The sequence below is a fragment of the Novosphingobium mangrovisedimenti genome (assembly GCF_025153475.1).
Lineage (GTDB): Bacteria > Pseudomonadota > Alphaproteobacteria > Sphingomonadales > Sphingomonadaceae > Novosphingobium > Novosphingobium mangrovi_A.
Genome location: NZ_JANZXA010000007.1, coordinates 1 through 55,119 on the forward strand (window position 1 = coordinate 1; position 55,119 = coordinate 55,119).

A 55,119-nucleotide genomic window follows, 5' to 3' on the forward strand; every position below is an offset into this window, starting at 1 on the left:
GGACAAGCTGTCCGTCTATGTTGGCGACCGCCTCAGAACCGGTGAAAACCGGCGTGTTCCGCTGCGGTGAGAGGCCCTCTAAAACCCACCCCCGATTCGGTCAAACACTTTCTTCAAAAAAGTTTTGCACAGCTCGAATGGTAGGCTTTGCAGGCCGTTCTCATGCACCTTGTCGATATGGGGCGCTTCGCTTCGTTTGCAACCTGAGCCCCGGCCGGCTCCGCCCAGCCCTCCTTTCAGCCCCCGCGACAAAGGCGCTGCCCACACGCTTTGTTTACCATGCAGGGGTAACGCAGATCCGTGCACACGGGCCGTCTGGGCCCGCCAGTAAACGGGACCCCGTCATCGATGCCGACACCGGCGATCAGCGTTGCCATGAGCGTCTACAACGGCGAGCGCTTTCTGGCGCCCGCGATCGAAAGCGTTCTCGCCCAGGACTTCCGCGACTTCGAGTTCCTTATTGTCGACGACGGTTCCAGCGACGCCTCGCCGCAGATCATCCAACGCTATGCCGCGCGCGATTCGCGCATCCGCCCGATCCTGCGCGAGAATCGCGGCCTGATCGCCAGCCTCAACGAAATGATCGAAGCCGCGCAGGCCCCGATCATCGCGCGAATGGACGCAGACGACATCTGCCGGCCCAATCGCTTTTCCAAGCAGATCGCCTTCCTTGCCGAGCACCCGGACTACGGAGTCGTGGGAACCTGGAGCGAGGACATCGGTGAAGACGGCGAACCGCTCGTCCGCACCGGCATGGCCGATCACCCGCTGACTCACGAAGACCTGCTCGAGGCCATCGAAGTCGGCGGGCAGCTGATCTGCCATCCGGCGGCGATGTACCGGCGCGATGTCGTGCGCTCGGTCGGCGGCTATCACGCGGCCTTTCGTCATTGCGAGGACCTAGACCTCTGGCTGCGTCTCGCCAGCGTGACCCGGCTTGGCAACATTCCCGAGAGGCTGCTTCGCTATCGCCGCTATCCGGCGCAGGTCTCCTCCCGTCACGCGACCGAGCAGCAGATCGGTACCGCCGTTGCCCAGGCCGCCTGGCGCGAGAGGCAGGCCGGACGGCCCGACCCCACCGAAACGCTGGAACGGCTTCCCCCCATCGACGAACTCGACGCGCTGTTCGGCCGCCCCGGCATTTCGCGCCAGGTCCGCGAACAGGTCGCGCTCGGGCTGCGCTATTCGGCCAGCGCGATGCGTGACGAGGGTTTCGACCTGCTGGTAAAGCACGTGCGCGAAGGCGGCCGGCGCGACGGCATGTGGCGCACAGTCGCCCGGCTCCTGCGTTTCGGAGAGCCGCTTCGCGCCCTGCGCCTTGCCGCCACGCTCGCGACATCGGGCTGACGCGATGTCGATTCGCAACGCAGCCGTCTGGTCGCTTGCCGCCCAATACGCGACGTTCGTGATCCAGTTCGCGGCGAGCGTCATCATCTCGCGGCTGTTCCTGCTCCCTTCCGACGTCGGGCTGTTCTCGATCGCCCTGGCCGCCTCGATGCTGGTCTCGATATTCCAGGACATGGGCATCACCCGCTTCATTTCCGGCCAGCCGGAAATGCGGCCCGAAGCCGTGCCGCACTATGCCAGCGTGTCGGTCAGCATCGGGTGGACGGTAGCGCTGGCGATCGCCGCCACCTCTCCCTTCGTGGCGTCCTTCTACAAGGAGCCCGCCCTCATCCACCTGCTCTGGCTGATCGCCGGGTCCTATCTCGTGATGCCCTACGCGACGGTACCCGCCGCGCTGCTGGTGAAGGACATGGATTTCCGCGCGCTGTTCAAGGTCAACGCGGGAAGCGCATTTGCCGGCAACGCCACCGCCATTGCGCTGGCCGCCAGCGGCTTCGGCGCGGCTTCGCTGGCTTGGGGCGTCCTTGCCACCGCGCTTGCGCGCGCCACCATCGCCAACCTGATACACCCGGTACGCCCTCGGATGCCCTCGCACCTGAAGACGGTGAAGCCGATGCTGGGCTTCAGTTCGATGTCCTTCGTCCTGAGCGCCAGCGGCGCGGTCGGCCAGCGTTCGCAGGATCTCATCGTCGGACGACTGCTTGGCCTCGCCGCAACCGGCCTGTTCAGCCGCGCGAGCGCGCTGGCAGGGCAGCTCACGACGCTGGTGACCGGCGCGATCGGCAACGTGTTCTACCCGGCCTTCGCCAGGAAGCGCGACGCGGGCGAACCGCTTGCGGCCCCCTATCTCCATCTCGTCGCCTGCTACACGGCGCTCAACTGGGCCGCGATGACCGGGCTGGCGCTCTGCGCCGAACCGCTCGTGATGCTGCTTTACGGCCCCAACTGGATCGGCGCCGCGCCGCTGCTGCGCTGGACCGCGCTGGCCGAGATGTTCTTCGTCGCCATTCCCCTGCAGATGGACATCCCCCTGCTGCTGGGACAGATCAAAAAGCTCGTCTGGGTCAACCTGCTCGATACGGCGGCTGCCGTCGTCATCCTCGCCATCGGCTGCACGATCGGTCTGGAGCAGGCGGCGCAAAGCCGCCTCGCCTACGGCCTGGTCTGGTGGTCCATCTACGCGCTCTACCTCAGCGGGATCATCGGCTTCAGGATCGATCGCTTGCTGATGGTCTACCTGCGCAGCGCGATCTGCGCGCTGGCGGCGGGCCTGCCGCTGATCACCGCTTATTCGCTGGGCATGCGCGGCGCGGAAATGGGGCTGCCGGTGCTGCTGGCACTGTGCGGGCTCGGTGTGCTGAGCTGGCTGGCGACGCTGGCGCTGACGCGCCACCCGGCGTGGGCCGAGGTGCGCGGGGCGGTCGGCGCCATCGCAGGTCCATTGTTCGCCCGGTCGGCAGGCTGATCCGATGCGGATGGCATACCTCATCCTCGCTCACGAGGACGAGAATCAGCTCGATGCGCTGATCGACGTGCTGGTGCCTCCCGGCTCGCCCGATGTCGCCATCGTCCATGCGGACCGGCGCTCCGCCCTCTGGAACATCCTTCGTCGACGCCCGGCCGATCCCGACGGGCGCATGGTGCTGGTGCCCGATCCCGTGGCGGTGCGCTGGGGCCATCACGGCCAGATCGAGGCAATCGCAAAGCTCGTCGCCGCAGCCGTGCGCGCAGGGTGCGACTATGCCCATCTCATCAGCGGGGCCGACTGGCCGATTGCCCCGCGCGAGCAGATCGTGGCCGAAATCACGCGCGAGAACGGGCTGTGCCACCTGGAGGCCCGCGCCGGCCACCTGGAGGAGCGGATGCAAACCTTCCGCTTCGACACGCGCTGGCTGCGCCTCGATCCGCAAAAGGACAGGCGCACTTACGCGGTGACCTGGGAACTGCGGCGCCTCGCCCGCTGGTTCGATGCCGCGCGCAGGCACTTCGGCCTCGAACGGCCCCGCCCCTGGGGCGAGTGGCGCTATGGTTCGCAATGGTGGTCGCTGCCGGCGGATGCCCTTGGCGTGCTGGCCCGCGAATTGCCGCGGCTGATCGCGTCCGGCCGTCTGGCGGGAACGATCTGCGCCGACGAGCACGTGGTACCAACGATCATCGCCCATGCCTTTCCCGGCCGACTTGCCGACAACCGGCGCTTCATCGACTTCCCCCCGGGCGCATCCAGCCCCCGGGTGCTCGACGCTTCGCACCGCTCCGCCATTCTCGCGAGCGGCGCCTGGTTCATGCGCAAGGTTTCGCGCGATCATTCCCCCTTCTTCGAGGAATTCCCGGTTCGCCCGGCCGAACCTCTCCCGGACGGGCTCGGCAAAGTGGTAAATTCCTCCCATTTGTGATATTGTGCACGCATAAGAATGGAAGGGCGGAGCAACGACTCCGCTGGAGAGGAACATGTCTGGAACCGCGCTTGCGCTGGCTCTGCTTATCGCAGATCCGGTGACCTTGGGGGCACCCCCTGCCCCGCCCGCCCAGCCCGAGGATTCGGAAGTCCTGCAAGGAGAGGCGGACGGATACGAACGCATGACCGTCGACGTCGCGCTGGAGGGCAAGGGCCCCTACCGCTTCCTGATCGACACCGGCTCGCAACGCACCGTCGTCTCGACCGCCCTGGCCGGCAGGCTGGGCCTCGCGGTGGGGCCGCAGGTCCGCGTGATCGGCATGGCCGGCGAGAACAACGTGGCCACCGCGCAGCTCGACACGCTCGGCATCGGCAAACGCGAACTCTACAACCTCGTGGTGCCGCTGCTCGAACACGAGCACATCGGTGCCGACGGAATCCTGGGTACGGACAGCCTCCAGCACCAGCGCGTGCTGCTCGATTTCGACAGCAACACCATCGCCATCGGCGATCCGCACAAGCTGGGTGGCCGCGCGGGCTATGAAATCACGGTGCGTGCCCGCAAGCGCTCGGGGCGGCTGATCGTGACCAATGCCCGGATCGACGGCATCCCCGTCGATGTCGTCATCGATACCGGCGCCAGCGGTACCGTCGGGAACCTCGCGCTGCAGAAGGCCATGCGCGACCGGCCGGCATTCAACACCACGCTTCTCAGCGTCACCGGGCACAACCTTTCCGCGCAGGTGGGTCTCGCACGCAACCTCAAGATCAACGATCTCACGGTAACCAACGTGCTGATCGCCTTTGCCGATGCCCCCGCCTTTCGCGAACTGGACCTGCGCAAGCGTCCCGCGATCTTCCTGGGAATGCGCGAACTGCGGGTCTTCAAGCGCGTCGCCATCGATTTCAATTCGCGCAGCATCCTGTTCGATCTGCCACAATAACGCATCCGGCGATTGCGTCGCCCGGCATGCGTCCTAAATAGCGCCGATGCCGCCAGATACCGCCACCAACGATCCGAATGCCCGCCACGATGGCTGGCGCACGCTGCTGCGCTTCCTTCCCTACCTCTGGCCGCGCGACAACAAGGCGCTGCGCTGGCGGATCGTCATCGCCTGCCTGTTCATCCTCGCATCGACGGCGACGCAGCTCACCCTGCCCTATCTGCTCAAGTGGGCGGTGGACACGATGGGCGCGACGGGGCCCAAGCTGCTGCAGCTCGCGATGTGGACGGTGCTGGGCTATGCCGCCGGGCGCCTCGCCCAGACCACGTTCGACAATATGCGCAACATCGTGTTCGAACGAGTCGGGCAGGATGCGACGCGCGCGCTGGCGGAAAACGTCTTCAGCCAGCTTCACCGCCTGAGCCTGCGCTTCCATCTGGCCCGGCGCACCGGCGAAGTAACCAAGACGATCGAGCGCGGGACCAAGAGCATCGACACGATGCTCTACTTCATGCTGTTCAACATCGCGCCGACCGTGCTGCAGCTCGTGATCGTCGCGGTCATCTTCTACCTGAACTTCGGCCCCGGCCTCGTCGCGGCAACCGCCGTGGCTATTGCCGCCTACATCTGGGTGACGCGCACGATCACCGAATGGCGCACCAAGCTGCGCGAGAAGATGAACCGGCTCGACGGGCAGGCGCTGGCCCGCGCGGTCGATTCGCTGCTCAACTACGAGACGGTGAAGTACTTCTCCGCCGAGCACCGCGAAGAGGAACGCTACGCGCAGGCCACCCGCGCCTATGCCGCTGCCGCGGTGAAGAGCGAGAACTCGCTGGGCATGCTCAACATCGCCCAGGCCGTGGTGGTGAACCTGCTGATGGCGGTCGCGCTCGCGTGGACCGTATGGGGCTGGTACCAGGGCAAGTACACGGCGGGCCAGCTGGTCTTCGTACAGACCTATCTCACCCAGTTGTTCCGCCCGCTCGACATGCTCGGCATGGTCTATCGCACGATCCGGCAGGGCCTGATCGACATGGCCGAGATGTTCCGCCTGATCGATACCAACGTCGAAGTCGCCGACAAGCCGGGCGCCCCGGCACTGGTGATCCGCAAGCCCTCGGTGGTCTTCGAGGACGTGGTGTTCGGCTATGAAAATGACCGGACCATCCTCAACGGCCTTTCCTTCGAGGTACCCGCGGGCAGGAACTACGCGATCGTGGGCCCGTCCGGCGCGGGCAAGTCCACGCTCGCGCGCCTGCTGTTCCGCTTCTACGATCCGCAGCACGGGCGCATCCTGATCGACGGGCAGGACATCAAGGATGTGACGCAGGCCTCCCTGCGCGCGGCGATCGGTATCGTCCCGCAGGATTCGGTGCTGTTCAACGACACCATTGGCTACAACATCGGCTATGGCCGCGACGGCGCGACGCAGGCCGAAATCGAGGCCGCCGCAAAGGGCGCGGCGCTGATGGGCCTGATCGACCGCCTGCCCAAGCGCTTCGACACCGAAGTTGGCGAACGCGGGCTCAAGCTCTCGGGCGGCGAAAAGCAGCGCGTCGCCATTGCCCGCACGCTGGTGAAGAACCCGCCGATCCTGATGCTCGACGAGGCAACCAGCGCGCTCGATACCCGCACCGAGCAGGACATCCTCGCCACGCTCCACCGCATCGCCGAACACCGCACCTCGCTCTCGATCGCGCACCGGCTTTCGACGATTGCCGATGCCGACAAGATCCTCGTGCTGAACGAGGGACGCCTCGCCGAAAGCGGCACGCATGGCGAACTGCTGCGCCATGACGGCCTCTATGCCGAAATGTGGGCGCGCCAGGCGGCCGAGGCCGAGGAACTGGACGAAGCGGCCGAGTAACGCCCCGGCACGATCAGCCGCGCTTCAGGGGCGACGGGTTGCGCGAACCGGCCCGATAAGGCATGAGCGCCCGCGTATTTTGCTGCGGGTGCGAAGACGCTCGCCCTTTTTCCGAAATCGGCCGAGCCTGCATCTGCGCGTGCGCGGCCCCTGTCCGGCTGGATTGTCAGATGCTCTTCTTCACCAATTTTCGCCAGGACTGGCTCGGCAACATCCGCGGCGACGTTCTCGCCGGCATCGTCGTGGCCCTCGCGCTGATTCCCGAAGCGATCGGCTTCTCGATCATCGCCGGCGTCGATCCGGCCGTGGGCCTGTGGGCCTCGGTCGCCATCGCCATCGTGATCTCGTTCACCGGCGGCCGCCCCGGCATGATCTCGGCGGCGACGGCATCGGTCGCGGTGCTGGTGATCCCGCTGGTGCGCGAACACGGCGTCGAATACCTCTTCGCCGCGACGATCCTGATGGGCGTGTTCCAGATCATCGCCGGCCTGCTGCGGCTCAATCTGGCGATGCAATTCGTTTCGCGCTCGGTGATCACCGGCTTCGTCAACGCGCTCGCGATCCTGATCTTCATGGCCCAGCTGCCGCAGCTGATGGACGTCACCTGGCACACCTACGCCATGGTGCTCGGTGGCCTCGCGATCATCTACCTGTTCCCGCGCATTACCACCGCCGTCCCCTCTCCGCTGGTCTCGATCATCGTGCTGTCCGCGCTCTCGATCGGGTTCGGCCTGCCCGTCCACACCGTGGCCGACATGGGCGAACTGCCCTCCGGCCTGCCCAGCTTCGGGCTGCCGAACGTGCCGCTGACATGGGAAACGCTGCAGATCATCGCCCCCACCGCGGGCGCCATGGCCGCGGTCGGCCTGCTCGAATCGCTGCTGACCGCGCAGATCGTCGACGACATGACCGACACCGATTCGTACAAGCGCTACGAATGCCGGGGCCAGGGCATCGCCAATATCGTCGCGGCCCTGTTCGGCGGCATGGGCGGCTGCGCGATGATCGGCCAGTCGGTCATCAACGTGACCTCGGGCGGGCGCGGACGCCTGTCGTCCTTTATCGCCGGCTTCTTTCTCTTCATCCTGCTGGCTGTGCTCGGCCCTTATGTCGGGCAGGTGCCGATGCCCTCGCTGGTGGCGGTCATGATCATGGTGTCGATCGGCACCTTCTCGTGGAACTCGATCCCCAACCTGCGCCGCCATCCCTGGCAGAGCTCGGTGGTCATGGTCACGACCGTGGTGGTCGTCGTCGCCACGCACGACCTTTCGCTGGGCGTGGGCGCGGGCGTGCTGCTATCGGGCATCTTCTTCGCGCACAAGGTCCAGCGCCTGTTCCGTGTCGAACGCGAAGTCAGCGCCGACGGCCAGACCGCGACCTACCGCGTCTCGGGCGAGATCTTCTTCGCCTCGGTCCACCGCTTCGTCGAGCAGATGCAAACCGACAAGGAAGCCGCGCCCAAGGTCATGATCGACATGACCCACGCACACTTGTGGGACATCTCCTCGGTCGACGCGCTCGACAAGATCGTCGGCAAGCTGGCGAAGGGCGGCGCCGACGTGAAGGTGATCGGCTACAACGAGGCGAGCGCCGACATCGTCGACAAGTTCGCCCTGCACGACAAGACCGGCTTCGAACTCGGCACCGTGCCGCACTGAGGGCCTTCCCGATCGTCATTGCGAGGGCCGTAGGCCCGCGGCAATGACGAATTCGGGGTACTGCTCCCCCTCTCCCAACCCTCTCCCCTGAAAGGGAGAGGGCTTCTCAGGTCAGATCGCGTTCGGATAAACCGGGCGGATATCGACCGGGATCGTGTCCATCGAGGCAATCGCCGCTTCGGCCTCGGCATCGAGTTTGGCCCATTGGGCCATGAGGGCCTTGGTCCCCTCGTAATCGCCCTTGGCCTGCAGCATCAGGATGTCGTGCAGCAGATCGCGCACGCCCGCCTCCATCTTCGCATCATCGACCGTATAGCGCTTCGTCGCCGGATCATAGGTGAAGGCACCCTGCGAACGCAGGTAGGCATATTGCAGCGCCGCGCCCTTGCCGTGCGCCTCGACCGCACCGAAGCGGACCGCGCGGAAGATGCCGGTGAAGTAGGTGGCGAAAAGCTGCGGCTTCTCGGCCACCGGGATCTCGCCCTTGTCCATCATCAGCAGGATGTTCCACACGCCGGCGACATCGGCCTTGGCCTCTTCCAGCGCCGAGCCCTGCTCCTTCATCATCTGATCGACCGTGGTCTTCTTGCCATCCACCACGATCGTGCCCGGCCCAAGGCTGTGCGACAATTCGTGGAACAGCGTTTCGTACTGCATGTACTTCTTGGCCACGAGCCCGGCCTGATCGGGCTTGAGCACCAGCGCGCCCATGGGCTTGAGGATGCGTTCGAACTTCGCGCCCAGCACGTTCGAGAGAATCACCTTCTTCGCGCCCTTGGCCTCGCGCACGCGTTCATCGTTGGGCAGGTTGAAGGCGATGGTCTGGACGCCCGGCACGTTGTCGCCGCCGCCGTGGACCTGCTCGGCCACCGCGATCGGGCTGGCAAAGCCGCGCTGGAAGTTCTTGTACTGGTCCTCGATCGGAAGGTTGGCTTCCATGTCCTTGAGGTAGTTCTTGTACTTGGCGAGCGCGGCGGACTCCTCAGGGTCCTTGAGCGTCACGAAGCTCTCGAACGCGGTCTTGGTGCCCATCAGCCGGTCGGTATAGACCTCGTAGGGGCCGATGGCGATTTCGATGGGCGTGTCCTTGAGGTCCATCCACGCCAGTTCGCTGGCGAAATAGTCATCGTCGCGGAACGCCTTGGCGCGCAGGGTCAGGAAGGTCTTGAGGCTGGGGTTGCCGGTTTTCGCCGCGGCCTGATCCAGCAGCGTCGCGGCCGGTTCCAGCCACTGCTTGTACTCGACCGAATAGGGCACCGTGACCAGCTTGTCCCCGTCGCGCTTCACCACGGTGTAGGGGCTGAGCAGCGCGTCCTTCTGTTCGGGATGCGCCGCGATATAGGCTTCCAGTTCCTCGCGCGTCATATCCTCGGGATAGAAGCCGGCGCCCTCGGGCATCGGCGTCGTGCCCCAGAAGGGATGGAGTTCGGCCAGTTCGTCCCACGGGCCGAAATTGCGGTCGAACATCTCCACGAGCAGGTCGCGGTCGGCGCGGCGGTTCATCGAGACCGCCCGGCGCACTTGCGGGTTCTCGGCATAGCGCTGGCGCAGGTAGACTTCGCTCAGCAGGTCGGAGGCCTTGATCAGCAGGTTCACGACCTCGCGCTGCTCGGCATTGAGGAACGCGGTGTCGACGTCCATCTCGATCGTCGCCAGCTTCGCCTTCTGCGCGGCGAGGTCATAGGCCGGTTCGGCCGGAGCGGCGGGTGCCGGGGCCACTTCGGGGGCAGGCTGCGCGCTGGCGGCACTCGCCAGCAGCAAGGCCGCAAGGGAAAGACATTTCGTGGTTTTCATGAGGGGAAAGTCCGTCAATTCTGTGATGGCGGCACCCTAATGCCCTGCCCCGCCGGTGCAAGCCCGGCGGCGACGGCGCTGTTCCCGGCCCGACTCAGATCGGCCCGCTCAAACCGGATCGAACTCCAGATGCAGGCCCTTGAGCGCGCGCAGGACGTAGGTCGGCTCATATTCGAAATGCCGTGCGCCTTCGGAGCCATGGTGCTCTTCGGACAGGCGGATATTGTCCATCCGCGCCAGCAGCCGCTCGATGCTGGTCGCCACTTCGCGCCGGGCTAGCGGCGCGCCGATGCAGGTGTGGGCACCGCGCCCGAACGCGAGGTGCTCCTTGATCTTCGGACGATCCATGTTGAAACTGCCGGGATCGGGAAAGCGCGCCGGATCGCGATTGGCAGCCATGTGGCTCAGCAGGATCGGCGTGCCGGCCTTGATCTCGACACCGCCCAGCGTCGTCGTCTTCTGGCAGATCCGTCCCGCGCTCTTCACCGAACCGTCGTAGCGCAGCAGTTCCTCGATAAAATCCTCGATCCGCTTCGGGTTGCCGCGCAGTTCGGCCTGGATGTCGGGGCGCGTGGCGATGACCTTGAAACCATTGGCGAGCAGGCGGTTGGTGGTGTCCTGCCCGGCCCCGAACAGGAAGGCGGCAAGGCCGGTGAGATCGACCAGCGTGGGCTTGCTGCCGTCGGGATAGGTCGCCGTGGCCAGATCGTTGAGGATGTCCTCGTGCGCCAGCAGGGCGTGCAGCGGCCGCAGCAGCGGATGGTTCACCATGCGCCGCTGGGCGATCAGCTTGAACAGGTCCTTGCCCACCGGGACCAGCGGGTTCTTCATCATGTCCTCGGGCGTCGCGTCCATCGGCACCGGAAGCGTGCCTTCCAGCAAGCCGCGCACTTTCTGCCGGGTCTTGTCCGACAGGCCGAGCAGGTCCGAGATCACCAGGGCGCCGTAAGGGCCGCCGTACTGCAGCACGATGTTGACCTTGCCGTCGGCATGGAACTCGTCGATGAGCCCTTCGGCCGTCGCCAGCAGTTGCGGCTGCAGTTCCTTGAGGCGGCTGGGCGTGAACAGGCGCGAGAGGATCGAACGCAGGTTCGCATGGCGCGTGCCGCTTTCCGTCACGATCTGGTCGGCGAAGGGGATTTCCTTGCGATGCGCTTCCAGCGCCTCGGTGATGTCGTCGCCCTCGGGCGTAAAGGGCAGTTTGGCCAGCCCGCCGGTGACAGCATTGATCTCGGAGAAGTGCTCCGAATCGAGCATGAGCTGGACGGTCTCGTCATAGCCGACCACGGCAACCGCGCCGTGATGCGGAAGAGGCACGACCGGGCCCTGCGCGCGCAGGTAGTCGAAATAGGCGTGCGGATCCTCGACGAGCGAGACATCCGTATACCAATCTGCGTTTTCGTATGACACGCGCCGCTCCCCCCGGATTTTATGATCCTTTGTGTATCGCAAATGTACTGGCAGTCAAGACGACCGACACGTGATAAGGGACACTCATGTCACCCGTGGATCCCGTCCTGCCCCCCGTCCTCGACCTGTTCGGGATCGCCGTTTTCGCGCTCACTGGCGCGCTCTGTGCCGCGCGGCTGCAGCAGACATTCGTGACGGTGGCGTTCTTCGCGCTGGTCACCGGCGTCGGTGGCGGTTCGCTGCGCGACCTGCTGATCGGCGCGCCCGTGTTCTGGATGCACGACCGCCTGGTTGCGCCGGTCTGCCTCGCGGTCGCGCTGCTGGCATGGTTCACGCCGGTGCGCTGGTGGCAGGGCCAGTTGCTGGAATGGGCCGACGCGCTGGGCCTTTCCGTCTATGCGGTGCTGGGAACGATCAAGGCCCTGGCATGGGGCGTGCCCGATGTCCCGGCGGTACTGATGGGCGTGGTAACCGCCTGCGTAGGCGGCATTGTCCGCGACGTGCTGGCAGGCCAGCCTTCCATCCTGATGCGCCCCGAACTCTACGTGACCGCAGCCGCGCTGGCGGCTGCCCTTGCGGCGGCGGGCATGGCTCTCGGACTGGCCCCGGGGTTTACCTGGATAATTGCGGTGAGCGCCGGCTTTGCCCTGCGCGGCGCAGCCATCCACTGGTCGCTCGGCCTGCCGACGCATAAGGGCTGACTATTCGGGACTGACTATTCGGACCTGAATATCGGCGACCGAAAGTTCGCGCCGGGAAAGCGAGGTTCAGATCATCGCCCGCCCGTCTACCGCGACCGAGCGCACCCGCCCGCTCTCGTCGACGCTGCAGGCATAGCCGCGCCCGTCCTCGAGCTGGCCTTCCACGCTGTAGCGCTCGCCCATGCGGCGCACGTTGTCGACCGATCCGATGCGGCGATCGCCGCCCTCGATCTCACCGGTACAGGCATCGACCGCACCGTCGAAGCCACCCGCCGCGACAGGACCGCCGGGATAGTCGCTGCCGGCATATCCGCGTACCGGCGGAACCTCCACGTATCCGCTTTCATCGTAGGCCGGGCCGCCGGGGTAGGCATAGCGATCCTCGCGCACCGGCTCGCGGTTCGACTTGCTGGCGGCGCTGGCAATCGCGGCTATGCCGCCGACGATCAGCAGACCGGCCAGCACGTCTCCGCCGTCGATCCCGCCGCGATGATGGTGGTGCCGGGGATAGCCCCGGTCATATCCGCGAGCGAAGACCGGCGTCGCGGTCATCGAAAGGGCAGCCAGCGCCGCAAGCGAGGCAGCGGTACGCGAACGAAAAATCTTCATCGGTGCATATCCCACACCCGGCGCGCACGATCCGCGCCGTCCAACGTCAAGAAAGGTAGGCGGCTGATGCTTTCATGGGCATGAACCGCCTGTCCTTCCAAAGGGATCACAGGCCGCGAATCCCCTTGAAGTCGAGGTCCGCGACATGCCCGCGGTGGTCGACCTTGCAGGCGAACTTGCCCGTGTCGTAACCGCCGCGCCAGGCGTGGTTCACGCCGTTGACGGCAATGCGGCCTTCCACCTTGTAGCCGTAGTTCTTGCGATCGACGTCGCGAATGTCGGTCACGCGCGCACGTCCGCCGTAGGCGTACCGATTCGCCGTCCGCGTCGCGGCGGCCACGCAGCGGTCCACCGCGTCGCGCCGGCTGATGCCCCGGCGGTAGTCGTAGCTCCCATAGCGCCCATCGCGATCCCAGCGCGCGTCGTAGCGATAGTCGTCGCGATCCTTGTTGCCTGCGGACGCCGCGATGGCGGCAATCCCGCCAACCACGAGCGCGCCGGCAATCACGGTTCCGGCATCGATGCCACCGTCCCGATCGCGGGCCAGGGCCGGCGTCGCCGCAGAAGCCGCCATGGCACCGGCGGCGACGGTTCCGATCAGAGTCTTGGTAAGGGCCTGCATGGCTCATCATCCTCGTGTACCGCCGGACCTGATGTCCGGCATGAGGATGTTCTAGCGAGCCGTCAGTGAGGCGGTCCTGAACTGCCCTTGCAGCAATCGTTCATATTAGTCTTTATTTTTATGAACGTCCTTCACATCATCCGGAAGTGCAAGCCCGGTCCACTGCGCCACGAACGCAAGAATGTCCGCGCCTTCCTCGATCGCCTTGTCGGTCGGCTTGCCCGATCCATGGCCGGCGCGCGTCTCGATGCGGATGAGATGCGGCTTGTCGCCCAGATCGGCAGCCTGCAGCGCCGCCGCGTACTTGAACGAATGGCCGGGGACCACGCGATCGTCGGTATCCGCCGTCGTGACCAGAATCGCCGGATAGTCCGCTCCGTCGCGGATGTTGTGATAGGGTGAATAGGCGCGCAGGATCCGGAAATCCTCCTCCCGGTCGGGATGGCCGTAGTCGTCCACCCAATAGCGCCCGGCCGTGAAACGGTCGAAGCGCAGCATATCCATCACGCCCACTTGCGCGACGGCGGCGGCGAACAGGTCGGGCCGCTGGTTGACGACCGCGCCCACCAGCAACCCGCCGTTGGAACCGCCCTGAATGGCGAGGCCGTCCTTCTTCGCGATGCCCTCGTCGATGAGGTACTCGCTGGCGGCGATGAAGTCGTCGAACACGTTCTGCTTGTTCTCGCGGCGGCCGGCATCGTGCCACTCGCGTCCATATTCGCCGCCGCCCCGCAGATTGGCCAGCGCGAAGGCCCCGCCCGCTTCGAGCCACGCCATGCGCGTCGCCGAGAAGCTGGGGGTCAGCGAGACATCGAAGCCGCCATAGCCGTAAAGCAGCGTCGGCACGGCCTTGCCTGCCTTGGCCACCGCCTTGCTGCGCACGATGAACATGGGCACGCGGGTGCCGTCCTTCGACTGGTAGAAGCGCTGTTCGACGAGGTAAGCGTCGGGATCGTAACAGAGACTGGGCTGCGCGAACGGCTTGCTCTGACCGGTCGACAGATCCAACCGGTAGATGGCCGCAGGGCAGTTGAAGCTGCTGAAGGCGTAGAACGTCTCGGGATCACCCGGCCGGCCGCGGAAACCCGAGGCCGTGCCGATCCCGCTCAGCGTCAGGGTGCGGCCCGGAGAGCCGTCGAGCCCGATGATCTCGGCATGGCTGGCGGCATCGCGCATGTAGTTGAGCACGAGCCGGTCGCCGACGATGCCCGCCCGTTCCAGAATGTCATCTCGCTCGGCAACCAGTTCGGTCCAGTCGGGCGCGCGGGCAGAAAGGTCGATCGACACAAGCCGGTAGCGCGGCGCGTCCTTGTTGGTCACGTACCACAGGTTCTGCCCCGAACCTTCGACCAGCTTCCAGTCGTCGGTAAAGCCCGTCACCAGCACCTGCGTCTTCCACCCGTCGCGCTTGCGATGGGCCAGATCGATGGCTCGCACTTCATAGCGGGCATCGGTTCCGACATGGCTGGTAATCACCGCGATGCGCCCGTCCTGCGTGACTTGCGCCGTATGGCCATAGTCCGGATGGTCGGGCGTGGTATAGACCAGTTCGTCCTCGGTCTGCGCGGTGCCGAGCCGATGGAAATAGACGGCCTGGTTGTAGTTCAGCGACTGGAAGGCGGCGCCTTCCTCGGACTCGGGGAACCGCGAATAGAGGAAGCCCTCCTTGCCCACCCAGGCCAGCCCGGTGAACTTGGCCCAGCGGATCTCGTCGGCCAAGGGCTCACCCGTCTTCACGTCGAGCACGCGCAGGATGCGCCAGTCGCTGCCGCCGTCCTGCACGCTGTAGAGAAGGTAATGCCCCTTGTCCGAAGGCTCCCAGGCATCGAGCGCGGTCGCGCCATCCTTCGCCCAGGCATTGGGATCGAGCAGCAAACGGGGTTCGCCGTCCAGCCCGTGCCGCACGAAGAGCTGCGCCTGCGGCTGGAGCCCGGTGTTGCGCGTGTAGAAATAGCGCTTGCCGGCCTTCACCGGCAGGCCGAAGCGTTCGAAGTCCATGAAGGCGCGAATGCGCTCCTCGAACCGGGCCCGCTGCGGCAGGTCGGCCAGATAGGATTCCGTGACTGCATTCTCGCGCGCGACCCAGTCGGCCACATCGGGCGCCCCGCGCACATCGGCCTCGAGCCAGCGATAGGGATCGGCGACCTTCTCGCCGAAGTGGTCTTCGACGATGTCGTCGCGGCGGGTCTCGGGATAGATGATGTCAGGCATGGGTTCTGCCCTAATGGGCGTCGGCGCGCCGATCGACAAGATGCCCAGCGACACGGTTGCCGCCAGCGCCCGCAGGCGATGCATGTTTCTCTCCCAATCCCAAGATGCAAAAACGGCCGCGAGCCTAGCACCCGCGACCGCTTTGCGTAATCCGAAAGGACGCTGCGAGGCTCAGGCCTCGGCGTATTCCTCGGCCTCGGACATCACCGGACCGGAGTCCTGGCCCTTGGCGTCGGTGTCGCGATCGACCAGTTCGATGATCGCGATCGGAGCAGCGTCCGAAGCGCGGATGCCGGCCTTGATGATGCGGGTGTAGCCACCGTTACGGCCGGCATAGCGCTCGGCGAGAACCTCGAAGAGCTTCTTTTCCTGCGCTTCGTCCATCAGCTTGGAATGGGCGAGACGACGGTTCGAAAGGCCGCCGCGCTTGGCCAGCGTGATCAGCTTTTCGACGTAGGGACGCAGTTCCTTGGCCTTGGCCGTGGTGGTCTGGATCTGCTCGTGCTTGACGAGTGCGGCTGCCATGTTGCGCAGAAGGGCGGCGCGGTGGCCGGACTTGCGCTGCAGCTTGCGGCCGGAATACTTGTGACGCATTTTCTTTCTCCGTTCGTAGGGGGCCCGTGCGAGGTAGCCCGATCCTGGTGGCCGTCAGGGCCGCCACCGTTCGCCCAAATCGTCATCCCAGCGAAGGCTGGGATCGCTGGCCCCTTATTGCAGCGTGGCAGCAAGGTCCCCGGCGATCCTGACCTTCGTCAGGATGACGGAATTTATCAGCCCAGCAGCTCCTGCTCGAGCTTCTTGGCCATCTCTTCGATGTTCTCGGGCGGCCAGCCCGGGATGTCCATGCCGAGGCGCAGGCCCATCGAGGAAAGGACTTCCTTGATCTCGTTGAGCGACTTGCGGCCGAAGTTCGGCGTGCGGAGCATCTCGGCCTCGGTCTTCTGCACGAGATCGCCGATGTAGATGATGTTGTCGTTCTTGAGGCAGTTCGCCGAACGCACCGACAGCTCCAGTTCGTCGACCTTCTTGAGAAGGTAGCGGTTGAGCTGGTTGGCGTCGCTTTCTTCCTGCGGCGCACCGGCGGCCATGCCGATCATCGGCGAAGCGCCGACCGGGGCGATGTCCTCGAAGTGGACGAACAGCGCGAGCTGGTCCTGGAGGATGCGCGCGGCATAGGCCACGGCGTCTTCCGGGGTCACGGTTCCGTCGGTCTCGACCGTCAGGTTGAGCTTGTCGAAGTCAAGCTCCTGACCGATGCGGGCGTTCTCGACCTTGTAGCTGACCTGGCGGACCGGCGAGTAGAGCGAGTCGACCGGAATCAGGCCGATCGGCGCATCGACGGGACGGTTGCCGACGGCGGGGACGTAGCCCTTGCCGGTGTCGGCGGTCAGTTCCATGTTGAGCGTCGCACCTTCGTCGAGGTGACAGATCACGAGGTCCTTGTTCATGACCTCGATGTCGCCCGAAACGGCGATGTCGCCTGCCTTGACGGCGGCCGGACCGGTCGCGGAGAGCTGGAGGCGCTTCGGCCCCTCGCCCTGCATCTTGAGCGCGATCTGCTTGACGTTGAGAACGATGTCGGTGACATCCTCACGCACGCCGGCGAGCGACGAGAATTCGTGCAGAACGTTCTCGATCTTGATCGAGGTGATCGCCGCACCCTGCAGCGAAGACAGCAGCACGCGCCGCAGCGCGTTGCCGAGCGTCAGGCCGAAGCCGCGCTCGAGAGGTTCGGCAACGAACGTCGCCTTCAGCTTGGGGTCGGGTCCCGGCTTGATCTCAAGGCTGTTGGGCTTCTTGAGTTCCTGCCAGTTCTTGATGTTGACAGTCATGGACTTCCCCTGGGATTTCGATGGCGGTTACGCCCGCGGGCCGGTTGGAAAGGCCCCGAGCGTTCCGAAGGCCGGACGGTGACCGGTTCACCGCCCGGAAAGGCTCGATCAGACGCGACGGCGCTTCGAGGGGCGGACACCGTTGTGCGGGATCGGTGTCACGTCGCGGATCGAAGTGATGGTGAAGCCGACAGCCTGAAGAGCGCGAAGGGCGCTCTCGCGGCCCGAGCCCGGGCCTTTCACTTCGACCTCGAGGGTGCGCACGCCATGTTCGGCGGCCTTCTTGCCGGCGTCGTCAGCAGCGACCTGCGCAGCATAGGGAGTCGACTTGCGGCTGCCCTTGAAGCCCATCATGCCGGCCGAGGACCACGAGATCGCGTTGCCCTGGGCGTCGGTGATGGTCACCATGGTGTTGTTGAAGCTGGCATTGACGTGGGCAATGCCGCTCGTGATGTTCTTGCGTTCGCGGCGCTTAATGCGCTGGGGTTCGCGTGCCATATCCGTGTATCCTGTCAATAAATCGCTGCGGAAACCGATGAACGGTCCAGCGGCTTACTTCTTCTTGCCGGCGATCGGCTTGGCCTTGCCCTTGCGGGTGCGCGCATTGGTGTGCGTGCGCTGGCCACGGACGGGGAGCCCCTTGCGGTGACGCAGACCACGGTAGCAGGCGAGGTCCATCAGGCGCTTGATGTTCATCGCGGTTTCGCGACGAAGGTCACCCTCGACGATATGATCGGCGTCGATGGCTTCACGGATCTGGAGCACTTCGGCGTCCGACAGATCCTGAACGCGACGGGCGTGATCGATACCGAGCTTGTCGGCGATCTCGACGGCCTTGGTACGACCGATACCGTGGATATAGGTGAGCGCGATAATCACGCGCTTGTTGGTGGGGATGTTCACCCCGGCAATACGAGCCACTTAAATCTCCATGCTCCACAGGGACACGATGCGCGGCCCCTATCTCAACGCTTGCCACTCTGAACGTGCGAAACGGCGAAGAACCGGAGGACGTCGCAAGCGGTGCCTGAACACGCTTGACCTGGACTATCCGGGACTACCGAAGCTGTCGAGTGAAGGGGGCGCTTAGAATGATTCGCATGGGGTGTCAACGCCTGCCGGGCAGGAAAAGCTGCGCCAACCGCTACAAACAGCGGCGAGCGATGCGAATGCGTATCTGTTCTTTAACGCAAGAGCGCGCGGTAGTCAAAACCAGTCGCCGCGCCTGACGGGCTATCGCCCGATGATTTTCTTCTCGTCCGCCTTCGGAGGCTCTTCGGCAAGCGGCAGCACTTCCGCCGGGATCCGGGGCTGCGCCTGCGGCTGCTCCGCCTGCTCAGGCAGCGGGAACGCCGCCGCGAAGGCCCCGCCCAGCCTGGCGGCGAGATGCTCGACCTGCTCGCCCAGCATCCCGTCCACCGCACTCGCCAGCTTGGGATAGGGTGCGCGCGCGTAGCCGCCGACAACGTACTCGAGCAGCACCTGCGTACGCTTGCCGCCATCCGCCGCTTTCAGCTGAATGGTCAGCGTCCCGTTCACCGCATCGGCCTGCAACGGCCCGAGCGCGCCCACCATGCGCAGGACGCGAGGCCGTTCGATATAGACGACGCGCATATGTTCTACGCTGCCGCGCGGCGCGGCATTGGGCGAGACCGGGTTGGGCAGGATCTCGCAGAAGCATCCACCCGCGCGCGGATCGATGGACAGGTTCGCCGCGTCTCCCGACCAGGTGTGATCGGAATCCCACCAACCGGCAGGCTTGAGAAGCGTGTCCCAGGCCTCGTCGACATCGACCGGAACCTCGACGAGGTGGCGGACGACAAAGCCCTGATCAGAGACTTGCGCCACCTTCGCCGCCGCTGGCACGCCAAGGCATGCCAGAACGGAAATGGCCAGGCCGGAAAAGCCTCCACGGAGCAGGAGGCGTCTGAAGGCTTTCATCTGCATCTCCCTGCTCCTGCTTCAGCGACTTGGCCCGGGATGCCGTCAGGAGGCGAGGATCGCCTCGATCGCGGCCGTCACGTCGTCCATCTCGGCCATGCCGTCGACCTTGCTGACGATACCACGTGCTTCATAGACCGGCAGGATCGGCGCGGTCTTGGCACGGTATTCGGCCATGCGCGTGCGCACGGTTTCGGCATTGTCGTCCGGACGGCGCTTGAATTCAGTGCCCCCGCACTTGTCGCAGGTGCCGGGAACCTTGGGCTGCTCGAACTTGTCGTGATAGCCCTTGCCGCACGCGGCGCAGGTGAAGCGGCCGGTGATGCGTTCGACCAGCGCGTCCTCGTTGACGTCGAGCTCGATCACGTTGTCCAGCTTGCGGCCGCGCGCTGCGAGGATGGCATCGAGCGCCTCGGCCTGTGCCGCCGTGCGCGGATAGCCGTCGAAGATGGCGCCGGTATCGGGGCCCATCGCGTCGAGCTCATCGCCGATGAGAGCCGAAACGATCGCATCGGAGACCAGCTCGCCACGCTCCATCACGGCCTTGGCTTCGAGCCCGGTGGGCGTTCCCGCCTTCACCGCCGCGCGGAGCATGTCGCCGGTTGAAAGCTGGCGCATGCCATGCTTTTCAACGAGACGCTGCGCCTGGGTTCCCTTGCCCGCACCCGGCGGCCCCAGCAAAATAATGTTCACGCCTTACCCCTCAATATGCATTGTCGCCTTGGCCTGTCGCCTCAGCGCATGCGACCTTTCAGTTTCGCCTTCTTGATAAGGTCGCCATACTGGTGCGCCAGCAGATGCGACTGTATCTGCGTGATCGTATCCACGGTCACGTTGACGACGATCAGCAGACTGGTGCCACCCATGAACAGGAGCGGCAAGCCCGTCATCGACAGGAAATACTCAGGAACCGTGCAGACGATGGTGAGGTAGATCGCGCCGATCACCGTCACGCGCGTGAGCACGTAATCGAGATATTCCGCGGTACGCGCGCCCGGCCGGATGCCGGGGATGAAACCGCCGTTCTTCTTCAGGTTCTCGGCCGTCTCTTCCGGATTGAAGACGATGGCGGTGTAGAAGAAGCTGAAGAAGATGATGCCGGCCGCATAGAGCAGCATGTAGAGCGGCTTGCCGTGGCCGAGGTACTGGTTGAGCGTGACCACGAACTGGCCCATCGTCGAATCCGGGCTCAGCGAGTTGCCGGCGAACTGGGTGATGGTCAGCGGCAGCAGCAGCAGCGAGCTGGCGAAGATCGGCGGAATCACGCCCGCGGTATTGAGCTTGAGCGGCAGGTGGCTGCGATCGGCCTGCATCATCCCGCGCTGCGTCGCGCGCTTGGGATACTGGATCAGCAGGCGCCGCGTGGCGCGCTCGAAGAAGCAGATCAGCAGGATCATGCCGATGATCAGCGCGATCAGGGTGATGATCAGCACCGAGCCGGTATCGCCCGCGCTGTAGGCCTGCCCCAGGTTGCTGGCGAAAGTCGGCATCTGGGCGACGATACCCGCCATGATGATGAGCGACACGCCGTTGCCGATCCCGCGCGAGGTGATCTGCTCACCCAGCCACAGCAGGAACATGGTGCCGCCGACCAGCGAGATCACCGCGCCGATGCGGAACATGTAGCCCGGATCGACAACCGCCTGCAGGCCGCTCGACGCGCCATAGGCTTCGAGGCTGACGGCGAGGAAGTACCCCTGCAGCGCGCAGAGACCGACGGTGCCGTAACGCGTGTACTGGTTCAGCTTCTTGCGGCCGGCCTCGCCTTCCTTCTTCAGCGCCATCAGCGCCGGATGGAGCGAAGCGGCCAGCTGCACCACGATCGAGGCCGTGATGTAGGGCATCACGCCGAGCGCGATAAGGCTCATGCGCGAGAGCGAACCGCCCGAGAAGGTGTTGAACAGATCGAGGATGCCGCCCTGCGTCTTGCTGTAGAGCGATTCGAGGATCAGCGGGTTCACACCCGGCAGCGGCACGAAGCTCAGGAAGCGGAAGACGATCAGTGCGCCGATCGTAAACCAGATGCGGTTCTTGAGCTCGGTAGCCTTGGAAAAATTGGCCAGGCTGAGCGAGCTTGCGATGTTGTCGGCGCGGGAAGCCATGACGTCAGGAATGCCTCGAATTATCTTGTCGGATTCGCCCTTAGCGACTGGCGTCTGCCTTGTCGAACCCTGGAACGGAACTGGCCATATAGACATTCGTAGAATGTCTGAAAGACCTGTGTCCCGAAAAGCACAGGAGGGCGAAGCGCCAGGCGCCCGCCCTCCCGGATGTCACCTTGCCTTTCGGCCCGGCAATCAGGCCTCGGCGGCTTCCTTGGCGGGAAGCGTCACCGAACCGCCAGCCTTCTCGACAGCCGCTACAGCGCCCTTCGAGGCACCGGCAACGTTGAAGGAAACCTTGGCGGTCAACTCACCCTTGCCGAGCAGGCGAACACCGTCCTTGCCGCCACGGGCAAGACCGGCGCCCTTCAGGGCGGCGTGATCGACGGTGCCCGAGATGTCGAGCTTGCCGGCATCGATCGCCTTCTGGACGAGGCCGAGGTTCACTTCGGCGTAGTCCTTGGCGAACTTCTTGTTGTTGAAGCCGCGCTTCGGAAGACGCATGTGAAGCGGCATCTGGCCGCCCTCGAAGCCGTTGATCGAGACGCCCGAACGAGCCTTGGCACCCTTCTGGCCACGGCCGCTGGTCTTGCCCTTGCCCGAGCCGATGCCACGGCCGACACGCATGCGGCGGTGACGGGCACCCGAATTGTCGCGGAGATCATTCAGTTTCATAGTCTGCACTCGCTTTCGCTTTTAGTCGCGCTTGATAGGAAGCGGCGCCCCTAGCGGATGCGGATGCGAATGTCACGCCCCCTTTTTCAGCCCTTTCGCGTCCGGCACATGCGGATCCCCGCATCCCGCGGTTCCGCGCATAGAATTAACCCAACGTTATCCATAGCTGCCCCAAGGCACGTCGTGTTCCATTCGTTACCAGGGCACAGCGCATAGATGGCAGACATGGACAAGATCCGGGATCGTTTTCCGGTCTGGTATACGCCGGTCCTGCTGCTGATCGGCATGGCCTTGCGCGCCAGCACCTTCGGCGACCCCAACCTCCATGTGGACGAAGCGTTCTATCAGACGGTCGGCATCGCCATGCACCATGGCGCAATCCCCTATGTCGATGTCTGGGACCGCAAGCCCTGGGGGCTGTTCTTCTTCTACTACCTGATCGCCTTCATCTCGCAGTCCCCCCTCGCCTATCAGCTGATCGCCACCGTCTTCGTCGCAGCCACCGCCTGGATGATCGGCCGCATCGCCAGCGTGTGGAGCTCGCCGCGTGCCGGCCTTTTCGCGGGGATCGTGTACCTGCTGTGGCTCGATGAAATGCAGGGCTTCGGCGGTCAGGGGCCGGTCTTTTACAACCTGTTCATGGTCGTTGCCGGATGGATCGTCTTCCGTTCGCACGAATCCCTGAGAGCGGGACGAATTCCGCCGTCGGTCCCCGCGGCAATGCTGCTTGCCGGCATCGCCATCACTTTCAAGCCGACGGCCTTCTTCGAATCGTGCTTCTTCGGCCTTTACGGGCTTTACCATCTTTCGCGATCATCCATTCCGCGCGCGCGACTGGCGCTGAACGCCGCCGGATGGATGGTGCTGGGCGCGGTACCGGCCATCGCCATATCGGCATGGTATTGGCTCCACGGCTACTGGGACATCTACTGGCAGGCCATGGTGCTTTCGAACCTGAGCAAGCCGGGATTCCTCTACGCCAGCACGATGCGGGCGCTGGTAACCTTCATTTTCCTGGCCCCGATTATCGTCGTCGTGCCCCTGTCGCTGGCGACATGGCGCGGCGAAGGACGCCGTTTCACCACCTGGTGGATGTTCGCGGCGCTGCTTGGCCTGCTGTCGGTCCCGAACTTCTACATGCACTATTCGCTGCCGCTGCTGATCCCCCTGTGCCTGTACACCGCGACGTTCTTCCAGCGCAGGATCGCCGGTCCCTTAGGGCTCGTGGCGCTCACCCTGTGGTCGCTGCAATCCTCCCATGCCTTCGACTTCGAACACACACGCCAGTCGCAACGCGCCATGGCCGCACTCGCCGATGCCATCCGGACGCACGACAACGGCGGCGACCTCTTCATCGTCGATGGGCCTCCACAGCTCTACATCCTGACCGGCCACCGTTTCCCCACGCCCCTGGTGTTCCCGCATCATCTCGGCCACCTGATCGAAAAGGACCTCAGCCACCTTTCGACGATCGGGGAAACGCGAAGAGTGCTTGGCCTCAGGCCCGGGATCGTCGTCATGCCGGACAAGCCGCGCCAGGACCCTCCGAACATGGAAGTCATCGACGCCGTCACCGCCTATGTCACCACACACTGCCGCAAGGTGGCCGGCGTCGAGACTCCGGACCTTCTCACCAGCGCACGCATGAACGTCTGGGCCGATTGCCGGCAAGACAAGGGGCGACCCGCCCGCCCCTAGGCTGCGGCGTCAGGTTCCGCCGAAGCCAACCACCAGCTTGGCGCTTTCGGGCACCGTAACGCCGAAGGCATCGCGCGCCGGAGCCCAGTGCACGATTTCGATGGCGAGGTCGCACAGTTCCTTGTCGAACTCGGGTGAATTCGATGCGGGCTCCAGGCTGCAGGACGTCGAATTACCCTTGTCGTCGACCTCGAACAGCAAGTCGTGGCGGGCAAAGCTGCTCCGGCGCAGGACCTTCTCGTAGCGCTGCTTGAGTTCGGTCAGCGCGTGGTTGAATTCCGTCAGGCTCTGGTCGTCCCATCGCGGCTTCTGGCGCAGGTTCGCGAATTCCTCTTCGGTGACGAGCGGGCGCAGCCGGCGGATCATCGCCGACCAGCGCATGATCCGCGCCACCTGCAGCGGGGATTCGCGGTCGATGGCCGTCTGGCAGGCACCGCCGGTCGGGCTGGCCTTGGCCTTGAGCAGCGCTTCGGCCGCGGGCCAGCGGTGATAGGCGATGGCCCATGCCAGCGGCGTCATGCCGAACATGTCGGGCGCATCGACGTCCTGCTTGTCGCGATTGATCAACACACGGATGTCGTAGACCGAACCGCGCCGCGCCGCCGCGCCGAGGCCATAGGCCATGCGCGCCGGGCCGAGTTCGGCAAAACCGTAAGGCTGCTCGATGCCTTTCGTGCCGGCTTCCGAGAAATCGGGCTCCGGCCCTGCCCGATCGAGATCGCGGCAAATGTCGGCATAGGGATACCGCGCGTCACCCAGGATCGCCGCATTGTAGCGACGCCCGAAATCGGTGACCTTGTCGTCCGGCCCCCTGCCCATCGCCGCAGCTTCGTCGGGCACGAAGGCAAGCGCGCGCACGTCCCACGGCTTGAGCCCTCCCAGGATGCGGCACTGGGCCCCGTAGAGCTCGGTGGAAATCCTGTCGGGCGTTGTGGCCGCGGCGAGCCGGTAGTCGCCCGCATCGAGCGCCTTTTGCGCTTCCGCGACCGGATCGCCGTGATCGTGCAGAGCCTTGACCAGTTCCGCGTCGGACTCGCGAATGGCGGCAAGCCTTGCCGGATCGGCGCGCGCGTCACCGCATTGCGCGACCGGCACGTCTCCCGCGGCCCCATCCCCCCGATCCTCGCGTTGCGCGCACCCGGCCGTGCCGAGCGAAGCAAAACACAGGACCGATGCTGCCAGCAACTTGACGTTCAAGACGTGCTCCCGAGTGGAATCTGCGGCCCCGCGAATAGCATAGCCGCGCGCCGGGGGAAGAGCGCAGTCACTGCCCCCCAAAAGAGGACACTACCCCAGAAAAGGGAAAGGCCCCGGCGTTTCCACCGGGGCCTTTCTCTGTTCTTGCGATACCCGGAGGGGCTCAGTCGACGATCGCCACCATGTGCGGCAGCTTGGCAATCGCGCCGCGCACTTCAGCGGTGTCCTCGATCTCGACGACCCGGTGCATCTTGCCCAAGCCCAGACCGATGAGGATCTTCTTCTGGTTCTCGGGGCGACGGATCGGCGAACCGATCTGCTTGATCTTAATCTTGGCCATGAGTCTTACTCCACGATGGCTTCGGCGGCGGCCTCGGCCTCCACCTCGCTGGCGCCACCGCGACCAAGCAGGTCGGCGACCTTCTTGCCGCGACGCTGGGCAACCGACTTCGGCGAAGTCTGGTTGGTCAGCGCGTCGAAGGTAGCGCGGATCATGTTGTACGGGTTCGAGGTGCCCACCGACTTGGTGACGACGTCAGCGACGCCCAGGCTCTCGAACACGGCGCGCATCGGACCGCCGGCGATGATGCCGGTACCGGCCGGAGCGGTACGCACGTTCACCTTGCCGGCGCCGAAGTGGCCACGACCGTCATGGTGAAGAGTGCGGCCTTCCTTGAGCGGAACACGGATCATCTTCTTCTTGGCAGAAGCAGTCGCCTTGGTGATCGCCTCGGGGACCTCGCGGGCCTTCGAGTGACCGAAGCCGACGCGGCCCTTGCCGTCACCGACGACGACCAGAGCGGCGAAGCCGAAGCGCTTACCGCCCTTCACGGTCTTGGAGACGCGGTTGATGTGAACGAGCTTTTCGATCAGCTCCTCACCGCCTTCTTCCTCGTTGCGATTGCCACGACGGTCGTCGCGACGGCCACGGCCGCCACGCTCGCCACGGTCACGGCCGCGGCCACGACCGCGGCCTTCACGGACTTCCTGGCCTTCGGCCGGGGTCGCGGTCTGGATTTCGGTGTTTTCGTCAGCCATGATCAGAACTCCAGCCCGCCTTCACGGGCGGCTTCGGCCAGCGCCTTGACGCGGCCATGGAACAGGAAACCGCCGCGATCGAACACGACAGAGCTCACGCCGGCCTTCTTGGCGGCCTCGGCAAGCTCCTTGCCCACGCGGGTGGCGGCATCGATGTCGGTGCCCTTGCCGCCAAGCGTGTTGGCAGCGGCCACGGTGCGGCCCTGCGCATCGTCGATGATCTGCGCATAGATGTGGCGACCGGTGCGGTGCACCGAAAGACGCGGACGATCGCCGCCACGGGCACGCAGAGCGGTGCGGACGCGCCGACGACGGCGCTCGAAAAGGGAAAGCTTTGCCATTACTTCTTCTTCCCTTCCTTGCGGAAGATGTACTCGCCGCGGTACTTGATACCCTTGCCCTTGTAGGGTTCGGGCTTGCGCCAGCGACGAATCTCGGCCGCAACCTGGCCGACCTTCTGCTTGTCGATACCGGAGATCTCTACCGTGGTCTGATCCGGGGTCTTGATCTCGATGCCCTCGGGCACGTCGATGTCGACGTCATGCGAGAAGCCGAGCTGAAGCTTGAGCTTCTTGCCCTGCACCTGCGCGCGGTAGCCGACGCCCTTGATCTCGAGGACCTTGGAGAACCCTTCGGTCACGCCCTCGACGAGGTTCGCGACGAGCGTGCGCTGCATGCCCCAGTGGCTGCGGGCCTGCTTGGTCTGGCTCGTCGGCTGAACGGCGATCGCGCCGTCATCGACCGAATAGGTAACCTGATCGGACAGACCCATGGTCAGGGTGCCCTTCGGGCCCTTGACCGACAGCACGCCGTTGTCGATGTTGGCGGTGACGCCGCTCGGGATCGCCACCGGCCTTTTGCCAATGCGGCTCATCAGAACACCTCCGCGAGCACTTCGCCACCGACGTTTTCGGTGCGCGCTTCGTTGTCCGAAAGCACGCCCTTGGGCGTCGAGACGATGGTGATGCCCAGGCCGTTGCGCACGATCGGAAGTTCCTTGGAACCCGAGTAGACGCGGCGGCCCGGCTTGGAAACGCGCTGCACGTGCTTGATCGCCGGCTCGCCTTCGAAATACTTCAGTTCGATGCGCAGCTGCGGGTGAGCGCCGGTGGCATCTTCGCTGAAGCCACGAATGTAGCCTTCGCGCTGGAGCACTTCGAGCACGCGGGCACGAAGCTTGGAGGCCGGGGACAGGACGGAGTCCTTCTTCGCCCGCTGGCCGTTGCGAATGCGGGTGAGCATATCACCCAGGGGATCGGTCATAGCCATCTTCGTCTATTCCCTTACCAGCTCGACTTGGTCACGCCGGGGATCATGCCCTTGTTGGCAAGATCACGCAGCTCAACGCGGCACAGGCCGAACTTGCGGTAGTAACCGCGCGGACGACCGGTCGTGGCGCAACGGTTGCGAACCCGGGTCGGATTGCCGTTGCGGGGGATCTCGGCCAGCTTCAGGCGGGCGATGAGGCGCTCGGTTTCGTCGAGCGATTCATCGTCAGCGATCGCCTTGAGGCGCGCGTACTTGCCTGCGTACTTCTTGACGAGCTTCTTACGACGCTCGTTCTTGTTCACGGAACTCAGTTTCGCCATGGACTTAAGCTCTCTTCCTCAGCGGCTCACGCCGCTTCCTTCTGTTCCGACTCTTCAGCCGGGAACGGGAAACCGAACAGACGCAGCAGCTCGCGCGCTTCGTCGTCGGTCTTGGCGGTGGTGGTGACGATGATGTCCATGCCACGCACCTTCTCGATCTTGTCGTAGCTGATCTCAGGGAAAATGATCTGCTCCTTGAGACCCATCGCGTAGTTGCCGCGACCGTCGAACGACTTCGGATTCAGGCCACGGAAGTCGCGGATGCGGGGCATCGCGATCGTGACGAGGCGATCGAGGAATTCGTACATGCGCTCGCGACGCAGCGTCACCTTGCAGCCGATCGGCATGCCTTCACGCAGCTTGAACTGCGCGATCGACTTGCGGGCCTTGGTGATCACCGGCTTCTGGCCAGCGATGGCTTCCATTTCCTCGGCGGCGGTCTGGACCTTCTTCTTGTCCTGGCTCGCCTCGCCCACGCCCATGTTGAGCGTGATCTTCTCGATCTTGGGCACTTCCATCACGTTCTTGTAGCCGAACTTCTCGGTCATCGCTTTCACGATTTCCGCGTCGTACTTGGAACGCAGACGGGGGGTGTACTTGTCAGCCATCGATGGTCTCCCCGGACTTCACGGCCACACGGACCTTCTTGCCGTCCTTGACTTCGAAGCGAACGCGGGTCGGCTTGCCGTCCTTGTCGGCAACCGCGACCTTGCTGATCGCCATCGGCGCGGGCGTGCGGTCGATGCCGCCCTGCGGGTTCGCCTGGGTCGGCTTGCGGTGCTTGGTCGCGACGTTCACGCCCTCGACCACGACCTTGCCGTCCTTCGGAAGAACCTGGAGGACAGTGCCGGTGCGGCCCTTGTCCTTGCCGGACAGGACGACGACCGAGTCACCCTTCTTGATCTTCGCAGCAGCCATCACAGCACCTCCGGAGCGAGCGAGATGATCTTCATGAAGCCACGGCCGCGCAGCTCGCGCACCACGGGGCCGAAGATACGGGTGCCGATCGGCTCCTCGTTCTTGTTCACGAGGACAGCAGCGTTGCTGTCGAAGCGGATCACGCTGCCATCGGGACGGCGCACGTCCTTCTTGGTGCGCACGATCACCGCACGGTGAACGTCGCCCTTCTTGACGCGAGCGCGCGGCTGCGCCTCCTTCACCGACACCACGATGATGTCGCCGACGCCGGCGAAACGACGCTTGGACCCGCCCAGTACCTTGATGCACTGGACGCGCTTTGCGCCGCTGTTGTCCGCGACGTCGAGATTGGATTGCATCTGGATCATCGATCCGGTTCCTTCTCAACTGGCTTGCCGGAACCAGTCCGGCAGTTCCAAAAACTACCTCGAGCGGGTCGAGGCGACGTCTAATCAGTTACCCGCAGCCTCGACATCGAGGTTGGCTTCGAGGGCGATGCCCTTGCCAGCCTGGAGACTGTCGATCACCTTCCAAGTCTTGGTCTTGGAGATGGGCTTGGTCTCCTCGATGCGGACGCGCTCACCAAGCTTGTAAGCGTTGTCCTCGTCGTGGGCGTGATAGCGCTTCGAGCGGCGGATGATCTTCCCGTAGAGCGGGTGCTTCACCTTGCGTTCGACCAGCACGGTCACAGTCTTGTCGGTCTTGTCGGAAACCACGGTCCCGATCAGAATACGCTTGGGCATCGTGTTTCCTCCTTACGCCTTCGCCGCACGCTCAGCCTGGAGCGTCTTGATGCGGGCGATGTCGCGACGGACTTCCTTGATGCGTGCCGGGCGCTCGAGCTGGCTCGTGGCGGCCTGGAAACGCAGGTTGAACTGCTCGCGCTTGAGGTCGACGAGGTCAGCGGTCAGCTGGTCGTCGGTCTTGGCGCGCAGGTCTTCGATCTTGCTGGCCATGATTAACCCTCCAGGTGCGAGGTGTCGCCGAGACGGGCAACGACCTTGGTCTTGATCGGCAGCTTCATCGCGGCGCGGCTGAAAGCTTCCGCAGCGAGCGGGCCGGCAACGCCGTCGAGCTCGAACAGGATACGGCCGGGCTTCACACGAGCGGCCCAGTATTCGACCGAACCCTTGCCCTTACCCTGACGGACTTCGGCAGGCTTCTTCGAAACCGGCACGTCCGGGAAGACGCGGATCCAGAGACGACCCTGGCGCTTGATGTGACGCGTGATCGCGCGGCGAGCCGCTTCGATCTGGCGGGCGGTAATCCGCTCGGGTTCCATGGCCTTGAGGCCGTAGGAGCCGAAGTTCAGGTCCGTGCCACCCTTGGCAGCGCCCTTGATCCGGCCCTTGAAGGCCTTGCGGAACTTGGTCTTTTTCGGTTGCAGCATGGTGCTTACTCTATCCTAGACTCAGCGCGCGGGGCGAACACCGGAGGTCTGAGCCTCCAGCATCAGCCGGTCCTGCGCCGTCGGATCGTGACCCAGGATCTCACCCTTGAAGACCCAGACCTTGATGCCGATGATGCCATAGGCGGTCAGCGCCTCGGCCTCTGCGTAGTCGATGTTCGCGCGCAGGGTGTGCAGGGGCACACGGCCTTCACGGTACTGTTCGACGCGGGCGATTTCCGCACCACCCAGACGACCGCCGCACATGATCTTGACGCCTTCGGCGCCCAGACGCATCGCGGACTGCATCGCGCGCTTCATCGCACGGCGGAAAGCCACGCGGCGAATGAGCTGGTCGGCGATGCCCTGAGCGACGAGCTTCGCGTCGATTTCCGGCTTGCGGATTTCGACGATGTTCAGCTTCACTTCGCTGCTGGTCATCACGGCCAGCTTCTTGCGCAGCTTCTCGATGTCCGCGCCCTTCTTGCCGATGATGACACCGGGGCGGGCAGCGTAGATCGAGATGCGGCACAGCTTGGCCGGACGCTCGATGACCACCTTCGAGATCGCAGCCTGCGGCACGCTCTCGATGATGAACTTGCGGATCTTGAGGTCTTCCTCAAGCAGCTTGCCGTAGTCCCGGCCTTCCGCGAACCAGCGGCTGTCCCAGGTACGGTTGATCTGCAGACGCAGACCGATCGGATTGCTCTTGTGACCCATGGATCAGGCCTCCTCGACTTCGCGAACGACGATCCGCAGGCGTGAGAACGGCTTGAGGATCCGGGTGGACTTGCCGCGACCACGGGCATGGAAACGCTTCATGGTGATCGACTTGCCGACCGACGCCTCGGCGACGACGAGCGCGTCGACGTCGAGGTTGTGGTTGTTCTCGGCATTGGCGATCGCCGATGCGAGAATCTTGCGCGCTTCCACAGCCATGGCCTTCTTCGAGAAAGCCAGGATGTTCATCGCGTCCTCGGCCTTCTTGCCGCGGATCAGGCCGGCGACGAGATTGAGCTTCTGGGCGGAACCACGAATGGTGGTGCCGACCGCAAGAGCTTCCTTCTCGCCGACGCGGCGCGGTGCTGCCTGCTTGCTCATTAGCGCTTGCCCTTCTTGTCGGCAGCGTGGCCGGGGAACGAGCGCGTGGGCGCGAATTCACCGAGCTTGTGGCCGACCATGTCCTCGTTGACCGAGACCGGGATGAACTTGTGCCCGTTGTAGACGTTGAACGTCAGACCAACGAACTGCGGAAGGATGGTGGAGCGACGCGACCAGGTCTTGATCGGGCCAGCCTTGGTGCCGGCATCCTGCGCGACCTCGGCCTTCTTGAGAAGGTACAGGTCGACGAAGGGGCCTTTCCAGACGGAACGTGCCATCGTGTCTTACCTCTTCTTCTTGGCGTGGCGCGAACGGATGATCATCTTGTCCGTCTGCTTGTTGTTGCGAGTACGGGCACCCTTGGTCGGCTTACCCCACGGGGTAACCGGGTGACGACCGCCCGAAGTGCGGCCTTCACCACCACCGTGCGGGTGATCGACCGGGTTCTTGGCGACACCGCGGGTCAGCGGGCGACGGCCCATCCAGCGCTTGCGGCCAGCCTTGGCGAGGGTCTGGTTCTGGTTGTCGGGGTTCGACACCGCACCAACCGTACCCATGCAGTCGCCACGCAGGTAACGCTGCTCGCCCGAGTTGAGGCGCACGATGACCATGCCGCGGTCACGACCGACGACCTGGACGTAGGCACCGGCCGAACGTGCGATCTGACCGCCCTTGCCGGGCTTCATCTCGACGTTGTGGCAGATCGTACCGACCGGCATCTGCGACAGGAGCATCGCGTTGCCCGGCTTCGTGTCGGTCTTCTCGCCGGCGACGATGACGTCACCAACGGCCAGACGCTGCGGCGCGATGATGTAGGCCAGTTCGCCGTCCGTGTACTTCACCAGAGCGATGAAGGCGGTGCGGTTCGGGTCGTACTCGATCCGCTCGACGGTGGCTTCCATGTCCCACTTGCGACGCTTGAAGTCGATGTAGCGGTACTTCTGCTTGTGGCCGCCAGCAATGCCGCGCGAAGTCACGTGGCCCTTGTTGTTGCGGCCGCCGGTCTTGCGCTTGCCTTCGGTCAGAGCCTTGACAGGCTTGCCCTTCCACAGCGCCGACTTGTCGACGAGGACCAGGCCGCGACGGGCGGGGCTGGTCGGGTTGTAGTTCTTCAGTGCCATCGGATCAGCCCCGTACGCCTTCGGTGATGTCGATCGGCTGCTCGCCTTCGGCCAGCGTGACGATCGCCTTCTTCACGTCGCTGCGGCGGTAAGCCTTACCGCGCCAGCGCTTCGTCTTGCCCTTGGTGACGAGCGTGTTCACGCCAGCAACCTTGCGGTCGAACAGCGCTTCCACAGCCGCCTTGATCTCGGGCTTGGTCGCATCGCCGGCGACCTTGAAGACGACCGCGTTGTTCTCCGAAAGGAGCGTCGACTTCTCGGTGATGTGCGGCGAGAGGATCACGTCGTAGTGACGGATATCCACTTCCTTGGTCTTAGCCATTGAAACGCGCCTCCAGTTTCTCGACCGCGGCGCGCGTCAGCACCAGCGTATCATGCTTCAGGATGTCGTAGACATTGGCGCCGATGGCGGGGAGCACGTTGACGCCGACGATGTTGCGAGCGGCGCGAGCGAAGTTGTCGTTCACCGCTTCACCGTCGATCACCAGCACCTTCTTGCCGAAGCCTGCCTTCGCGAGCTGACCGGCCAGAGCCTTGGTCTTGCCGTCGCCGTCGAGCGTGTCGACGATGACGAGACCGTTCTGGGCCTTGGCCGAGAGGGCCATCTTGAGGCCGAGAGCACGGACCTTCTTGTTCAGCGAGACGTTGAACTCGCGGCGACGCGCACCGTGAGCCTTACCACCGCCGATGAAGACCGGAGCCGCACGGTCACCGTGACGAGCCGTGCCGCCGCCCTTCTGGCGACCCCACTTCTTGCCGGTGCGCGCAACGTCGGAACGCTCGCGGGTGGCGCGGGCGATGCCGCGACGGTTTTCGAGCTGCCAGGTGACGACGCGATGCAGGACGTCCGCGCGCGGCTCGAGGCCGAACACGTCATCCGACAGGTCGATGTCGCCCTTGCCGGCAGTGCCATCGAGGTTGAGGACCTTGACCTTCACGACTTAGCCCTCCTGGCCTTCGGTCGCTTCGACGGCCGCGGTGTCTTCCGCGGGGGTGTCGGCGGCGGCCGAGTCATTGCTGTTGGCGGCCTGCTTCAGGCCGGCGGGATACGGAGCCTCGGCGTGACGGTCGACCTTGACGGCGTCCGAAACGGTGAGCCACGAATTCTTCGCGCCCGGGACCGAACCCTTGACGAAGATCAGGCCACGCTCGTCGTCCACGCGGACGATCTCGAGGTTCTGCTGGGTGCGCTGACGGTCGCCCATGTGGCCGGCCATCTTCTTGTTCTTGAAGACCTTGCCCGGATCCTGGCGGTTACCCGTCGAACCGTGCGAACGGTGCGAGAGCGAAACACCGTGGGTGGCGCGCAGACCGCCGAAGCCCCAACGCTTCATGGCGCCCTGGAAGCCCTTGCCCTGCGTGTGGCCGGCAACGTCGACGAGCTGGCCGGGCACAAAGTGCGAGGCAGCGATGGTCGAGCCGACGTCGAGCAGCGCGTCGTCGGCGACGCGGAACTCGGCAACACGCATCTTGAGCGGAACTTCAGCCTTGGCGAAGTGCTCGCGCTGCGGCTTGGCTACGTTCTTCTGCTTGGCTTCGCCGGCACCGAGCTGAACCGCGACGTAACCGTCACGATCAGCGGTACGGACCGAAACCACCTGGCAGTCTTCAAGCGCCAGGACAGTGACGGGCACGTGGCGTCCGTCATCCTGGAACAGGCGGGTCATCCCGACTTTCTTGGCGATCACGCCGGTACGCATGACCTTACTCCTTACAGAGGCCTGCCCGGGCCCATCCCGAACAGGCGTGTCCAGCCCAAATTGTGATGCATGCCCCGTCCGGGCTGGGTGCTCCCTGCAAGCCCTGAATGGGCCGCGGAAGCGAGACGGGGGACGCATTCCCGGCGCTTGGCCCGAAGGCGGCGCCGGAGGTATCCCTTGTGTCCCCGCCCGGTTTCCCTTGGGGGCTCTGTCTCTGCGGGTTTCTCCCCGCAAAGCCGGCCTCGAGGACCGACAAGGATGTCTGGATCCGAAGATCCGAATATCGTTCCGTTCGTTTAAGGTCCGATCGGAAAGGACCTTGGGGCCGCCAGAGGCAGCCCCGGAGCCGGCATTAGGCCAGCTTGATCTCGACGTTCACGCCTGCAGCCAGGTCGAGCTTCATCAGCGCGTCGACAGTGGCGGCGTTCGGCTGCACGATGTCGAGCAGACGCTTGTAGGTGCGAACCTCGAACTGCTCACGCGACTTCTTGTCGATGTGAGGACCGCGGTTCACGGTGAACTTCTCGATCTTCGTCGGCAGCGGAATGGGGCCCCGAATGAGCGCGCCGGTACGGCGGGCGGTGTCAGCGATTTCGCCAGTCGCCTGGTCGAGCACGCGGTGGTCAAACGCCTTGAGGCGAATGCGGATGTTCTGAGCTTCCATTACCTACTACCGATGAGAAAGAGCCAAGGGGCTTTCACCCCGAACAAATTCGAAGCGCGCCCCTACATCGCATGAGGGATTCGCGCAAGTCCTGATTGCGGGAAAATTTCGGAATTCCGCGGGACCCGATAGCCCTACTCGCTACGCGCAAGGAAATGATTCAGGCACGCGTTGCAGCGCACGATTCTGAAGCCGCCTTGCAGCGCAACGCTGCGCCCTACCTTTGCTTCTTCTTGCCCAACGCCGCGTTGAAATCCGGATCCTTGTTGGCGACCCAGCCCAGGAACTTCTCTATCCGCGGATCAAGCCGCAGGAGATCGACGTCCAGCCCGTAACGTTGCAGTTCCGAGTTGGTGAAGGTGGTGATCAGCATGTTCTGGCAGATCGGGTGCATCGGCACGGTGTCGCGCCCGCCCCGGCTCTTGGGAACCGGATGGTGCCAGATCACCGTCTCGCCGCAGGGCCGGCCGCATAGCCAGCAATCAGGTGGTGGCGGAGCCTCGGGCGCGTCTTCATCGTCGAAGATGTCCTCGCGCGGGCCATGCTTGGAATACTTGCGTGCCATGGGCCCAGCCCTAACCGTGGACAGCACCGGACGCCAGCCCCTTCCCTCCGGCCCCGCCGCCTCCTATGTTGGACGAGCGACACCACACTGACGCGATTTCCCCCCATGCCCTTCTTCAAGACACTATCCGGCGCCAGCGCCGCTATCGCGCTTACCTTTGTAGTGGCGAGCCCCGCCACTGCGGCCGAGGCCCCTACCCCTTTCTCGACAAGGCCGTACCGATCGACCTCGGCCCCGACTATCCCGAAGACGACATCCCGGCTGACGACATTCCCGATGACGGAACGCCCGTCCTGACCGCCCACATCACCATGCCCGAGCGCGAAGACGAAGCCTGCCGTGCCGCCGCCAATCAGAGCAATGGCGGCAATGCCGGCACGATCGTCGTATGCTCGCATGGCGGCGACGGGACCGACCAGCGTGTTTCCCCTTCCAAGTCCGTCGACGAAAGCACGCGCAACGGCGCGCTCCATCCACCGGATGTCAGCGGACTGCCGGGATGCCTGGGCCCCTGTATCACGATCCGGTTCGGCCGCGTGCCGCCACCGGTCTACTACATCGACCTCAGCACCATTCCCGAGGCCCCCGAAGGCTCGGATGCGTGGAAGATCGGGAAAGGAGAGATGCGCGCGCCCTGAAGTTCGTACGGCATACGCATCGCTCCCCTCATGGCCACAACGAAAAAGCCCGGCCTCCTTGCGGAGGCCGGGCCTTTAACTCGGTTATCCGAGGATCAGCGAATTACTTCGTGATCTTCGAGACAACGCCCGAGCCGACGGTGCGGCCGCCTTCGCGGATAGCGAAGCGGAGGCCTTCGTCCATGGCGATCGGGGCGATCAGCTTGACCGACAGGGCAACGTTGTCGCCCGGCATGACCATCTCGGTGCCCTCGGGGAGGATCACTTCACCGGTCACGTCGGTGGTGCGGAAGTAGAACTGCGGGCGGTAGTTGGCGAAGAACGGCGTGTGACGGCCACCTTCGTCCTTCGACAGCACGTAGACTTCGGCGTCGAACTCGGTGTGCGGGGTAACGGTGCCCGGCTTGGCGAGAACCTGGCCACGCTCGACTTCGTCGCGCTTCAGACCACGGACCAGCGCGCCGATGTTGTCGCCGGCTTCACCCTGGTCGAGCAGCTTGCGGAACATTTCGACACCGGTGACGGTGGTCTTCTGGGTGTCGCGGATACCGACGACTTCGACTTCCTCACCAACCTTGATGATGCCGGTTTCGACACGGCCGGTCACAACGGTACCGCGGCCCGAGATCGAGAACACGTCTTCGACCGGCATCAGGAACGGCTTGTCGGTCGGACGCGGCGGCTGCGGGATGTACTCGTCGACAGCGTTCATCAGTTCGATGATCGAGTTCTTGCCGATTTCGTCGTCGCGACCTTCGAGAGCGGCCAGAGCCGAACCCTTGATGATCGGAATATCGTCGCCCGGGAATTCGTACGACGACAGCAGTTCGCGAACTTCGAGTTCGACGAGCTCGAGGAGTTCCTCGTCGTCGACCTGGTCGACCTTGTTCATGTACACGACCAGAGCCGGCACGCCGACCTGACGGGCGAGCAGGATGTGCTCGCGGGTCTGCGGCATCGGGCCGTCAGCAGCGTTCACCACGAGGATGGCGCCGTCCATCTGGGCCGCACCGGTGATCATGTTCTTCACGTAGTCGGCGTGACCCGGGCAGTCGACGTGCGCGTAGTGACGGGCAGCGGTCTCGTACTCGACGTGCGCGGTCGAGATGGTGATGCCGCGCTCACGCTCTTCGGGAGCCTTGTCGATGTTGGCGAAGTCGACCGCTTCACCGCCGTTGACTTCGGCCATGACCTTGGTGATGGCAGCCGTCAGGGTGGTCTTGCCGTGGTCGACGTGACCGATGGTGCCGATATTGCAGTGCGGCTTGTTCCGCTCGAATTTTGCCTTCGCCATCTTTCAAACCTTCTTTCGTCTCAAAATTGAATCAGCGGGTAAGGAGGCGGAGCCCGCGGAATCAGCAGGCGCCGCCCCTAGAACCATTCTTGCCCTCAGGCAAGCTTCTCCTTCACTTCGGCCGCGACATTCGCCGGGACCTCTTCGTAGTGGGAGAACTGCATGGTGTACTGCGCGCGGCCCTGGGTGAACGAGCGCAGCTGGTTGACGTAGCCGAACATGTTCGCGAGCGGCACGTTGGCCTCGACAACCTGGGCATTGCCGCGGCTGTCGGTGCCCTGGATCTGACCACGGCGGGAGTTGAGGTCACCGATCACGTCGCCCATGAACTCTTCCGGAGTCACGACCTCGACCTTCATGATCGGTTCGAGCAGCTTGATGCCGGCCTTCTGGGCGGCTTCGCGCATGGCACCGCGACCGGCGATTTCGAAGGCCAGGGCCGACGAGTCGACGTCGTGGTACGCACCGTCATAGAGGTGGATGTCGAAGTCGATGATCGGGAAGCCGACCAGCGAACCGGTCTCGGCCGTTTCGCGCATGCCCTTCTCGACCGACGGGATGTATTCGCGCGGGATGTTGCCGCCCTTGATCTCGTCGTGGAAGTTGATGCCCTGGCCACGCTCGCCGGGGACGAGCTTGACCTTGACGCGACCGAACTGACCCGAACCACCCGACTGCTTCTTGTGGGTATAGTCGAGGTCGACTTCGCGGGCGAGCGATTCACGGTAGGCCACCTGCGGCGCACCGACGTTGGCCTCGACCTTGAACTCGCGCTTCATGCGGTCGACGATGATGTCGAGGTGAAGCTCGCCCATGCCCTTGATGATGGTCTGGCCGGACTCGTGATCAGTAGCGACGCGGAACGAGGGGTCCTCGGCAGCCAGACGCGAGAGGGCGACGCCCATCTTTTCCTGGTCAGCCTTGGTCTTCGGCTCCACCGACAGTTCGATGACCGGCTCGGGGAACTCCATGCGCTCGAGGATGATCGGCGACTTCTCGGCGCACAGCGTGTCACCGGTGGTCGTTTCCTTGAGGCCCGCGACGGCGACGATATCGCCGGCGTAGGCGACGTCGATGTCTTCACGGTTGTTGGAGTGCATCAGCAGCATGCGGCCGACCTTCTCCTTCTTGTCCTTCACCGAGTTCAGGTACGTGCCCTTCGACAGCGTGCCCGAATAGATGCGGCAGAAGGTGAGCGAGCCGACGAACGGGTCGTTCATGATCTTGAACGCCAGGGCCGAGAACGGCGCGCTGTCGTCCGAAGGACGGCTGTCGGCTTCCTCGGTGTCGGGGTTGATACCCTCGATGGCGGGGACGTCGATCGGGCTCGGCATGTAGTCGACAACGGCGTCGAGCAGCGGCTGAACGCCCTTGTTCTTGAACGCCGAACCGCAGGTGATCGGAACGAAGGCGCGCTCGAGCGTGCCCTTGCGGATCAGCTTCTTGATGGTCGCGACGTCGGGCTCGTTACCTTCGAGGTACTGCTCCATGACATCGTCGTCCTGTTCGACGACGAGTTCGAGCAGCTTCTCGCGGTATTCAGCGGCCTTGTCGGCCAGGTCAGCCGGAATGTCGACATAGTCGAACTTCGCGCCGAGGCTTTCGTCCTGCCAGACGATGCCGCGCATGTTGACGAGGTCGACAACGCCCTTGAGGTCGCTCTCGGCGCCAATCGGCAGGTACATCACCAGCGGCACAGCGCCGAGGCGGTCGATGATCGACTGGACGCAGTAGTAGAAGTCGGCGCCGGTGCGGTCGAGCTTGTTGATGAAGCACATGCGCGGAACGCCGTACTTGTCAGCCTGGCGCCACACGGTCTCGGACTGCGGCTCGACGCCGGCCACGCCGTCGAACACCGCGACCGCGCCGTCGAGGACGCGCAGCGAACGCTCGACTTCGATGGTGAAGTCGACGTGTCCGGGGGTGTCGATGATGTTGATGCGGTGCTCTTCACCCTGGCCGTCGTCCGCCTTCCACATGGTGGTGGTGGCAGCCGAGGTGATGGTGATGCCGCGTTCCTGCTCCTGCTCCATCCAGTCCATGGTGGCGGCGCCGTCGTGCACTTCGCCGATCTTGTAGGACTTGCCAGTGTAGTAGAGGATACGCTCGGTCGTGGTGGTCTTGCCGGCGTCGATGTGCGCCATGATACCGATGTTGCGGTAGCGTTCGATCGGATGGCTGCGTGCCATGGTGAAAATCCTTAGCAGGAGTTTGGAAGGAACCGGGGCTCAGATAAGCCCCCGCCCCCTGAATTGAAAGTGTGACGCCCGCATGACGTGCCATGCGGGCTCCACGATGCATCTTACCAGCGGTAGTGCGAGAAGGCGCGGTTGGCGTCTGCCATGCGGTGCGTGTCTTCGCGCTTCTTCACGGCGTTACCGCGGTTGTTGGCCGCATCCATCAGTTCGCCCGAAAGGCGGGCCGACATGGTGGTCTCGGGACGGTTGCGGGCAGCCGAGATCAGCCAGCGGATGGCCAGAGCCTGGGCACGCTCGGGGCGGACCTCGACGGGGACCTGGTAGGTCGCACCGCCGACGCGGCGGGAGCGAACCTCGATCTGCGGCTTCACGTTGTTGAGCGCATCGTGGAACAGCTGGACCGGATCGGCCTTCGCGCGGCTCTCCATGGTGTCGAGCGCGCCATAGACGATGCGCTCGGCGGCGGACTTCTTGCCGTCATACATGAGGTTGTTCATGAACTTCGACAGGACCAGATCACCAAACTTCGGATCCGGCAGGATTTCCCGCTTCTCGGGACGACGACGACGTGACATCGTTTGTGTTTCCTTATTCTTGCGATCGGGAGCTCGCGCATCACCGATCGGTCAATCTTCATCGTGCGGCGCAATGAAACGCCGCGGCCGGATCACTTCGGACGCTTGGCGCCGTACTTCGAGCGGGACTGCTTGCGATCCTTGACGCCCTGCGTGTCGAGCACGCCGCGCAGGATGTGGTAGCGCACGCCGGGAAGGTCGCGCACACGGCCGCCGCGGATCAGGACCACCGAGTGCTCCTGCAGGTTGTGGCCTTCGCCGGGGATGTACGAAATGACTTCGCGGCTGTTGGTCAGGCGCACCTTGGCGACCTTGCGGAGAGCCGAGTTCGGCTTCTTCGGGGTCGTGGTGTAGACGCGGGTGCAGACGCCGCGCTTCTGCGGGTTCTGCTCCATCGCAGGGACCTTGCTCTTGGCCTTCTGCGGCTCGCGGCCCTTGCGGACCAGCTGGTTGATCGTGGGCATCTAAACTCTTCTTTCAAATGGGAGTGCGATGGATCCGGCCCGTACCGCGGTGTGCAGCAAGGCACCGGCACGGGACGGACCCGTCGCACCCCGGGTCTCAGGGCCCGGTGCGGATTGAAACGGAAGAGTGAATCAGGTCGTCACGCCAGGAACATGGCCTTGCGCCACCCCACACCCTGCGAACAGGGATCCAGAGAACCGGCGCGAGCCACCTCGCGTGAGCCGAAAAACACTCCACCCGGTTCAAGACACCGGATTACTCTGCCGTTCGCCCGTTTCCGGTAAATCACCCCAGGTCCGAATCGGAACAAGAGCGTTCACAAGCGACCAGTCAGGCGGTTGCCCACCCGAAAGGCCCGGAAATGCTGACACGGCATCGTTCAGCTCTATAGTCACCCCGGCGGAACACGCCCGCAAGGGATGGGCGCGCTTAGGCGATGTCGGGTGCAGGGTCAAGTATAGACCTTCCGGAAGAACCGCAGCACGCGCCCACCCTCCCCACGCGCGGTGACGGAGTGCAGGAACGAAACCAAGCACAACGCCGGCATAGCAATCCCTGCAACGTGCATTGTATTCACTTTCCCCACCAAACGAGACGCGCTAACCAGCCATCTCCGTCAGGTTTGACGCAGATGGCCATAACGACATGACGGCAATTGTCATTTTATTGACTTTCGCAGCCTCCATGCCAAGGGTCACCTCGCGTCAGGTGGCGCATGGGCGGTGGCATTGCCCTGGCGGGGAAGGAACGACGAGCGCCGATGACGAAAGTTGCGAAACAGGACCTGCCTCCCACAAAACGCATAAAGGTCCTGGCAGACGAACTTAACGAACTCATTTCGCAGATCGAAACGAGCCAACTCGCCACCGACGACGCGGAAGACCTCCCGGAGCCCCCGACCGTGCAGGACTGGCTCGAGGCGGTACTCGATGCCTACAACATGAGAAGGCAGCGGGAGAAGATCTTCGAGGATTGCCAGCTGTTCGGCGAACCGACCTGGGACATCCTCCTCGACCTGTTCATCGCGGAACTGAAGAATACCCGGATGCAGACCACCAGCGTGTGCATCGGCGCCCAGGTGCCGCAGACGACCGCCCTGCGCTGGATCGCCCTGCTCGAACGCGAGGGACTGGTACACAGGTACAAGGACCGCAACGATTCACGCCGCGTCTACATCCAGCTCACCGAACGCGCCCTGCGAAAAATGGTCGATGTCTTCTACGAGCGTTGCCTGATCATGCGAAACCGGACCCGGAACAAGGGCTCGAGAAATCGCCTGTCATCCCCCGACACCAGCGCGCGGAACGAGGCCCGGAACACCCTCCTCAACGAGACGGTCGCCCGGATCAGGTCAGAGAAAGTCGCCTAGGCAAGCGCGCCGGACAGTGCGGGCGAGCACACAGCCCGCCACGGCCCTTGCCGATCAACGGCCCTTGCCGATCAGATGTCGGCGTATGCGGCCAGGCGAAGCGCCTCGTTGGTCGAATCCGTATCGAGCTTCGAGATCATGTTCGCCCGGTGGATTTCGACGGTACGCGGACTGATCCCCAGCTTCGTACCGATAATCTTGTTCGACATGCCTTCCGACATGCACTTGAGCACCTCGCGTTCGCGCTTCGTGAGGAGCACCAGCTTCGACCGGGCGTCCGCCCGCATGCGACCGTTCTCGATCAGCTTGCGCCGCTCGTCCTGGTTCGAATTGATAACGCTGGAAACACTGTCGAGATCGGGCAGCTTGTCAATGTAACCGATCGCGCCCTTGAGCATCGCGGAAACAATGGAATTGAGCGAAGGCGTCTCGGAATAAGGAATGACCGGGTGCCAAACAGCCTTCCGGTCCATCATCTTCAACAGGCGATCAAAGTTTTCGCCTTCATCCTTGATAAGAACTACATACCCATCCCTGCTTTCAGAGATGAATTCTTCGATCTCCTCGTAGGGCTCGACATGATACCCACCAGAGAAGAGAGCATTCGTCATCTTTGCTCTTTTCTGGTAGTCACTCTCTACGACCGCGATTGTACGATAGTGTTCCATATCCCGAGAGTACGGACGTTACCGGTAGGGATTAATCCCTAGACCGGTCCACTTTCGACATTTTTGCATCCAAAACGGACTCATTTGCCGCAGGCCAGTGCAGGCAATCGCCAGCACAGCTTCGAATAGCGCAGAAAGCCCCGCCCCGGCACCGATCCGGACCGCTTGCACGCCGTGGGAGCCCCGCCCGGGCGGCGTGGTTTCCGGACGCGGTTAAAATTTTGTAACTCCTGATACCGTGGCGAGCTTTGGAGTTGCTCGCCGGTGCGGCGCGGAAGCGGCCCGGAACCGATCAGATCCCCAGCTTGGTGGGCGCCCCGCAGCCTTCCATGAAGTTCGCCAGGTTGCGGTGCAGGTTGATGACCTTCTGCTCTTGGTGCGGATTGGGCAACGGGCCACGGAAACCGCTCGACTTCATGCCCTTCTGCACGAACTGCATGTTCGAGAAGTCCTGCGCCAGCACGGAACCCCAGTTCTCGCCGGTGGGATCGGCATAGACCCATTCGGTCTCGGGTTCCTCGCCCTCGGGGAAGCGTTCGAGCGCGTAGCTCTCGAAGATGCACTTGTTCGGATCGTCGCCGTAGGGACGCACGCGATAGCACAGCGCGAACGTCTCTCCATGCAGGATGTTCTGGTTCGGGAACAGGCCCCAGGCGAGCCCGGACTCCTTCTTGATCTCGGGCGGCACCTCCGGCCAGATCACACCGCGCGCAGCATCGTCGGCCTTGGCGGACTTGATCCAGTGGGCAATGATCTCGGTCGGCGTCGCCGTTTCGGGCAGTTCGTCGACAAGGCGGCTCGCGGCGTTCACCAGCGTCTCGGTCGAAGCCGCATAGTTGATCGTCTCGTAGTTTTCCTTGATCAGTTCATAGGTCGAGACACGCGCATCGTCGCCCTTGCCGGCGCGGGTAGTGCCCGCGCTCTCGCTCATCTGGAACTTTTCCTCGCGCGTGTCGTAGCTCGACACCGAGTGCAGGCCGTACTGCTTCGACAGCGCATAGTAATCGCCATAGGCCAGCAGCTGCGTGTGCGTACCGGCAACGTGGTAGGGCTCGAGGAAAGCCTCGATCGCGGTCTTCCAGTTGCAATCGTAGATCGCCCACTGGCGCCACTTGTAGCGCATCTTCTCGAGCTCGAAGTGGTCGAGGATCTCGCCCGCGCGGCCCATCCATTCCTTCAGCGGGACGCAGTCCGGATCCATGTTGATGTAGATATACCCGCCCCAGGTATCGACCTGCACTTCGGAAAGGCAGGTCATCTCCGGCGTGAGCTTGTTCTGCCAGTCCTGCGGATCGAGGATGTAGGTGTTGTTGCCATCGGTATCGAAGGTCCAGCCGTGGAAGCCGCATATGAAATTCTTGCGGTTGTTGCCGCGCACGTCGTGGACCTTGCGCGGCAGCATGTCGGGCACCGAGACGAGCTGGCGACCGCGATGCGGGCAGACATTGTGGAAGGCCCTGAGCGTGCCATCGTCCTTGCGCAGCACGACGATCGATTCCTCGGCGACATCGTAAGTCATCCAGTCGCCGGGATTGGGCAGGTCGGTCTCGCGCTCGACCATCTGCCAGACCTTGGGCCACAGCAGCGTCTTTTCGGCCTGCAGGTAGTCCTTCGAAAGAAAGGCGTCGGTCGGGTAAGTGGACAACACCTCGTCGTCCATATCCTGGGCGGTCAGACGGTTCGGTTCGAACTTCTCGGGCTTGTTCACGCTACGTCTCCCTTGGCACGACGGCTTTGCACTCCGCGCGCGACGCTCGACCGGCGCCGCTACTCAACAGAGGTGTTTATTAAATTATCGCCCGGCCAAGTTCCAGTGCGGAAAACCGACTTATCGCTCGCGGGATGCATCGGCCGCTTCGTGCTTGCGCCGACCGTCCCTGTGCGCGGCATAGCTGTCGAGCACCTTGCGCATCTTCGCCAGCGCTTCCTCCCGTGCCTGCTCGTCCCTGATCTTCGACAGATCGCGCTTGAGGCTGGTGACGAAGTCCGCGTAGGCATTCTGCCAGTCGTGGTTGATGGCGGCCGCAAGTTCCACCCGGCCCGTCCGGGTGCGGCGCGCCGGCGCGCCCGCAGGCAGTTCCCATGTCTCGCCGATTTCGGGCACGACCATCGTGGCATCGGGCGCGCGCGCCTGCGCAAGGCGGCGCATCGTCTCCAGCGCGCCTTCCTCGCCATGGACCAGGAACAGGCTGCCATGGATCGGGGCACGCGCACCGATCCAGTCTAGCAGTTCGCCCTGATCGGCATGGGCCGAGTAGGAATCGATCCGCCGGATCGCGGCGCGCACATGCACGTCCTGACCGGAAATGCGCACGCGCTGCGCCCCGTCGAGAATGACCCGCCCCAGCGTGCCCGCGGCCTGATAGCCCACGAACAGCACGGTCGCTTCCCGCCGATAGAGATTGTGCAGCAAGTGATGGCGGATGCGCCCACCCTCGCACATGCCCGAGGCGGCGAGAATGATGGCACCGCTCACCGAATTGAGGCGGATCGATTCCTGCACGCTTTCCACGAAGTGTAGCTGCGGATGCTCGAACACGCATGAACCGTGCAGGTCTTCGAGCTCGGCGGCGTGGCGCTTGAATACATCGGTCGCGTGGCTGGCGAGAGGAGAGTCGATGAACACCGGTACCGGCGGAATCGCCTTTGCACGCAGCAGCTCGACGATATCGAGCAGCAGTTCCTGCGTGCGTTCCAGCGCGAAGCTGGGAATGACAAGGTTGCCACCGCGTTCCAAGGCACCGCGAATTTCCGCTTCCAGCACCTTGCGCCGCGCGGCGATGGTCACAGGCTCGCGGCTGCGATCGCCATACGTGCTTTCGCAAAGGACATGGTCGAACCCGGCGGGGCCTTCGGGATCGGGGTGGAAAGCCTTGTTATCGGGCCCAAGGTCGCCCGAACACATGACCCGGGTCCCGCCCGCCTCGAGTTCGGCCGATGCCGAACCCAGGATATGGCCGGCATTCCACAGCCGCACCTTGAAGCCCGGCGCCGGCTCGAACCATTCCTCCAGTTCCACCGGACGGCACATGCCCCACGCGGCGAGCGCATCGGCCTCTGTGTAGAGCGGCTGGAACGGCTCTTCGCCCACGCGGTCCCGGCGCCGGTTGCGCCGTGCCGTGTCGGCCTCGTGAATGCGTCCGGAATCGGCCAGCATGTATTCGAGCAGGTCTGCCGTGGGCTGCGTGCACCAGATCGGACCGCTGAACCCTTCGGCGGCCAGCCGCGGCAGGAGCCCCGAATGGTCGATATGGGCATGCGTGAGCACTACGGCATCGACGTGACGCGGGTTGAACGCGAAGGGACTGGCATTGAGCCCTTCCAGCGTACGCGAACCCTGAAACATCCCGCAGTCGACAAGCACGCGCGACTTGCCGAACACGAATTCGTGGCAGGACCCGGTCACCGTCCGCGCGGCGCCGTTGAAGGTCAGAGTGAGAGCCTGTGTCATGGAGCGACCATGGAACCGCTCGAGAGGGACAACAAGGGGTTAGATCAAAATTGCCGCCGCCAGATATGGAGCGCCCGGCAGGGATGGTCCTCCCTCTCTCGACAACAGAAACGGTAAGGGAGGAGGCGCCTGTGCGCCCCCTCCCCTCTGCATTCTTCCCGAGGGAAGCTTGTGACTTAGAGGGCGATCACGCCGCCATCATCCTTGGTGATCGCGATGATCGCCGAACGCGGACGGACGGTCGCGGCGGCCGAACCGGCCTGGCTGTCGGGCCAGTGGCTGGTCGGCGTCGCAGCATCGCCACGCTCGCCCGGATGCTGGATGCCGACGAACAGCGTGCGGCCATCCGGCGTCATGTCGATGCCGGTGATCTCGCATTCCGAAGGACCAACGAGGAAGCGGCGCAGGTTGGCCGCGGTCGCGGCGGCACCGGCGATTGTCGCCTGCTGCATGGTCGCGCCGGTCGAGTCCTTGTTGGTCAGCGTCACCGCGCCGCCGTCACCCACGTTGCCCGGCAGGGCCGCGAGCAGCATGCAGTTGGTGCGGTCGGTCATCGCGCCATCGTCGGTCTCGATCCACAGCACCGGGTTGATCTGGCCGGCGGGGTTGCTCTCGCGCGAGAACCACAGGCCGTCCGGGCTCGAGAAGTCGTTGTCGGTGGTGAGGCCCGAGACATTGACGCTGGCGTCCGACGGGTAGTCGGTGGCGTCGGCGCCGAACAGGTAGATGTCCCATGCGAACGTGGTGGCATCGGTGCTGTCGCCGTCTTCGCGCAGGCGGATGATGTGGCCGTTGGGGTTGCCGTAGCTGGTCGAGCCCGAGAGCTTGGGATCGCCATAGTGGCGCGGGTTGGCCGCATCGGTCCCGTCGAGCGGACGGTTCGAGGCGTTGTTGTTGGTCAGCGTCAGGTAGATCTCGCCGGTGACCGGGTTGCCCGCGGTCCATTCCGGACGGTCCATCGGGGTCGCGCCCACCGCGTCGGCGGCAAGGCGCGCGTTGATCAGGATGTCGGCCTGATCGGCGAAGACGTACTCGGGCGCGGTGCCCACCGCCGGACGGTTCGGAACCGAACCGAACACCAGCGGAAGCCACTTGCCAGTGCCGTCGGCGTCGAACCGCGCGACATAGAGCGTGCCGTTGTCGAGATACTTGTCGCCGATGGCGAGACGATCCGAGGCATCGGCATCGGCCGCATCCCAGGTCGCGTTCGAAACATACTTGTAGAGGTACTCGCGGCGGCTGTCGTCACCCATGTAGACGCCGACCTTCTGGCCTTCGGCGATGCGCACGAAAGCACCTTCATGGCCGCAGCGACCAAGCGCGGTGCGCTTGCGCGGGGTCGAGGTCGGATCGTAGGGATCGATCTCGACGACCCAGCCGTACTGGTTCGGTTCGTAGCGGTAGTCGTCCGTGGCGGTCGCACCGGTGATGGTCGCGTTCCACTTGGTGAACATCGGATCGGTCGAGGCAACGGTCGACCAGGCATAGTTGCCGGTGCGCACCGAAACGCCGTAGCGGGCCAGCGCGGTCAGTTCCCGGTCCGTGCGCAGCGCCACGTCGGACGCGTCGCGACGGAAGTAACCGGCCCAGTTCTCTTCGCAGGTCAGGTTCGTCGCCCAGCCGGAAATGCCGTTCGCGCAGTTGTTGATGGTGCCGCGCCCGGCAGTACCGTCGTTCGAATAGGCCGTGACCAACATGCCCGAGCCGGCGGCCGGACCGCGCAGCGCCATCGGCGTCATCGGCGTGATGCGGCGGTTGAAGCTGCTGTCGGCAACGTAAGACCACTGACGATCGCCGCCGTCGGCGTATTCCGACACCGAAACGCCATGCGCCTCGATTTCCTTCTTCGCCTCGTCTTCCGGACGCGGGCCGCTCGACACGTTGGTCGGGCCGTTGGGGTGCAGGTACTGCGTGCTCAGGTTCTCGTGGTTCTGCACCATGAGGCCGCGCGTCGAGCTGTTGTCGTCGCGCGCGCCGGCCGAGGAGAGGCCGAAGAAGTGCAGCGCGTCGCCATGGTCGCCGATGCGATGGGCGAAGTCGGTGTCGGTGCCGTCGTTGGCATAGGCCGGAACGCTTGCCGCGAGCGGATCGCCGAGGCGCGTCATGACGGTGACCGAATAGCCCGCCGGAACCGCCGCGATGTCTTCCAGGCTATGCGCGACAGCCGAGAAGCCGAGCACCGCCGGCGAGACGCGAATGGTCGTGGTGGCGCTGGCAGCTTCGCCATCGGCGTTCTGCACGCCGAAGCCGAACGTGAGATCGGTGGCTTCCGAAACAGCCGGTGCGATGAAGGTGGCGGTCAGGCCGGACACGATCAGTTCGACGTCAGGGCCGCTGTTCTGCGACCAGGCAGAAGAACTCACGCTGGTGTTGCCGGCAGTAACCGAGCCTGTCAGCACCACGACGCGGCCCGAGCTGGTCGCCGCATTGTCGCCAGCGGAAACGACGAGCGTCGATTCCGTGTCATCCGTACCGCAAGCGGCGAGCATCGTCGTACCCATCAGCGCAAGGCTGGTGGCCTTGGCGCCACCGAAGATCGCCTGACGGCGCGAATAGCGGGCGTCCGCCAGAGCTTCGAGAGAAACAGCCGTGGTCGGATTGGTATCGACGTCGCCATCGGTATAGCCGCTGGCGGAAGAAATTTCGGTCATGAAAAAGCCCCGATGAGTTGAAAAGCGGGACTTTGCTAGGGAACCTTGATGTCAGTATCGCGCAAGTTCCATGGCATTTCAGTGTCTTTGCCGTGACATTTTTCAGTCAGTGCAACTCGCCGTCTCACATCATCGTCGAACGGGATGATCCGGCAGGATAAACGCCGCCCAGAACGCTTTCGAAATGGGCATCGACACGGTCCTTGCAGCCGCATGCCCGATGGCTGAGCTTCGCGGCGTCCAGCACCTCGAAACCACCGCGACGCGTGCGCAGCAGCCCGTCGTGCTTGAAGCGCTGGAGGACCCTGCTGGCGTAGCTGCGCCCGACGCCCATGACCGAAGCGAGTTGCTCCTGCGTCATCGGCACCTCGCTGCAGCCGACCCGGTCCACGGCGATGCATAGCCATTTCGCGGCGCGCTGCTCGATGGTGTGCGTCGCACTGCAGGCGATCGACTGGAACACTTGCGCCATCATGCAATCGGCATAGCGGGCAAAGAGACACGCCACAGCCGGCGACTGGCGCTTGGCATCGTCGAGATCAGCCATCGCCATGCACAGGAAATCGCCTTCGTGCACCACGCGGGCGCGGGCATAGGCAGGAAGAGCGCCGTGGCTGACGACGCCACCGAGAGCACCTTCCCGGCCAACCAGCACCGTCTCGACCTCGGTCCCGCAATCGAGCTCCACGAGCAGCGAACAAAGCGCCGAACCGCATGGGAAATAACAGTATTCGAGATTGTCTCCCGGCTGGTGAATGACGTCGCCGGCATAGAACCGACGCTCCACGCAGCGGGCTTCGATCAGCGATCTGTCGGCGGGACGAAGCGCCTCCAGCAGGTAATTGCACGGTGCCGGCATGGATGGTGTGGTCGGATGCGGCATTCCCGGATTCCTCAAGAAGCCTTCTGGCAGGCAAACCGGAAAACCCGCGACATGACAACGGAAGATCTGCCGACCGGTTGTTTCTGCAGCCCTTTTGCGACCGGCCCGGTCATCTGCACCTCACCGGCTCCAGTTCCACCGGCCGCTCGGAGGCCGGGCATCCGGCAAGGGCAAAGGAAATCGCGCGGAGGATCGACTGGCGGGTGAAGGGTTTCTGCACGACTCCCACCGTCGTCGGCGCAGGCGTGCCGATCTGCGCGGGATTGGCCGTTACATAGATCACCAGCGCCCCGAAGGTACCGGCCAGCTGGCGGGCGATCGCCGGCCCTGTCAACCCGTCTCGCAAGTTGAGGTCGACCAGCGCCACGTCGGGCGCTTCGCTCAGCGTACCGAGGGAGGCTTGGTCGGGCACGGTACCCACCACTGCGTGACCGCCTCCTTCGAGAATGTCTTCCAACTGCAAGGCCACCAGGAACTCGTCCTCGACTATGAGGACCTTTCCGCAGCCTGCCACTATCGCAGAATCCAAAGTGCCATATTCCTCGTCAGGGCTCAGGCCGCGATTGTTCCGCGCACCTCGCCATTCGCGATCTTCTCCAGTTCTCCGAAGAAGGCGCCGATGGCATCGCCGGTAAGGACAAAGTTGTGTCGAAAGTCGGGAAGCTGCCCGGATTCGATGACATTCGCCAGCATCGCCCGGGCCCGGCAGATGCGGCTCTTCACCGTGCCCAGCGCAATACCGCAAATCTGCGCGATTTCCTCGTAGGAAAGGTTCCCCGCGGCAACGAGCACCAGCGCTTCCCGATAGGTTTCCGGAATGGCCGTCAGCGCGCGGATCACGTCGGCAAGCTCGATGGCGCTTTCCTGGCTGGCTTCCGCACACAGGATACGCTCTGCAGCCAGTTCGTCGTACTCGCCATGGAAACGCGCCCGGCGTGCTTCGCTATAGAAGTGGTTGCGCAGGATCGTGAAAGTCCAGGCCTTGAAATTCGTGCCCGCGGCATAGCGTTCGCGTGCCGCCCAGGCGCGCAGCATAGCTTCCTGCGCCAGATCGTCGGCGCGATCACGGCAACCGCACAACCCCCGGGCAAAGGCGCGAAGATGCGGCGCGACATCTGCCAAGGCCTGTCGGAACTGGTTGTCGCTGAGTGCCTTTGCTGGCGCCGCATCGGGCTGGACTTCGGCTTCGGACGCTGCGGACATGCGGGACCCTCCAATGTGACCAGTTACCCGACAAACGCACCCCGCCGGGAAAAAGTTCCCCACCGGCACCGGGACACCCCGGAAGAATGACAATAGTCTATTGGATTATCAGGATATTCTACTATCCTGGACAGCACAGGCCAGAATCCGGCCGGAAAATTTTCAGGCCTCGACCGGAACAAGTGCACCCGGGAAACTTTGAGGCCTCCGTATGCTTTGAAGATACGGAGGCCTCGGGATCGGGTCACCACCGGTCGCGGGGGGGATGGGGGAGCCAGTGGTGATACGATCAGAACGTGGAGGAACGGACTTGGTTCCCGGAAAAGTGAATCCGACATCGAAATTTCCGGTTGCCCTGCACAGGCCCCGGAGTCAGACCACGGTCTTCGGGGGGGCAGCCCGCAAACATCGCACGCCATACATGCAACACTCCGATCCCAAGGCCTGAGGAATTTCCATGCCCGTCTCTGAGCAGATCGCCTCGCAATTGCCGTACCTGCGCCGCTATGCCCGCGCCCTGACCGGCTCGCAGCAGTCAGGCGACACCTATGTGCGCGCCACCCTGGAAGCCGCACTTGCCGACCGCGCTTTGCGCCACGAAATTGCCGACAGCCGTGCCGCGCTCTACCGCGCATTCACGCGCATCTGGACGACCGGCCACCTTGAACCGCCGGATGCGAGCGGAACCCGTGCAGGAACGCCTGAACAGGCCGCGAATGTCCGGCTGGCGACCATCGCCCCCACGCACCGCCAGGCCTTGCTGCTGACGACCGTCGAGGAATTCTCGACAGCGGATACAGCCCGGGTCCTGAGCCTTCCGGAGGAAGAAGTGGAAGCCCTGGTCAGTCAGGCGATCCGCGAGATCGAGAACGAGAGCAAGACCCGCGTCCTCATCATCGAGGACGAGCCGCTGATTTCCATGCAACTCGAAGGCCTCGTCTCCGATCTGGGCCACACCGTCGTCGGAACCGCGGCGACGCGCGGGCAGGCGCTGGAAATCTTCGAGCATTCCCCCGCCGGCCTCGTCCTCGCCGACATCCAGCTCGCCGACGGCAGTTCGGGCATCGATGCGGTGGAAGACCTGCTGCAGCTTGGCGACGTTTCCGTGATTTTCATAACGGCCTATCCCGAACGCCTGCTGACCGGCGAACGTCCCGAGCCGACGTACCTCGTCACCAAGCCGTTTCAGGAAGCCACGGTGCGCGCGGCGATCAGCCAGGCGCTGTTCTTCCGGTCGAGCAATCCGCTGGGTTGAAGCGATCAGGCTTGCTCAGGACGTCGGCAGGCTGCCGGCCAGTTCGTGATAGTGATCGACGATCGAGAGCGCCAAGGCACTGACGAGCGCCAGCGCGAAAGTGCTGCCCGAAGACGTGGAATCGCGATGCTGGCCTTCGAGCCGGACGGTGGCCAGATGCCGCCCCGGCCCCGGCGTCGAGGTCATGACCCGCGCCTCGCGCGGCAGCAGACGCAGCGCCGCCGTTTCGAAGGCACCCGACGCGACGAGACGCAGCACGTCCGCCTCGCGTGCCGGGCTGATGCGCTTGCCCGTAAGTCCCTGGGGACGCACGCGCATGAGCATGCCCATGGCGCGAATATAGCCGGCCTGGGCATCCGGTGTGGCAACAGTCGACGACAAGGCAATGTTGTCGACTTCCGAGAGCCACTCGGCAATGCGATCGGCAGATGGCATGGGCTTTTTTCGCTCCTTGAACTCGTACGTTGAAAATCGCCCCATGCATCGCGTTTGCCATCGCATCGTTGAGGGGGTGGAAAGCCGATCTGCGTAGATTCCCTTAAACCCACCTACCATTCTGTTTTCACGGTATAATTTATCGATACCACCCTGTTCCGGCCTGCCTTCCAGGTCTGGACACCCCCCTCGGAACGAAGCCCCGCGCGCTATTCCGGGGCCTTTTCCGCGCGCAAGGTGAATTCCCTGGCCGCCCGGACCGGGACCTTGAGACGGCATTCGACGCCGCCCGGATTGAACTGGAGATCGACATCTGACCTGAGTTCGTGCGCCACGATCTTCTCGATAAGGTCACGCCCGAAGCCGCGCTTCTCCGGCTCGTCGACCGGAGGCCCGCCCTCTTCCCGCCAATAGATCTCGGCACAGTCGGGCGACAGCAGCATCCAGGTGATGTGGATGCGCCCTTCTATCGTGCTGAGCGCGCCGTACTTGGCCGCATTGGTCGCCAGTTCGTGGATGGCCAGCCCCAGCGACATGGCATCGTTGGGCGCAAGCTTGATGCTGGGGCCCGACATTTCGACGTGGCTCTCGTTACCGTCCATGTAGGGGGCCAGTTCCGAACGCACGATGTCGCCGATCGCGGCATTGCCCCAGTCCGACTGCGAGAGCAGGTCGTGCGTGGCAGAAAGCGCGCGTATCCTGGCCGTCAGGCTTTCGGTGAATTCATCGAGATCGTGCGAACGGCGACGCGTGAGCGCGGCGATCGACAGGACGTTGGCCAGCGTGTTCTTGACGCGGTGGTTCAATTCGCGCGTCAGCGAGTTCCGGATTGCCGCCTGGCTGGTGAGCCATTCGAGCACCCTGCGGTCCTCCGCCGCGCGGCGCGTGATGAGCCGACCGATCGCCATGACCATCAGCGAGGCGATCGCCCCGAAGAACAGGGTGATGCGCGCGAGGGGCGAGAGCACCCCGCCCTTCTTGTCGCTCACCTGCACAACCCAGGAATGGTTACCGACGTCGATGCGCCGTTCCATCGTCGTGCCCGATTGTCCTTCGGCGCGCGTTTCTGCCAGCAATGTATCGGGCGCGACATGATCGTCGTAGATCGCCACCTCGATGCGGTTGTTGCGGTAGAGTTCCCCGGCCGAATTGAGGAAATTGTCGGCGCGGAAAGGGCTGTAGACGAAGCCCTTCACCTTCGTGCGCCCGCCCGCGTTGCTCTCCACCGGCATGTAGATGAGGAAGCCGGCCGCATCGGGGTTGTTCCTGTCCTGAACGAGATGGACCTTGCCCGAGGCAACCGGCCGCCCCAGCCGCATGGCCTTGTCCATCGCCGCGCGCCGCACCGCTTCGGAGTACATGTTGAAGGAGATGGCGCGGCGGTTGTGCGCCGTCGAGGGCTGCAGGTAGACGATGGGCGTGGCGTAATCGGCATCGGGATCGGGACGTGGATAGGTCACGAAGAACGGCCTGCCCGCATCGTGAATTGCCACTTCCAGCTTGGCGAGGTCATCGACCGGCACAAGCGGTGCCCAGCCGATCCCCAGCGAGCCGTAGAGCTTGCCGTCCCCCTGCAGGTCGTCGGCGAATTCGCCGAACTGCTTTTCGGAGACGTCCGTCTGCGTGGCGAAGAGCGCGGCGCCCGCGCGCAGCAAGGCAATGTTCTCGGTAATCCGTCGCTGCAGCGCGGAGGCGGTTTCGGTCAGGTTGCGGTCGAGTTCCACCTGGCGCGTCTGCCCGTCGGCGCGTTCGATCGCCATGACCGAGACCGCCGTGGTGATGCTGGCGATGATGAACAGCAAAAAGGGCCAGCCGCGCGGGTACTTGTAGAACCACGCCTGCTTCTGCACCCTGTCGAGCAGAGCCTGGTCAATCACCCCGCAATTTCCAGTCTCCCGCACCTGCCTGCCGGCATCCCCACACGCGCATCGGGCGCCCCTATGACAACACTTTGCATCCCGGGGAACCTTGAAGCGAGCCGATTGTTCCAAGGGCGAGCGATTTCATAGGCCTTGCCGTGCGAAGCGCCCGCGAATTGCCGGAAATTGCACCGGCGACGCACCGGCGCTTGACCGCCCCGCGGTCGCGCAGCAAGGATGGTCGGCGAAAGGGAGCTTGTGTTGAATCAGCCCAGTGGACGTAAGAATTGCGGGAAAGTGCATGAGTTGCTGCCCGACGTCCGCAAACCACGCGAGGACGGCGAACCCGGCTGGGCCTCAGGGTTGAGAAAGCTCTACAACTCCGTGATAGAAGAGCCGCTGCCGGACAGCTTTCAGGATCTCCTGAAAAAGCTGGATGACAGCGATGATGACTGAACGGACCAGAACCTGCCCCTCCGACGAGGGGTTCCGTGCGGAATTGCTCGCCGTGCTGCCGCACTTGCGGGCCTTCGCGCGCGGCCTGTCGGGGCGGCCCGACTTCGCCGACGACCTCGTGCAGGAAGCCGCGATCAAGGCATGGAGCGCGCGCGATCGCTACCAGCCGGGCACGAACATGCGCGCCTGGACTTTCGCGATCCTGCGCAACCACTACTTGTCCGAACTGCGCCGCAACAAGCGGCAGGCCGCTTTCGACGAGGGCGCGGCCGAACGATTGCTGGTCATGGAGCCCGACCAGGAAGCGCCGCTCCACCTGGGCGACATGGAAACCGCGCTCCAGCAACTCACCCCCGAGCGGCGCGAGGCGGTGCTGTTGGTCGGCGCGTCCGGCTTCAGCTACGAGGAAGCCGCGGCGATCTCCGAATGCCCGATCGGTACGATGAAGAGCCGCGTGGCCCGCGCGCGCGCCGATCTGGCGCGAATACTGGACACCCATCCCCGCACCGGCGCGACGTCTTCGCGCACAGGGTAGGCAAACCTGCGCCTCCCCTCGGGAACGCAGCCGCTGCTTACGCCCGGGCGCCCGCCTCGGGCAGCTTCGGCAGGAACGAAAGGCACGCCACCGAGAGT

The 55,119-nt window shown here is 64.2% G+C and carries 62 protein-coding genes (1 of these 62 only partly in view); 13 read left to right on the top strand and 49 right to left on the bottom strand.

Going from position 1 to position 55,119, the window contains the following annotated elements; translation table 11 throughout:
- Nucleotides 1-348 precede the first annotated feature (348 nt).
- The 6 genes from NZK81_RS11240 (at nt 349) to NZK81_RS11265 (ending at nt 8,211) form a co-directional block, all read left to right on the top strand.
- Complete coding sequence (locus tag NZK81_RS11240; RefSeq protein WP_260046180.1) at nt 349-1,347, top strand: glycosyltransferase; 999 nt, start codon at nt 349-351, stop codon at nt 1,345-1,347.
- A gap of 4 nt (nt 1,348-1,351) precedes the next feature.
- On the top strand, nt 1,352-2,812 hold the full coding sequence (locus NZK81_RS11245; RefSeq protein WP_260046181.1) for an oligosaccharide flippase family protein: 1,461 nt from the start codon (nt 1,352-1,354) through the stop codon (nt 2,810-2,812).
- 10 nt (nt 2,813-2,822) lie between these two features.
- Nucleotides 2,823-3,740 carry a beta-1,6-N-acetylglucosaminyltransferase gene (locus NZK81_RS11250; RefSeq protein ID WP_260046182.1) on the top strand — a complete coding sequence of 306 codons (918 nt, stop codon included), beginning with the start codon at nt 2,823-2,825 and terminating at the stop codon, nt 3,738-3,740.
- Nucleotides 3,741-3,795: 55 nt separating this feature from the next.
- Nucleotides 3,796-4,686: an aspartyl protease family protein gene (locus NZK81_RS11255; protein ID WP_260046183.1), complete on the top strand. Its 891-nt coding sequence runs from the start codon at nt 3,796-3,798 to the stop codon at nt 4,684-4,686.
- A gap of 46 nt (nt 4,687-4,732) precedes the next feature.
- Nucleotides 4,733-6,553, top strand: a complete 1,821-nt coding sequence (locus NZK81_RS11260; RefSeq protein WP_260046184.1) for an ABCB family ABC transporter ATP-binding protein/permease — start codon at nt 4,733-4,735, stop codon at nt 6,551-6,553.
- A gap of 170 nt (nt 6,554-6,723) precedes the next feature.
- A complete protein-coding gene (locus NZK81_RS11265) occupies nt 6,724-8,211 on the top strand; it encodes a SulP family inorganic anion transporter (RefSeq protein ID WP_260046185.1) in 1,488 nt (495 codons plus the stop codon).
- A gap of 111 nt (nt 8,212-8,322) precedes the next feature.
- On the opposite strand, the gene NZK81_RS11270 is transcribed toward NZK81_RS11265, so the two are convergent.
- Together NZK81_RS11270 and NZK81_RS11275 are read right to left on the bottom strand one after the other, a co-directional pair.
- Nucleotides 8,323-10,005: a dipeptidyl-peptidase 3 family protein gene (locus NZK81_RS11270; protein WP_260046186.1), complete on the bottom strand. Its 1,683-nt coding sequence runs from the start codon at nt 10,003-10,005 to the stop codon at nt 8,323-8,325.
- A 108-nt stretch (nt 10,006-10,113) separates the two neighbouring features.
- The gene (locus NZK81_RS11275; protein ID WP_260046187.1) at nt 10,114-11,415 is read right to left on the bottom strand and encodes a cytochrome P450; all 1,302 of its coding nucleotides are present in this window, start codon (nt 11,413-11,415) and stop codon (nt 10,114-10,116) included.
- 86 nt (nt 11,416-11,501) lie between these two features.
- Here NZK81_RS11275 and NZK81_RS11280 point away from each other — a divergent pair, with 86 nt between their 5' ends.
- Nucleotides 11,502-12,116: a trimeric intracellular cation channel family protein gene (locus NZK81_RS11280; protein ID WP_260046188.1), complete on the top strand. Its 615-nt coding sequence runs from the start codon at nt 11,502-11,504 to the stop codon at nt 12,114-12,116.
- 66 nt (nt 12,117-12,182) lie between these two features.
- On the opposite strand, the gene NZK81_RS11285 is transcribed toward NZK81_RS11280, so the two are convergent.
- The 11 genes from NZK81_RS11285 to rplO form a co-directional block, all read right to left on the bottom strand.
- Nucleotides 12,183-12,725, bottom strand: coding sequence for a hypothetical protein (locus tag NZK81_RS11285; protein WP_260046189.1), 543 nt, complete (start codon nt 12,723-12,725; stop codon nt 12,183-12,185).
- A gap of 106 nt (nt 12,726-12,831) precedes the next feature.
- Complete coding sequence (locus NZK81_RS11290; RefSeq protein WP_260046190.1) at nt 12,832-13,347, bottom strand: hypothetical protein; 516 nt, start codon at nt 13,345-13,347, stop codon at nt 12,832-12,834.
- 105 nt (nt 13,348-13,452) lie between these two features.
- Entirely contained in the window at nt 13,453-15,642 is a 2,190-nt protein-coding gene (locus NZK81_RS11295) for a prolyl oligopeptidase family serine peptidase (RefSeq protein WP_260046191.1), read from the bottom strand.
- 87 nt (nt 15,643-15,729) lie between these two features.
- The gene (rplQ, locus tag NZK81_RS11300) at nt 15,730-16,152 is read right to left on the bottom strand and encodes a 50S ribosomal protein L17 (protein WP_260046192.1); all 423 of its coding nucleotides are present in this window, start codon (nt 16,150-16,152) and stop codon (nt 15,730-15,732) included.
- Between the two features lie 176 nt (nt 16,153-16,328).
- Nucleotides 16,329-17,390, bottom strand: a complete 1,062-nt coding sequence (locus NZK81_RS11305; RefSeq protein WP_260046193.1) for a DNA-directed RNA polymerase subunit alpha — start codon at nt 17,388-17,390, stop codon at nt 16,329-16,331.
- Between the two features lie 108 nt (nt 17,391-17,498).
- On the bottom strand, nt 17,499-17,888 hold the full coding sequence (gene rpsK / locus NZK81_RS11310) for a 30S ribosomal protein S11 (RefSeq protein WP_007011846.1): 390 nt from the start codon (nt 17,886-17,888) through the stop codon (nt 17,499-17,501).
- Nucleotides 17,889-17,942: 54 nt separating this feature from the next.
- Complete coding sequence (gene rpsM, locus NZK81_RS11315) at nt 17,943-18,311, bottom strand: 30S ribosomal protein S13 (RefSeq protein WP_260046194.1); 369 nt, start codon at nt 18,309-18,311, stop codon at nt 17,943-17,945.
- 312 nt (nt 18,312-18,623) lie between these two features.
- A complete protein-coding gene (locus tag NZK81_RS11320) occupies nt 18,624-19,331 on the bottom strand; it encodes an SRPBCC family protein (protein WP_260046195.1) in 708 nt (235 codons plus the stop codon).
- Nucleotides 19,332-19,376: 45 nt separating this feature from the next.
- A complete protein-coding gene (locus NZK81_RS11325) occupies nt 19,377-20,024 on the bottom strand; it encodes an adenylate kinase (RefSeq protein WP_260046196.1) in 648 nt (215 codons plus the stop codon).
- 41 nt (nt 20,025-20,065) lie between these two features.
- Nucleotides 20,066-21,433 (bottom strand): preprotein translocase subunit SecY, encoded by a 1,368-nt coding sequence (secY, locus tag NZK81_RS11330; RefSeq protein WP_260046197.1) that lies wholly within the window; start codon nt 21,431-21,433, stop codon nt 20,066-20,068.
- Between the two features lie 195 nt (nt 21,434-21,628).
- Complete coding sequence (rplO, locus tag NZK81_RS11335) at nt 21,629-22,108, bottom strand: 50S ribosomal protein L15 (RefSeq protein WP_260046198.1); 480 nt, start codon at nt 22,106-22,108, stop codon at nt 21,629-21,631.
- 225 nt (nt 22,109-22,333) lie between these two features.
- Between rplO and NZK81_RS11340 the strand changes: the two genes are divergently transcribed.
- Nucleotides 22,334-23,806 carry a hypothetical protein gene (locus NZK81_RS11340; RefSeq protein ID WP_260046199.1) on the top strand — a complete coding sequence of 491 codons (1,473 nt, stop codon included), beginning with the start codon at nt 22,334-22,336 and terminating at the stop codon, nt 23,804-23,806.
- A gap of 9 nt (nt 23,807-23,815) precedes the next feature.
- Here the strand turns inward: NZK81_RS11340 and NZK81_RS11345 are convergent, their stop codons facing one another.
- The 22 genes from NZK81_RS11345 to NZK81_RS11450 form a co-directional block, all read right to left on the bottom strand.
- A complete protein-coding gene (locus NZK81_RS11345; RefSeq protein WP_260046200.1) occupies nt 23,816-25,003 on the bottom strand; it encodes an ankyrin repeat domain-containing protein in 1,188 nt (395 codons plus the stop codon).
- Nucleotides 25,004-25,166: 163 nt separating this feature from the next.
- A complete protein-coding gene (gene rpmD / locus NZK81_RS11350; protein ID WP_260046201.1) occupies nt 25,167-25,343 on the bottom strand; it encodes a 50S ribosomal protein L30 in 177 nt (58 codons plus the stop codon).
- Nucleotides 25,344-25,348: 5 nt separating this feature from the next.
- On the bottom strand, nt 25,349-26,041 hold the full coding sequence (gene rpsE, locus NZK81_RS11355; protein ID WP_260046202.1) for a 30S ribosomal protein S5: 693 nt from the start codon (nt 26,039-26,041) through the stop codon (nt 25,349-25,351).
- A gap of 2 nt (nt 26,042-26,043) precedes the next feature.
- A complete protein-coding gene (rplR, locus tag NZK81_RS11360; RefSeq protein ID WP_260046203.1) occupies nt 26,044-26,382 on the bottom strand; it encodes a 50S ribosomal protein L18 in 339 nt (112 codons plus the stop codon).
- Nucleotides 26,382-26,915, bottom strand: a complete 534-nt coding sequence (gene rplF / locus NZK81_RS11365; protein ID WP_260046204.1) for a 50S ribosomal protein L6 — start codon at nt 26,913-26,915, stop codon at nt 26,382-26,384. The genes rplR and rplF overlap by 1 nt, the downstream gene beginning before the upstream one ends.
- Nucleotides 26,915-27,310 (bottom strand): 30S ribosomal protein S8, encoded by a 396-nt coding sequence (gene rpsH / locus NZK81_RS11370; RefSeq protein ID WP_260046205.1) that lies wholly within the window; start codon nt 27,308-27,310, stop codon nt 26,915-26,917. The genes rplF and rpsH overlap by 1 nt, the downstream gene beginning before the upstream one ends.
- Nucleotides 27,311-27,324: 14 nt before the next feature.
- Complete coding sequence (rpsN, locus tag NZK81_RS11375; protein WP_207094711.1) at nt 27,325-27,630, bottom strand: 30S ribosomal protein S14; 306 nt, start codon at nt 27,628-27,630, stop codon at nt 27,325-27,327.
- A 26-nt stretch (nt 27,631-27,656) separates the two neighbouring features.
- Nucleotides 27,657-28,238, bottom strand: a complete 582-nt coding sequence (gene rplE / locus NZK81_RS11380) for a 50S ribosomal protein L5 (protein ID WP_260046206.1) — start codon at nt 28,236-28,238, stop codon at nt 27,657-27,659.
- On the bottom strand, nt 28,231-28,548 hold the full coding sequence (gene rplX, locus NZK81_RS11385; protein ID WP_260046207.1) for a 50S ribosomal protein L24: 318 nt from the start codon (nt 28,546-28,548) through the stop codon (nt 28,231-28,233). Before rplX ends, rplE begins: the two co-directional genes overlap by 8 nt.
- Nucleotides 28,548-28,916 carry a 50S ribosomal protein L14 gene (rplN, locus tag NZK81_RS11390; protein WP_067735999.1) on the bottom strand — a complete coding sequence of 123 codons (369 nt, stop codon included), beginning with the start codon at nt 28,914-28,916 and terminating at the stop codon, nt 28,548-28,550. The genes rplX and rplN overlap by 1 nt, the downstream gene beginning before the upstream one ends.
- Nucleotides 28,917-29,000: 84 nt before the next feature.
- The gene (rpsQ, locus tag NZK81_RS11395) at nt 29,001-29,291 is read right to left on the bottom strand and encodes a 30S ribosomal protein S17 (RefSeq protein WP_260046208.1); all 291 of its coding nucleotides are present in this window, start codon (nt 29,289-29,291) and stop codon (nt 29,001-29,003) included.
- Between the two features lie 12 nt (nt 29,292-29,303).
- Nucleotides 29,304-29,504 carry a 50S ribosomal protein L29 gene (gene rpmC, locus NZK81_RS11400; protein WP_260046209.1) on the bottom strand — a complete coding sequence of 67 codons (201 nt, stop codon included), beginning with the start codon at nt 29,502-29,504 and terminating at the stop codon, nt 29,304-29,306.
- Nucleotides 29,505-29,506: 2 nt separating this feature from the next.
- The gene (rplP, locus tag NZK81_RS11405; RefSeq protein WP_260046210.1) at nt 29,507-29,938 is read right to left on the bottom strand and encodes a 50S ribosomal protein L16; all 432 of its coding nucleotides are present in this window, start codon (nt 29,936-29,938) and stop codon (nt 29,507-29,509) included.
- Between the two features lie 21 nt (nt 29,939-29,959).
- Entirely contained in the window at nt 29,960-30,655 is a 696-nt protein-coding gene (gene rpsC, locus NZK81_RS11410; protein WP_260046211.1) for a 30S ribosomal protein S3, read from the bottom strand.
- A 3-nt stretch (nt 30,656-30,658) separates the two neighbouring features.
- A complete protein-coding gene (gene rplV / locus NZK81_RS11415) occupies nt 30,659-31,036 on the bottom strand; it encodes a 50S ribosomal protein L22 (RefSeq protein ID WP_243995771.1) in 378 nt (125 codons plus the stop codon).
- The gene (rpsS, locus tag NZK81_RS11420) at nt 31,036-31,314 is read right to left on the bottom strand and encodes a 30S ribosomal protein S19 (RefSeq protein WP_067735985.1); all 279 of its coding nucleotides are present in this window, start codon (nt 31,312-31,314) and stop codon (nt 31,036-31,038) included. The genes rplV and rpsS overlap by 1 nt, the downstream gene beginning before the upstream one ends.
- 6 nt (nt 31,315-31,320) lie before the next feature.
- Nucleotides 31,321-32,157 (bottom strand): 50S ribosomal protein L2, encoded by an 837-nt coding sequence (gene rplB / locus NZK81_RS11425; protein WP_260046212.1) that lies wholly within the window; start codon nt 32,155-32,157, stop codon nt 31,321-31,323.
- 4 nt (nt 32,158-32,161) lie between these two features.
- Entirely contained in the window at nt 32,162-32,479 is a 318-nt protein-coding gene (locus tag NZK81_RS11430) for a 50S ribosomal protein L23 (RefSeq protein ID WP_260046213.1), read from the bottom strand.
- Nucleotides 32,472-33,095, bottom strand: a complete 624-nt coding sequence (gene rplD, locus NZK81_RS11435) for a 50S ribosomal protein L4 (protein ID WP_260046214.1) — start codon at nt 33,093-33,095, stop codon at nt 32,472-32,474. Before rplD ends, NZK81_RS11430 begins: the two co-directional genes overlap by 8 nt.
- 3 nt (nt 33,096-33,098) lie before the next feature.
- On the bottom strand, nt 33,099-33,857 hold the full coding sequence (gene rplC, locus NZK81_RS11440; protein WP_260046215.1) for a 50S ribosomal protein L3: 759 nt from the start codon (nt 33,855-33,857) through the stop codon (nt 33,099-33,101).
- A 352-nt stretch (nt 33,858-34,209) separates the two neighbouring features.
- A complete protein-coding gene (gene rpsJ / locus NZK81_RS11445; protein WP_007011873.1) occupies nt 34,210-34,521 on the bottom strand; it encodes a 30S ribosomal protein S10 in 312 nt (103 codons plus the stop codon).
- 217 nt (nt 34,522-34,738) lie between these two features.
- Nucleotides 34,739-35,086 (bottom strand): hypothetical protein, encoded by a 348-nt coding sequence (locus NZK81_RS11450; protein WP_260046216.1) that lies wholly within the window; start codon nt 35,084-35,086, stop codon nt 34,739-34,741.
- A 65-nt stretch (nt 35,087-35,151) separates the two neighbouring features.
- Between NZK81_RS11450 and NZK81_RS11455 the strand changes: the two genes are divergently transcribed.
- Nucleotides 35,152-35,724, top strand: coding sequence for a hypothetical protein (locus NZK81_RS11455; RefSeq protein ID WP_260046217.1), 573 nt, complete (start codon nt 35,152-35,154; stop codon nt 35,722-35,724).
- Between the two features lie 103 nt (nt 35,725-35,827).
- Here NZK81_RS11455 and tuf read toward each other — a convergent pair whose 3' ends face one another.
- From tuf to rpsL, 4 genes are all read right to left on the bottom strand, one after another.
- Nucleotides 35,828-37,018: an elongation factor Tu gene (gene tuf, locus NZK81_RS11460; protein ID WP_260046218.1), complete on the bottom strand. Its 1,191-nt coding sequence runs from the start codon at nt 37,016-37,018 to the stop codon at nt 35,828-35,830.
- 95 nt (nt 37,019-37,113) lie between these two features.
- Nucleotides 37,114-39,207 (bottom strand): elongation factor G, encoded by a 2,094-nt coding sequence (fusA, locus tag NZK81_RS11465; protein WP_260046219.1) that lies wholly within the window; start codon nt 39,205-39,207, stop codon nt 37,114-37,116.
- Nucleotides 39,208-39,320: 113 nt separating this feature from the next.
- Nucleotides 39,321-39,791 carry a 30S ribosomal protein S7 gene (rpsG, locus tag NZK81_RS11470; protein ID WP_260046220.1) on the bottom strand — a complete coding sequence of 157 codons (471 nt, stop codon included), beginning with the start codon at nt 39,789-39,791 and terminating at the stop codon, nt 39,321-39,323.
- 92 nt (nt 39,792-39,883) lie between these two features.
- A complete protein-coding gene (gene rpsL, locus NZK81_RS11475; protein WP_007011879.1) occupies nt 39,884-40,255 on the bottom strand; it encodes a 30S ribosomal protein S12 in 372 nt (123 codons plus the stop codon).
- A gap of 761 nt (nt 40,256-41,016) precedes the next feature.
- On the opposite strand from rpsL, the gene NZK81_RS11480 reads away from it, so the two are divergent.
- A complete protein-coding gene (locus NZK81_RS11480) occupies nt 41,017-41,625 on the top strand; it encodes a helix-turn-helix domain-containing protein (RefSeq protein WP_260046221.1) in 609 nt (202 codons plus the stop codon).
- A 71-nt stretch (nt 41,626-41,696) separates the two neighbouring features.
- Here the strand turns inward: NZK81_RS11480 and NZK81_RS11485 are convergent, their stop codons facing one another.
- From NZK81_RS11485 to NZK81_RS11515, 7 genes are all read right to left on the bottom strand, one after another.
- Complete coding sequence (locus NZK81_RS11485) at nt 41,697-42,236, bottom strand: response regulator transcription factor (RefSeq protein ID WP_260046223.1); 540 nt, start codon at nt 42,234-42,236, stop codon at nt 41,697-41,699.
- Nucleotides 42,237-42,585: 349 nt separating this feature from the next.
- Entirely contained in the window at nt 42,586-44,001 is a 1,416-nt protein-coding gene (locus tag NZK81_RS11490; RefSeq protein WP_260046225.1) for an aromatic ring-hydroxylating oxygenase subunit alpha, read from the bottom strand.
- Between the two features lie 120 nt (nt 44,002-44,121).
- Nucleotides 44,122-45,744, bottom strand: a complete 1,623-nt coding sequence (locus NZK81_RS11495; RefSeq protein WP_260046227.1) for an MBL fold metallo-hydrolase RNA specificity domain-containing protein — start codon at nt 45,742-45,744, stop codon at nt 44,122-44,124.
- Nucleotides 45,745-45,920: 176 nt separating this feature from the next.
- A complete protein-coding gene (locus tag NZK81_RS11500) occupies nt 45,921-48,395 on the bottom strand; it encodes a PhoX family protein (RefSeq protein WP_260046229.1) in 2,475 nt (824 codons plus the stop codon).
- 124 nt (nt 48,396-48,519) lie between these two features.
- Nucleotides 48,520-49,278 (bottom strand): Crp/Fnr family transcriptional regulator, encoded by a 759-nt coding sequence (locus tag NZK81_RS11505; protein WP_260046230.1) that lies wholly within the window; start codon nt 49,276-49,278, stop codon nt 48,520-48,522.
- 109 nt (nt 49,279-49,387) lie between these two features.
- Nucleotides 49,388-49,792, bottom strand: coding sequence for a response regulator (locus NZK81_RS11510; RefSeq protein WP_311202087.1), 405 nt, complete (start codon nt 49,790-49,792; stop codon nt 49,388-49,390).
- A 38-nt stretch (nt 49,793-49,830) separates the two neighbouring features.
- Nucleotides 49,831-50,481, bottom strand: coding sequence for a sigma-70 family RNA polymerase sigma factor (locus tag NZK81_RS11515; RefSeq protein ID WP_260046231.1), 651 nt, complete (start codon nt 50,479-50,481; stop codon nt 49,831-49,833).
- 457 nt (nt 50,482-50,938) lie between these two features.
- Here NZK81_RS11515 and NZK81_RS11520 point away from each other — a divergent pair, with 457 nt between their 5' ends.
- Complete coding sequence (locus NZK81_RS11520; RefSeq protein ID WP_260046232.1) at nt 50,939-51,736, top strand: response regulator; 798 nt, start codon at nt 50,939-50,941, stop codon at nt 51,734-51,736.
- Nucleotides 51,737-51,751: 15 nt separating this feature from the next.
- On the opposite strand, the gene NZK81_RS11525 is transcribed toward NZK81_RS11520, so the two are convergent.
- Both NZK81_RS11525 and NZK81_RS11530 read right to left on the bottom strand, forming a co-directional pair.
- A complete protein-coding gene (locus NZK81_RS11525; protein ID WP_260046233.1) occupies nt 51,752-52,171 on the bottom strand; it encodes a hypothetical protein in 420 nt (139 codons plus the stop codon).
- A 209-nt stretch (nt 52,172-52,380) separates the two neighbouring features.
- A complete protein-coding gene (locus NZK81_RS11530) occupies nt 52,381-54,048 on the bottom strand; it encodes a CHASE domain-containing protein (RefSeq protein ID WP_260046234.1) in 1,668 nt (555 codons plus the stop codon).
- 243 nt (nt 54,049-54,291) lie between these two features.
- On the opposite strand from NZK81_RS11530, the gene NZK81_RS11535 reads away from it, so the two are divergent.
- Nucleotides 54,292-54,486, top strand: coding sequence for a NepR family anti-sigma factor (locus tag NZK81_RS11535; RefSeq protein ID WP_311202088.1), 195 nt, complete (start codon nt 54,292-54,294; stop codon nt 54,484-54,486).
- Nucleotides 54,479-55,021, top strand: a complete 543-nt coding sequence (locus tag NZK81_RS11540; RefSeq protein WP_260046401.1) for a sigma-70 family RNA polymerase sigma factor — start codon at nt 54,479-54,481, stop codon at nt 55,019-55,021. Before NZK81_RS11535 ends, NZK81_RS11540 begins: the two co-directional genes overlap by 8 nt.
- Nucleotides 55,022-55,058: 37 nt before the next feature.
- On the opposite strand, the gene NZK81_RS11545 is transcribed toward NZK81_RS11540, so the two are convergent.
- Nucleotides 55,059-55,119, bottom strand: partial view of an MFS transporter gene (locus NZK81_RS11545; RefSeq protein ID WP_260046235.1) — the 3' end only. The gene runs 1,109 nt beyond the window's last position; only the last 61 of its 1,170 coding nucleotides appear in the window; its start codon lies off the right edge, out of view — the gene reads right to left on this strand; it ends in the stop codon at nt 55,059-55,061.

Excerpts from the sequence above, each read along its gene's own strand:
- NZK81_RS11240 (WP_260046180.1), top strand. The coding sequence starts at position 349 with ATGCCGACACCGGCGATCAGCGTTGCCATGAGCGTCTACAACGGCGAG.
- NZK81_RS11485 (WP_260046223.1), bottom strand. The coding sequence starts at position 42,236 with ATGACGAATGCTCTCTTCTCTGGTGGGTATCATGTCGAGCCCTACGAG.
- NZK81_RS11525 (WP_260046233.1), bottom strand. The coding sequence starts at position 52,171 with ATGCCATCTGCCGATCGCATTGCCGAGTGGCTCTCGGAAGTCGACAAC.
- rplB (WP_260046212.1), bottom strand. The coding sequence starts at position 32,157 with ATGGCACTGAAGAACTACAACCCGACCAGCCCCGCCCGTCGCGGCCTG.
- NZK81_RS11540 (WP_260046401.1), top strand. The coding sequence starts at position 54,479 with ATGACTGAACGGACCAGAACCTGCCCCTCCGACGAGGGGTTCCGTGCG.
- NZK81_RS11265 (WP_260046185.1), top strand. The coding sequence starts at position 6,724 with ATGCTCTTCTTCACCAATTTTCGCCAGGACTGGCTCGGCAACATCCGC.
- NZK81_RS11270 (WP_260046186.1), bottom strand. The coding sequence starts at position 10,005 with ATGAAAACCACGAAATGTCTTTCCCTTGCGGCCTTGCTGCTGGCGAGT.
- rplP (WP_260046210.1), bottom strand. The coding sequence starts at position 29,938 with ATGCTGCAACCGAAAAAGACCAAGTTCCGCAAGGCCTTCAAGGGCCGG.
- NZK81_RS11320 (WP_260046195.1), bottom strand. The coding sequence starts at position 19,331 with ATGAAAGCCTTCAGACGCCTCCTGCTCCGTGGAGGCTTTTCCGGCCTG.
- rplQ (WP_260046192.1), bottom strand. The coding sequence starts at position 16,152 with ATGCGTCACAAGTATTCCGGCCGCAAGCTGCAGCGCAAGTCCGGCCAC.
- NZK81_RS11295 (WP_260046191.1), bottom strand. The coding sequence starts at position 15,642 with ATGCATCGCCTGCGGGCGCTGGCGGCAACCGTGTCGCTGGGCATCTTG.
- NZK81_RS11260 (WP_260046184.1), top strand. The coding sequence starts at position 4,733 with ATGCCGCCAGATACCGCCACCAACGATCCGAATGCCCGCCACGATGGC.
- NZK81_RS11500 (WP_260046229.1), bottom strand. The coding sequence starts at position 48,395 with ATGACCGAAATTTCTTCCGCCAGCGGCTATACCGATGGCGACGTCGAT.
- rpsS (WP_067735985.1), bottom strand. The coding sequence starts at position 31,314 with ATGGCACGTTCCGTCTGGAAAGGCCCCTTCGTCGACCTGTACCTTCTC.
- rpsL (WP_007011879.1), bottom strand. The coding sequence starts at position 40,255 with ATGCCCACGATCAACCAGCTGGTCCGCAAGGGCCGCGAGCCGCAGAAG.
- rplR (WP_260046203.1), bottom strand. The coding sequence starts at position 26,382 with ATGGCAAAGCTTTCCCTTTTCGAGCGCCGTCGTCGGCGCGTCCGCACC.
- NZK81_RS11280 (WP_260046188.1), top strand. The coding sequence starts at position 11,502 with ATGTCACCCGTGGATCCCGTCCTGCCCCCCGTCCTCGACCTGTTCGGG.
- rpsQ (WP_260046208.1), bottom strand. The coding sequence starts at position 29,291 with ATGCCCAAGCGTATTCTGATCGGGACCGTGGTTTCCGACAAGACCGAC.
- NZK81_RS11495 (WP_260046227.1), bottom strand. The coding sequence starts at position 45,744 with ATGACACAGGCTCTCACTCTGACCTTCAACGGCGCCGCGCGGACGGTG.
- rplV (WP_243995771.1), bottom strand. The coding sequence starts at position 31,036 with ATGAGCAAGCAGGCAGCACCGCGCCGCGTCGGCGAGAAGGAAGCTCTT.
- rpsJ (WP_007011873.1), bottom strand. The coding sequence starts at position 34,521 with ATGGAAGCTCAGAACATCCGCATTCGCCTCAAGGCGTTTGACCACCGC.
- rplF (WP_260046204.1), bottom strand. The coding sequence starts at position 26,915 with ATGAGCCGCATTGGCAAAAGGCCGGTGGCGATCCCGAGCGGCGTCACC.
- rpsC (WP_260046211.1), bottom strand. The coding sequence starts at position 30,655 with ATGGGTCACAAGAGCAATCCGATCGGTCTGCGTCTGCAGATCAACCGT.
- rpmD (WP_260046201.1), bottom strand. The coding sequence starts at position 25,343 with ATGGCCAAGATTAAGATCAAGCAGATCGGTTCGCCGATCCGTCGCCCC.
- NZK81_RS11250 (WP_260046182.1), top strand. The coding sequence starts at position 2,823 with ATGGCATACCTCATCCTCGCTCACGAGGACGAGAATCAGCTCGATGCG.
- rpsK (WP_007011846.1), bottom strand. The coding sequence starts at position 17,888 with ATGGCACGCGAACCCCAGCGCATTAAGCGCCGCGAACGCAAGAACATC.
- rpsH (WP_260046205.1), bottom strand. The coding sequence starts at position 27,310 with ATGGCTATGACCGATCCCCTGGGTGATATGCTCACCCGCATTCGCAAC.
- rplE (WP_260046206.1), bottom strand. The coding sequence starts at position 28,238 with ATGGCTGACAAGTACACCCCCCGTCTGCGTTCCAAGTACGACGCGGAA.
- NZK81_RS11515 (WP_260046231.1), bottom strand. The coding sequence starts at position 50,481 with ATGTCCGCAGCGTCCGAAGCCGAAGTCCAGCCCGATGCGGCGCCAGCA.
- NZK81_RS11520 (WP_260046232.1), top strand. The coding sequence starts at position 50,939 with ATGCCCGTCTCTGAGCAGATCGCCTCGCAATTGCCGTACCTGCGCCGC.
- rplO (WP_260046198.1), bottom strand. The coding sequence starts at position 22,108 with ATGAAACTGAATGATCTCCGCGACAATTCGGGTGCCCGTCACCGCCGC.
- rpmC (WP_260046209.1), bottom strand. The coding sequence starts at position 29,504 with ATGGCCAGCAAGATCGAAGACCTGCGCGCCAAGACCGACGACCAGCTG.
- rpsG (WP_260046220.1), bottom strand. The coding sequence starts at position 39,791 with ATGTCACGTCGTCGTCGTCCCGAGAAGCGGGAAATCCTGCCGGATCCG.
- rplX (WP_260046207.1), bottom strand. The coding sequence starts at position 28,548 with ATGGCTGCTGCGAAGATCAAGAAGGGTGACTCGGTCGTCGTCCTGTCC.
- NZK81_RS11480 (WP_260046221.1), top strand. The coding sequence starts at position 41,017 with ATGACGAAAGTTGCGAAACAGGACCTGCCTCCCACAAAACGCATAAAG.
- tuf (WP_260046218.1), bottom strand. The coding sequence starts at position 37,018 with ATGGCGAAGGCAAAATTCGAGCGGAACAAGCCGCACTGCAATATCGGC.
- NZK81_RS11285 (WP_260046189.1), bottom strand. The coding sequence starts at position 12,725 with ATGAAGATTTTTCGTTCGCGTACCGCTGCCTCGCTTGCGGCGCTGGCT.
- NZK81_RS11305 (WP_260046193.1), bottom strand. The coding sequence starts at position 17,390 with ATGACTGTCAACATCAAGAACTGGCAGGAACTCAAGAAGCCCAACAGC.
- NZK81_RS11455 (WP_260046217.1), top strand. The coding sequence starts at position 35,152 with ATGTTGGACGAGCGACACCACACTGACGCGATTTCCCCCCATGCCCTT.
- rplC (WP_260046215.1), bottom strand. The coding sequence starts at position 33,857 with ATGCGTACCGGCGTGATCGCCAAGAAAGTCGGGATGACCCGCCTGTTC.
- NZK81_RS11340 (WP_260046199.1), top strand. The coding sequence starts at position 22,334 with ATGGACAAGATCCGGGATCGTTTTCCGGTCTGGTATACGCCGGTCCTG.
- NZK81_RS11245 (WP_260046181.1), top strand. The coding sequence starts at position 1,352 with ATGTCGATTCGCAACGCAGCCGTCTGGTCGCTTGCCGCCCAATACGCG.
- fusA (WP_260046219.1), bottom strand. The coding sequence starts at position 39,207 with ATGGCACGCAGCCATCCGATCGAACGCTACCGCAACATCGGTATCATG.
- rplN (WP_067735999.1), bottom strand. The coding sequence starts at position 28,916 with ATGATCCAGATGCAATCCAATCTCGACGTCGCGGACAACAGCGGCGCA.
- NZK81_RS11255 (WP_260046183.1), top strand. The coding sequence starts at position 3,796 with ATGTCTGGAACCGCGCTTGCGCTGGCTCTGCTTATCGCAGATCCGGTG.
- secY (WP_260046197.1), bottom strand. The coding sequence starts at position 21,433 with ATGGCTTCCCGCGCCGACAACATCGCAAGCTCGCTCAGCCTGGCCAAT.
- NZK81_RS11290 (WP_260046190.1), bottom strand. The coding sequence starts at position 13,347 with ATGCAGGCCCTTACCAAGACTCTGATCGGAACCGTCGCCGCCGGTGCC.
- rpsE (WP_260046202.1), bottom strand. The coding sequence starts at position 26,041 with ATGGCTGACGAAAACACCGAAATCCAGACCGCGACCCCGGCCGAAGGC.
- NZK81_RS11505 (WP_260046230.1), bottom strand. The coding sequence starts at position 49,278 with ATGCCGCATCCGACCACACCATCCATGCCGGCACCGTGCAATTACCTG.
- NZK81_RS11430 (WP_260046213.1), bottom strand. The coding sequence starts at position 32,479 with ATGGCTAAGACCAAGGAAGTGGATATCCGTCACTACGACGTGATCCTC.
- NZK81_RS11450 (WP_260046216.1), bottom strand. The coding sequence starts at position 35,086 with ATGGCACGCAAGTATTCCAAGCATGGCCCGCGCGAGGACATCTTCGAC.
- rpsN (WP_207094711.1), bottom strand. The coding sequence starts at position 27,630 with ATGGCGAAACTGAGTTCCGTGAACAAGAACGAGCGTCGTAAGAAGCTC.